The sequence below is a fragment of the Brevibacterium sp. LAARM2_SD2 genome (genome assembly GCF_057364785.1).
Genome location: NZ_JBNFOM010000004.1, coordinates 56382 through 114052, shown reverse-complemented (window position 1 = coordinate 114052; position 57671 = coordinate 56382). Strand labels below are relative to the sequence as shown.

Annotated in this window: 44 protein-coding genes and 4 pseudogenes (2 of these 48 cut by a window edge); 28 read left to right on the top strand and 20 right to left on the bottom strand. The window is 69.6% G+C overall.

The genetic code is table 11. The features are described 5' to 3' along the window. The 8 genes from AC2W7K_RS04135 to AC2W7K_RS04100 form a co-directional block, all read left to right on the top strand. Positions 1 to 2208, top strand: the 3' portion of a protein-coding gene (locus tag AC2W7K_RS04135; protein WP_486005776.1) for a GNAT family N-acetyltransferase. Its footprint begins 1032 nt before the window's first position; only the last 2208 of its 3240 coding nucleotides appear in the window; its start codon lies beyond the left edge, outside the window; the stop codon is at positions 2206 to 2208. A 1-nt stretch (position 2209) separates the two neighbouring features. Then, complete coding sequence (locus tag AC2W7K_RS04130; protein ID WP_198499846.1) at positions 2210 to 3247, top strand: sugar transferase; 1038 nt, start codon at positions 2210 to 2212, stop codon at positions 3245 to 3247. Continuing rightward, on the top strand, positions 3244 to 4359 hold the full coding sequence (locus AC2W7K_RS04125) for a DegT/DnrJ/EryC1/StrS family aminotransferase (RefSeq protein WP_486005775.1): 1116 nt from the start codon (positions 3244 to 3246) through the stop codon (positions 4357 to 4359). The genes AC2W7K_RS04130 and AC2W7K_RS04125 overlap by 4 nt, the downstream gene beginning before the upstream one ends. A 204-nt stretch (positions 4360 to 4563) precedes the next feature. Further along, positions 4564 to 6159 carry a tyrosine-protein kinase domain-containing protein gene (locus AC2W7K_RS04120; protein ID WP_198499844.1) on the top strand — a complete coding sequence of 532 codons (1596 nt, stop codon included), beginning with the start codon at positions 4564 to 4566 and terminating at the stop codon, positions 6157 to 6159. Then, on the top strand, positions 6156 to 7238 hold the full coding sequence (locus tag AC2W7K_RS04115) for a glycosyltransferase (protein WP_198499843.1): 1083 nt from the start codon (positions 6156 to 6158) through the stop codon (positions 7236 to 7238). The genes AC2W7K_RS04120 and AC2W7K_RS04115 overlap by 4 nt, the downstream gene beginning before the upstream one ends. Next, positions 7235 to 8251 (top strand): glycosyltransferase family 2 protein, encoded by a 1017-nt coding sequence (locus AC2W7K_RS04110; RefSeq protein WP_486005774.1) that lies wholly within the window; start codon positions 7235 to 7237, stop codon positions 8249 to 8251. The genes AC2W7K_RS04115 and AC2W7K_RS04110 overlap by 4 nt, the downstream gene beginning before the upstream one ends. Then, positions 8248 to 8850, top strand: coding sequence for an arsenate reductase/protein-tyrosine-phosphatase family protein (locus tag AC2W7K_RS04105; protein ID WP_198499841.1), 603 nt, complete (start codon positions 8248 to 8250; stop codon positions 8848 to 8850). The genes AC2W7K_RS04110 and AC2W7K_RS04105 overlap by 4 nt, the downstream gene beginning before the upstream one ends. 3 nt (positions 8851 to 8853) lie before the next feature. Further along, positions 8854 to 9948: an EpsG family protein gene (locus AC2W7K_RS04100; RefSeq protein WP_198499840.1), complete on the top strand. Its 1095-nt coding sequence runs from the start codon at positions 8854 to 8856 to the stop codon at positions 9946 to 9948. 3 nt (positions 9949 to 9951) lie between these two features. Here the strand turns inward: AC2W7K_RS04100 and AC2W7K_RS04095 are convergent, their stop codons facing one another. The 4 genes from AC2W7K_RS04095 to AC2W7K_RS04080 form a co-directional block, all read right to left on the bottom strand. After that, positions 9952 to 11238, bottom strand: a complete 1287-nt coding sequence (locus AC2W7K_RS04095) for a lipopolysaccharide biosynthesis protein (protein ID WP_198499839.1) — start codon at positions 11236 to 11238, stop codon at positions 9952 to 9954. A gap of 45 nt (positions 11239 to 11283) precedes the next feature. Then, entirely contained in the window at positions 11284 to 12522 is a 1239-nt protein-coding gene (locus AC2W7K_RS04090) for a lipid II:glycine glycyltransferase FemX (RefSeq protein ID WP_198499838.1), read from the bottom strand. Positions 12523 to 13491: 969 nt separating this feature from the next. Then, positions 13492 to 13935, bottom strand: a complete 444-nt coding sequence (locus AC2W7K_RS04085; RefSeq protein WP_486005773.1) for a hypothetical protein — start codon at positions 13933 to 13935, stop codon at positions 13492 to 13494. A gap of 81 nt (positions 13936 to 14016) precedes the next feature. Then, on the bottom strand, positions 14017 to 14655 hold the full coding sequence (locus AC2W7K_RS04080) for a hypothetical protein (RefSeq protein ID WP_486005772.1): 639 nt from the start codon (positions 14653 to 14655) through the stop codon (positions 14017 to 14019). 184 nt (positions 14656 to 14839) lie between these two features. Between AC2W7K_RS04080 and AC2W7K_RS04075 the strand changes: the two genes are divergently transcribed. After that, positions 14840 to 15040 carry a LuxR C-terminal-related transcriptional regulator gene (locus AC2W7K_RS04075; protein ID WP_486005787.1) on the top strand — a complete coding sequence of 67 codons (201 nt, stop codon included), beginning with the start codon at positions 14840 to 14842 and terminating at the stop codon, positions 15038 to 15040. Between the two features lie 101 nt (positions 15041 to 15141). On the opposite strand, the gene AC2W7K_RS04070 is transcribed toward AC2W7K_RS04075, so the two are convergent. From AC2W7K_RS04070 to AC2W7K_RS04055, 4 genes are all read right to left on the bottom strand, one after another. Continuing rightward, on the bottom strand, positions 15142 to 15369 hold the full coding sequence (locus AC2W7K_RS04070; RefSeq protein WP_486005771.1) for a hypothetical protein: 228 nt from the start codon (positions 15367 to 15369) through the stop codon (positions 15142 to 15144). Between the two features lie 23 nt (positions 15370 to 15392). Next, on the bottom strand, positions 15393 to 16892 hold the full coding sequence (locus AC2W7K_RS04065) for an ABC transporter permease (RefSeq protein WP_486005770.1): 1500 nt from the start codon (positions 16890 to 16892) through the stop codon (positions 15393 to 15395). After that, positions 16892 to 17764, bottom strand: coding sequence for an ABC transporter ATP-binding protein (locus tag AC2W7K_RS04060; protein ID WP_232623871.1), 873 nt, complete (start codon positions 17762 to 17764; stop codon positions 16892 to 16894). The genes AC2W7K_RS04065 and AC2W7K_RS04060 overlap by 1 nt, the downstream gene beginning before the upstream one ends. 74 nt (positions 17765 to 17838) lie before the next feature. Further along, positions 17839 to 18639, bottom strand: coding sequence for a TetR/AcrR family transcriptional regulator (locus tag AC2W7K_RS04055; protein WP_486005769.1), 801 nt, complete (start codon positions 18637 to 18639; stop codon positions 17839 to 17841). Positions 18640 to 18935: 296 nt separating this feature from the next. Between AC2W7K_RS04055 and AC2W7K_RS04050 the strand changes: the two genes are divergently transcribed. Together AC2W7K_RS04050 and AC2W7K_RS04045 are read left to right on the top strand one after the other, a co-directional pair. Further along, a complete protein-coding gene (locus tag AC2W7K_RS04050) occupies positions 18936 to 19304 on the top strand; it encodes an ArsR/SmtB family transcription factor (protein WP_198499834.1) in 369 nt (122 codons plus the stop codon). A gap of 26 nt (positions 19305 to 19330) precedes the next feature. Continuing rightward, positions 19331 to 19819, top strand: a complete 489-nt coding sequence (locus AC2W7K_RS04045; RefSeq protein ID WP_198499833.1) for an SRPBCC family protein — start codon at positions 19331 to 19333, stop codon at positions 19817 to 19819. 88 nt (positions 19820 to 19907) lie between these two features. Here the strand turns inward: AC2W7K_RS04045 and AC2W7K_RS04040 are convergent, their stop codons facing one another. Further along, positions 19908 to 21227: an MFS transporter gene (locus tag AC2W7K_RS04040; RefSeq protein WP_198499832.1), complete on the bottom strand. Its 1320-nt coding sequence runs from the start codon at positions 21225 to 21227 to the stop codon at positions 19908 to 19910. Between the two features lie 121 nt (positions 21228 to 21348). On the opposite strand from AC2W7K_RS04040, the gene AC2W7K_RS04035 reads away from it, so the two are divergent. Both AC2W7K_RS04035 and fbaA read left to right on the top strand, forming a co-directional pair. After that, positions 21349 to 23475, top strand: coding sequence for a BCCT family transporter (locus AC2W7K_RS04035; RefSeq protein ID WP_232623737.1), 2127 nt, complete (start codon positions 21349 to 21351; stop codon positions 23473 to 23475). A 752-nt stretch (positions 23476 to 24227) separates the two neighbouring features. Then, positions 24228 to 25250: a class II fructose-bisphosphate aldolase gene (gene fbaA, locus AC2W7K_RS04030; RefSeq protein ID WP_198499831.1), complete on the top strand. Its 1023-nt coding sequence runs from the start codon at positions 24228 to 24230 to the stop codon at positions 25248 to 25250. 268 nt (positions 25251 to 25518) lie between these two features. Here the strand turns inward: fbaA and modA are convergent, their stop codons facing one another. Beyond that, positions 25519 to 26289 (bottom strand): molybdate ABC transporter substrate-binding protein, encoded by a 771-nt coding sequence (gene modA / locus AC2W7K_RS04025; protein ID WP_198499830.1) that lies wholly within the window; start codon positions 26287 to 26289, stop codon positions 25519 to 25521. Between the two features lie 90 nt (positions 26290 to 26379). After that, the gene (locus AC2W7K_RS04020; protein ID WP_376870325.1) at positions 26380 to 28056 is read right to left on the bottom strand and encodes an amidase; all 1677 of its coding nucleotides are present in this window, start codon (positions 28054 to 28056) and stop codon (positions 26380 to 26382) included. 94 nt (positions 28057 to 28150) lie between these two features. On the opposite strand from AC2W7K_RS04020, the gene AC2W7K_RS04015 reads away from it, so the two are divergent. From AC2W7K_RS04015 to AC2W7K_RS04005, 3 genes and pseudogenes are all read left to right on the top strand, one after another. Continuing rightward, positions 28151 to 29656 carry a purine-cytosine permease family protein gene (locus tag AC2W7K_RS04015; RefSeq protein WP_198499828.1) on the top strand — a complete coding sequence of 502 codons (1506 nt, stop codon included), beginning with the start codon at positions 28151 to 28153 and terminating at the stop codon, positions 29654 to 29656. 17 nt (positions 29657 to 29673) lie between these two features. Beyond that, the gene (locus AC2W7K_RS04010) at positions 29674 to 30309 is read left to right on the top strand and encodes a TetR/AcrR family transcriptional regulator (RefSeq protein WP_198499827.1); all 636 of its coding nucleotides are present in this window, start codon (positions 29674 to 29676) and stop codon (positions 30307 to 30309) included. Between the two features lie 70 nt (positions 30310 to 30379). Continuing rightward, positions 30380 to 31374 (top strand): annotated as a pseudogene (locus AC2W7K_RS04005) (agmatine deiminase family protein). A gap of 175 nt (positions 31375 to 31549) precedes the next feature. On the opposite strand, the gene AC2W7K_RS04000 reads toward AC2W7K_RS04005, so the two are convergent. Next, the gene (locus tag AC2W7K_RS04000) at positions 31550 to 33088 is read right to left on the bottom strand and encodes an alanine/glycine:cation symporter family protein (protein ID WP_198499826.1); all 1539 of its coding nucleotides are present in this window, start codon (positions 33086 to 33088) and stop codon (positions 31550 to 31552) included. Positions 33089 to 33403: 315 nt separating this feature from the next. Between AC2W7K_RS04000 and AC2W7K_RS03995 the strand changes: the two genes are divergently transcribed. The 4 genes and pseudogenes from AC2W7K_RS03995 to AC2W7K_RS03980 all read left to right on the top strand — a co-directional run bounded on the left by AC2W7K_RS03995 (position 33404) and on the right by AC2W7K_RS03980 (position 39156). Beyond that, the gene (locus AC2W7K_RS03995; RefSeq protein ID WP_198499825.1) at positions 33404 to 35035 is read left to right on the top strand and encodes an ABC transporter substrate-binding protein; all 1632 of its coding nucleotides are present in this window, start codon (positions 33404 to 33406) and stop codon (positions 35033 to 35035) included. A 200-nt stretch (positions 35036 to 35235) separates the two neighbouring features. Continuing rightward, the gene (locus tag AC2W7K_RS03990; protein WP_198499824.1) at positions 35236 to 36321 is read left to right on the top strand and encodes an ABC transporter permease; all 1086 of its coding nucleotides are present in this window, start codon (positions 35236 to 35238) and stop codon (positions 36319 to 36321) included. Next, complete coding sequence (locus tag AC2W7K_RS03985; RefSeq protein WP_232623734.1) at positions 36321 to 37403, top strand: ABC transporter permease; 1083 nt, start codon at positions 36321 to 36323, stop codon at positions 37401 to 37403. The genes AC2W7K_RS03990 and AC2W7K_RS03985 overlap by 1 nt, the downstream gene beginning before the upstream one ends. Beyond that, a pseudogene (locus tag AC2W7K_RS03980) lies at positions 37400 to 39156 on the top strand (dipeptide ABC transporter ATP-binding protein). The gene AC2W7K_RS03985 and the pseudogene AC2W7K_RS03980 overlap by 4 nt, the downstream one beginning before the upstream one ends. Positions 39157 to 39233: 77 nt before the next feature. Here AC2W7K_RS03980 and AC2W7K_RS03975 read toward each other — a convergent pair. Continuing rightward, positions 39234 to 39893, bottom strand: a complete 660-nt coding sequence (locus AC2W7K_RS03975; protein WP_198499822.1) for a TetR/AcrR family transcriptional regulator — start codon at positions 39891 to 39893, stop codon at positions 39234 to 39236. A 130-nt stretch (positions 39894 to 40023) separates the two neighbouring features. On the opposite strand from AC2W7K_RS03975, the gene AC2W7K_RS03970 reads away from it, so the two are divergent. After that, positions 40024 to 40704 carry an NADPH-dependent FMN reductase gene (locus AC2W7K_RS03970; RefSeq protein WP_232623733.1) on the top strand — a complete coding sequence of 227 codons (681 nt, stop codon included), beginning with the start codon at positions 40024 to 40026 and terminating at the stop codon, positions 40702 to 40704. A 244-nt stretch (positions 40705 to 40948) separates the two neighbouring features. Then, entirely contained in the window at positions 40949 to 41710 is a 762-nt protein-coding gene (locus AC2W7K_RS03965; protein ID WP_198499821.1) for a 3-hydroxyacyl-CoA dehydrogenase, read from the top strand. A gap of 7 nt (positions 41711 to 41717) precedes the next feature. Here the strand turns inward: AC2W7K_RS03965 and AC2W7K_RS03960 are convergent, their stop codons facing one another. Together AC2W7K_RS03960 and AC2W7K_RS03955 are read right to left on the bottom strand one after the other, a co-directional pair. After that, positions 41718 to 42446, bottom strand: coding sequence for a response regulator (locus tag AC2W7K_RS03960; protein ID WP_198499820.1), 729 nt, complete (start codon positions 42444 to 42446; stop codon positions 41718 to 41720). After that, on the bottom strand, positions 42443 to 43963 hold the full coding sequence (locus AC2W7K_RS03955; RefSeq protein ID WP_232623732.1) for a sensor histidine kinase: 1521 nt from the start codon (positions 43961 to 43963) through the stop codon (positions 42443 to 42445). Before AC2W7K_RS03955 ends, AC2W7K_RS03960 begins: the two co-directional genes overlap by 4 nt. Here AC2W7K_RS03955 and AC2W7K_RS03950 point away from each other — a divergent pair. After that, positions 43869 to 44909: pseudogene (locus AC2W7K_RS03950) on the top strand (CPBP family glutamic-type intramembrane protease); the annotation flags it as partial. The gene AC2W7K_RS03955 and the pseudogene AC2W7K_RS03950 sit on opposite strands and share 95 nt — an antisense overlap. On the opposite strand, the gene AC2W7K_RS03945 reads toward AC2W7K_RS03950, so the two are convergent. From AC2W7K_RS03945 to AC2W7K_RS03935, 3 genes are all read right to left on the bottom strand, one after another. Then, positions 44798 to 46552 carry a beta-eliminating lyase-related protein gene (locus AC2W7K_RS03945; protein ID WP_486005786.1) on the bottom strand — a complete coding sequence of 585 codons (1755 nt, stop codon included), beginning with the start codon at positions 46550 to 46552 and terminating at the stop codon, positions 44798 to 44800. The pseudogene AC2W7K_RS03950 and the gene AC2W7K_RS03945 sit on opposite strands and share 112 nt — an antisense overlap. Positions 46553 to 46800: 248 nt before the next feature. Continuing rightward, positions 46801 to 48057, bottom strand: a complete 1257-nt coding sequence (locus AC2W7K_RS03940) for a sensor histidine kinase (RefSeq protein WP_486005768.1) — start codon at positions 48055 to 48057, stop codon at positions 46801 to 46803. A gap of 68 nt (positions 48058 to 48125) precedes the next feature. Then, positions 48126 to 49007 (bottom strand): sensor domain-containing protein, encoded by an 882-nt coding sequence (locus tag AC2W7K_RS03935; RefSeq protein WP_198499815.1) that lies wholly within the window; start codon positions 49005 to 49007, stop codon positions 48126 to 48128. 192 nt (positions 49008 to 49199) lie between these two features. Here AC2W7K_RS03935 and AC2W7K_RS03930 point away from each other — a divergent pair. Then, positions 49200 to 49876: pseudogene (locus AC2W7K_RS03930) on the top strand (response regulator). 14 nt (positions 49877 to 49890) lie between these two features. On the opposite strand, the gene AC2W7K_RS03925 reads toward AC2W7K_RS03930, so the two are convergent. Then, positions 49891 to 50922 (bottom strand): NAD(P)H-dependent flavin oxidoreductase, encoded by a 1032-nt coding sequence (locus tag AC2W7K_RS03925; RefSeq protein ID WP_211978692.1) that lies wholly within the window; start codon positions 50920 to 50922, stop codon positions 49891 to 49893. A 196-nt stretch (positions 50923 to 51118) separates the two neighbouring features. On the opposite strand from AC2W7K_RS03925, the gene AC2W7K_RS03920 reads away from it, so the two are divergent. Next, positions 51119 to 52180 (top strand): acyltransferase family protein, encoded by a 1062-nt coding sequence (locus AC2W7K_RS03920; protein ID WP_486005767.1) that lies wholly within the window; start codon positions 51119 to 51121, stop codon positions 52178 to 52180. A 336-nt stretch (positions 52181 to 52516) separates the two neighbouring features. Here AC2W7K_RS03920 and AC2W7K_RS03915 read toward each other — a convergent pair whose 3' ends face one another. Continuing rightward, positions 52517 to 53023 (bottom strand): SRPBCC domain-containing protein, encoded by a 507-nt coding sequence (locus tag AC2W7K_RS03915; RefSeq protein WP_198499811.1) that lies wholly within the window; start codon positions 53021 to 53023, stop codon positions 52517 to 52519. Between the two features lie 236 nt (positions 53024 to 53259). Between AC2W7K_RS03915 and AC2W7K_RS03910 the strand changes: the two genes are divergently transcribed. The 3 genes from AC2W7K_RS03910 to AC2W7K_RS03900 form a co-directional block, all read left to right on the top strand. Continuing rightward, on the top strand, positions 53260 to 54603 hold the full coding sequence (locus tag AC2W7K_RS03910) for a trans-sulfuration enzyme family protein (RefSeq protein WP_232623731.1): 1344 nt from the start codon (positions 53260 to 53262) through the stop codon (positions 54601 to 54603). Positions 54604 to 54909: 306 nt separating this feature from the next. Further along, a complete protein-coding gene (locus AC2W7K_RS03905; protein WP_198499810.1) occupies positions 54910 to 56259 on the top strand; it encodes a haloacid dehalogenase-like hydrolase in 1350 nt (449 codons plus the stop codon). Positions 56260 to 57458: 1199 nt separating this feature from the next. Next, positions 57459 to 57671, top strand: partial view of a sensor histidine kinase gene (locus AC2W7K_RS03900; protein WP_486005766.1) — the 5' end (the start) only. Its footprint extends 1182 nt past the window's final position; only the first 213 of its 1395 coding nucleotides appear in the window; it begins with the start codon at positions 57459 to 57461; its stop codon lies beyond the right edge, outside the window.

Genomic DNA, 57671 nt, shown 5'->3' with positions numbered 1-57671 from the left:
CCGAACACGGTGCTCGCCGATATCCGCGACCCCGAAGCGCTCGAGCGGATCTTCGCGGCCACGCGACCGCAGATCGTCTTCCACGCCGCAGCGCTCAAACACCTGCCGATGCTCCAGCGGTTCCCCGAAGAGGCGTGGAAGACCAATGTCCACGGCACGCTCAACGTCCTCGAGGCCGCAGCCGCTGCCGGCGTCGACACGTTCGTCAACATCTCCACCGACAAGGCGGCGGCGCCGACGAGCGAACTGGGCCGCAGCAAGCGCATCGCCGAACAGCTCGTCAGCGGCTTCGCCTCGCGCTCGCCGGGCACCTATCTCTCGGTGAGGTTCGGCAACGTGCTCGGCTCCCGCGGTTCGGTGCTGCTGTCGTTCCAGGAGCAGATCCGGCGCGGCGGTCCGGTCACGGTCACCGATCCCGAGGTCCGGCGCTTCTTCATGACGATCCCCGAGGCCTGCCAGCTCGTGCTCGAAGCCGCGGCGATCGGGCAGGACGGCAACGTCATGGTCCTCGACATGGGAGAGCCCGTGCGCATCGACGACATCGCGCGCAGCCTCGTCGCGATGTCGGACCGGCAGATGGAGATCATCTACACGGGCCTGCGCGAGGGCGAGAAGCTCGACGAGGAGCTCTTCGGCGTCGATGAGGGCACCGTGATGCGCATCCACGAGAAGATCAGCCGGGTCGAGGCGCCGGAGCTCGATCCGCGCGTGCTGCCGAGCCGGTCGGCCTCCCGCGAGGTCATCGACCTCTTCTGCACGCAGATCTGCACCCCGGAGGCACCTGCCCGGAAGCGGGCGGTCCCGTCTCCGTCGTCCGAGGTCAGGGCCGTGACCGAGGCAGCCGCCGAGGTCGTGCGCGCCGAGGCTGCGCGACCCGACCCCCGTCGACGCCGACACCACCCCCGCCGAGCCGGCGGCGGCGCGCCAGCAGCGCGTCGCCGAGGCGGCGGCCGCCTCCGGACTGACCATCGCCCGTCTGCGCAAGCATGTGAAATCAGAGGTGTCAGCATGAGTGAACAGTGGCAGGTCTGGGACGCCGAGGTGCCCGCCGACCGCGACGCGTGGATCGCCCTGTGGGCGGCGTCGGACGAACGCCAGCCCTTCGCCCACCCGGATGTGTGCTCCCTCCTGCGTCCGGCCGAGGGTCGGCTCATGGCGGTCGCCCTGTCCCACGGCGGCGGACACGTCCTCTACCCGTTCTTCCTCCGCGAGATCAGCGGCAGCGACGGCTGGCGGGACATCGTCTCCCCCTACGGCTACGGCGGACCGATGCACTGGGGGCTCACCGACGTCGAAGCGACTGCGGAGGTGTTCTGGCACCGCTTCGATGCGTGGGCGCTGGAGCACTCCGTGGTCAGCGAGTTCTCCCGCCTGTCCCTCTTCGGGGAGACGCTGCTGCCGTACCGGGGCGCGACCCGCAAGCGTCAGAACAACTACGTGCGGGACCTCAGCGTCTCCGTCGAGGAGCTCGGCTGGGAGGTCGCACCGAAGGTGCGCAGCAATGTCCGCCGCGCCCGGCGCGAGGGCGTGACCATCGTCATCGACACCGACGGGGAGTTCGTCGACGACTTCGTCCGGATCTACACCGAGACGATGCAGCGCCGCGACAGCGCGGACTGGTACCGCTTCGAACGCCCCTTCTTCGAAGGCCTCCACGCGGCGCTCGCCGGCCAGTTCGCCTATGTCTACGCCGAGCTCGACGGGCGGCTCGTCTCCGCCGACCTCCTCCTCTTCGGCACCGACACCGGCTACTACTTCCTCGGCGGCACCGAGGCGGCCGCGTTCCGCGCGCGCCCCAACGACCTCGTGAAGATGGAATCGATGACCTGGCTCAAGGCCCGGGGGTGCCGCAGCTATGTGCTCGGCGGCGGCGTCACCGCCGCACCCGATGACAGCCTCGACCGGTACAAGCGGGGGTTCGCCCCGCACGGCCGCGTCGACTACCTCACCGGGGAGCGCATCATCTCCGCCCCGGCCTACGACGCACTCCTCGCCGCGCACCGGCAGCGGCTGGCCGCGCGCGGTCTCGACTTCGACGAGAGCAGCGACTTCTTCCCGGCCTACCGCCGCGGCGCCGAACTCCTGACACCGGAGGCCGCCGAGCCCGCGCCGTCAGCCGGCGGGTCGCCGTCGACCGGCGGGTCGGCACCGGCCGCACTGTCAGAGGAGTCGACACCTGCCCGGCAGGCAGAGCCGGCGAGGTCCTGAGATGCCCTACTCCCGCATCAAACGTGCGTTCGACTGCCTCGGGGCAGGACTCGGACTGCTCGTGTGCGCTCCGCTCCTGCTGCTCACCGCCGGCCTCGTCCTCGCCTTCCACGGTGCTCCGGTGATCTTCGCGCAGGAGCGGGTGACCCAGGGCGGGCGGATCTTCCGGCTGCGGAAGTTCCGGAGCATGCGACCGCTCGACCCCGCGCGCGGCTGGACGAGCGATGCCACGCGGCTCACCGCCTTCGGCCGCCTCCTGCGGGCGACGAGCATCGACGAGCTGCCGAGCCTGTGGAACGTCCTCGTCGGCGACATGAGCCTCATCGGCCCGCGTCCCCTGACGACCGACTACCTCGCGCTCTACACCCCCGAGCAGTCCCGTCGTCACGCAGTGCGCGGCGGCCTGAGCGGACTGGCCCAGGTCAGCGGCCGCAACGCGCTGTCGTGGGACGAGCGCTTCGACCTCGACCTCGAGTACGTGAAGACCATGAGCCTGCGCACGGATCTGCGCATCCTCGCCCGGACCGTGGGCACGGTCGTCCGGCGCACCGGGGTCAGCCACCCGGGTGCGGCGACGACGTTCAGCTACGGCGGCAGTCTGCGCTCCGACCTCATCGAGTTCGAGCAGATCGCCCGCACCCGCGACCTCACGCAGTGGATGGCGAGGACCCGTGCGGGTCAGCGGGTGGGGCTGTGCGAGATGGTCAGCCTCGGCGAATCGGCCCGGCTGATCCGGTTCCTGCCGCACCCGGTCGATGCCGCCTTCGCCCCCGACGAGCACGAGGTGCTCACCCGCGAGGTCCTTCGGCTGCTGCTCAACCGGGCGCGCGGCACCGATGCGGACTTCGCCTTCTGCCCCGTCGCCACGGCCGGCGCGGCGGCGGATCTCTACCTCTCGTACGGCTTCCGCCCGGTCACCGAGGCGCCGCCGCTGACCGCCCTGCCCCAGCCGGCCGCGGTCGCCGCCGGAGGAGAGCTCCTCTGCTGCGCACTCTGGCCCGAGACCGCACCGAACCCCGACCTGAGGATGGCGTCATGACGATCTCGAACGCCCAGCCGACCACCTCGGCGACACCGACCGAGCTCGAGCCGATCCCGGTGTCGACTCCCGACGTCGGAGCGCTCGAGGAGGAGTACCTCATCCGCGCGTTCCGCTCCGGATGGATCGCCCCGACGGGCCCCGACCTCACCGCGTTCGAAGCCGAACTCGCCGCGCGGGTCGGCGTGCGGCACGCCGTCGGTCTCGCCTCGGGAACCGCCGCCCTCCACCTCGGTCTCCTCGGTCTCGGCGTCGGCGCCGGTGACACCGTGGTGACGTCGACGATGACCTTCGCGGCGACCGCGAACGCGATCATCTACTGCGGGGCCGAACCCGTCTTCGTCGACTGCACCGCTGACGGCAACATGGATCCCGGGCTCCTCCACGAGGCGCTGCGTGCGGGGGCGCGGGCCGGACGCCTGCCGGCTGCCGTCGTCCCCGTCGACCTGCTCGGGCGGCCCGCCGACTACGATCGGATCCTGCCGATCGCCGCCGAGTTCGGGGTGCCGGTGCTCGTCGACGCCGCGGAATCCCTGGGCTCGCACTGCGGCGGCCGGGCCACCGCGAGCATGGGACACGCGGCAGCGGTGTCCTTCAACGGCAACAAGATCATGACGACCTCGGGCGGCGGGGTGCTGCTCACCGACGACTCCGACCTCGCCGCCCGCGCGGCCTACCTCTCGACACAGGCCCGGCGACCGGTGGCCCACTACGAGCACACTGACATCGGCTTCAACTACCGCCTGAGCAATCTGCTCGCGGCGCTCGGCCGGGCTCAGCTTCTCCGCCTCGACTCGATGATCGCGGCCCGCCGGGCGAACCGGGCCCGCTACTGCGAGCTCTTCGGGGACTGGGCCGGTGTCGAGCTCTTCGGTCGCGAGAACCCCCACGCGGACAATGCGTGGCTGAGCGCGGTGCTCGTCGACCCCGAGACGGCGGGCTTCACCGCCGGTGAGCTTGGCGAGTGGCTGGCCGCGCACAGCATCGAGACGCGACCGCTGTGGAAGCCGATGCACCTCCAGCCCGTCCACCGCGGGCGCACGATGCACGGCGGGCGGATGTCCGAGTCGCTCTTCGCGACCGGGCTGACGCTGCCGAGCGGGTCGCGCTGAGCAGCGCACAGCTCGACCGGGTGCTCACCGCCATCACGGCGTTCCGATGCGGAGGGCCGCACCGGTGATGCGGGCGCCCGTACCCCGGAGCACGGGGCATATCAGACCACTCAGGCACCCCCATAGCCTGGGACCAGGACGAACACCTCGTCGACGAGCGGCGGCGCCGATCGCCCGCACTCGCCCACCGGAGCGGAACGAGCCATGAAACTCAAAGAATATCTGCGCCTCATCCGGCGCAACGTCGCCCTCCTCGTCATCGCCACCGTGCTCGGCGGCGCCGCAGGATTCGGGATCTGGGCGCTGCTGCCGACGACGTACTCCTCGCGCACGGAGCTCTTCGCCTCGGTGTCGACCTCGGGCGATCCCTACCAGCTGCAGATGGCCTCGAGCTTCATGCAGGAGCGGATCCAGACCTACGTCGACATGGCGAGCAGCCGGCCCGTGCTCGAACCCGTCATCGACCGCCTCAACCTCGACGAGACGCCGGAGGAGCTGGCCGGACAGGTCAACTCGTACAGCGACCCGCGCACGGTGCTCATCACCGTCGAAGCCGCGGCGGCCACCCCCGACGAGGCCGCGCAGCTCTCCGACGCCATCGCCGGCAGCCTCGTCACGGTCATCGGCGAGATGGAGAACTCGGGCAGCGCCGACACCGGGCAGATCGAACTCAAGGTCGCCAACCCCGCCGTGCCGGCGACGGTGCCGGACGGTCTGCCGCTGTGGATGTGCATCGGCCTCGGACTGCCCGTCGGACTGGCGATCGGACTCGGAATCGCCCTGCTGCGCTCGAACCTCGACAGCCGGCTGCGGACGAAGGAGGACGTCGAGGCGATCACCTCGGCGACGGTGCTCGCCTCGATCCCCACGGACCCGAAGATCACCGACCAGCCGCTGCTCACCCAGATGGGACTCGACAACGTCCGCGGCGAGGCCTACCGCCGGCTTCGGACGAACCTCGGCTTCGCCCAGGTCGACGACACGAACTCGGCGATCCTCATCACCTCGGCGGGAGCGCAGGAGGGCAAGTCGACGACGAGCATCAATCTCGCGATCGCGCTCGCCCAGGCCGGCAGCCGGGTCGCCCTCGTCGACGTCGATCTCCGGCAGCCGACGGTCGCGGAGAAGCTCGGCCTCGAGAACTCCGTGGGACTGACGACCGCCCTCGTCGGGTCCGCCGACCTCTCCGAGCTCATGCAGCCCTGGGGGCAGGACGAGCTCTACGTCCTCACCGCCGGGATGATGCCGCCGAATCCCACCGAACTGCTCGACTCGCGAGCGATGGGAACACTCATCAAGCGCCTGACCGGGGAGTTCGACATCGTCATCCTCGACGGGCCGCCGCTGCTGCCGGTCGCCGACAGCCTCGTGCTGTCGAAGCAGGTCGGTCGGGTCCTCCTCGTCGCCAGCGTCGGGCAGGTGCGCACGAACGACCTCCAGGAGGCGGTGCGCAGCCTCGACGTCCTCGATGTTCCCGTCGACGTCGTCCTCAACCGCGTGCCGCGCACCTCGGCGGAGACCAACGGCTACTACCAGTGCTACTCGAGCCGGGCGCAGAAGCAGACCGCGGGGCCGGGTCCCGAGATCCCCTCCGACGTGCCCCCGTCCGATGTGCCGCGGACCTGGCCGGGCAGCACCGAGGACGCCTGGTCCGGTCGCGGCAGCGAACAGACCGCCGAGGCGGCGAGCCCGACCTGGACGACGAGCGACGACGCCACCGCAGGACGTCACCTGCGCCCGCGGAGGCTGGCCCGCACCGGAGCGCAGACGCGGCGGGAGAGCATGGGACGACTGCCATGAGGATCGGCCTGCTCGCCAGCGTCGGGCACATGATCGATTCGTTCTTCCCCGAGATCATCGCATCGTGGACGGCTGCGGGGCACGCGGTGTCGACCGCGGCCGGGACCCCGACCGCCGACGGTCACGGCGTCGTCATCGCCGGCCTCGGCCGACGCCCGGGGCCGGGCATGATCGCGGCCCGGGCCGGGCTGCGGTCCTGGGTCCGGGACGCCGGGATCGACGTCGTCGTCACGAACTCCGCAACGGCGTCGGGGCTCGTGCGCTCCGCCTCGCTCGACGTTCCCGTCGTCTACTTCTGCCACGGACTGCACTGGAACACCGGCGCCCGGCCGGCCGACCGGATGTGGCAGACCGTGGAGCGCTCGCTGCTGCGACGCACGAGCGGGATCATCACCATCAACTCCGACGACCATGCGTGGTTCGCGCCCCACGTGGAGGCCGACCGGCTGCTCCGTCTCGAGACCGGGGTCGGACTCGACCTCGAGCGCTACGCTGCGGCACCGGCGCTCCCGGTGGCCGGGAACCGGCTCGAGCTCGTCTGGATCGGCGAGTTCAGCCCCCGCAAACGGCCCGACCTCGCCGTCGACGTCGTCGCCGGTCTCCGGGCGGCGGGAGTCGACGTCCGCCTGCGGATGCTCGGCGACGGTCCGCTGCGAGCCCGGATCACCGACCGGGTGCGCCGCCTCGACCTCGCCGATGCCGTCACCGCCCATGGGTTCGGCACGGTCGTCGACGCCCTGAGCGGCAGTCACGGTCTCCTCCACACGGCGGCGTGGGAGGGTCTGCCGCGGGTGATGCTCGAAGCCGTCGCCGTGGGGCGGCGCTCGTACGCCTTCGACGTCAAAGGCGTGCGCGACATCCCCGAGGCCCGACTCGTGACCGATCGCGACAGTGCGGCCCTCGTCACCGCGATCGCCGAGGACTGGTCGACAGGGAGGATGACGGCACCCCTGGCCTACGACCGCTCCCGCCTCGACTCGGCGGAGACCGCGGAGTCGGTGAGGGTCTTCCTCGAGACGCTCGTCGACCGCACGTCCCGGCCTGCGTCGAGCACTGCGGTCGGTCGGGGAGAGCGATGAGCGGCACCGAGGTCCTCGTCTCCGTCATCGTCCCCGTCTGCAACGGCGAGGCGCACCTGCAGGCGACGCTCGACTCGGTGCTCGCCCAGCGCCACCGAGCCCTCGAACTCATCGTCGTCGACGACGGCTCGACCGATGCCACGCCCGCGCTCCTCGCCGACCTCGCCGCGGCGGACACCAGGGTCCGCACCCTCCGCCAGCCGAATCGCGGTGTCTCCGCCGCCCGGAACCGCGGCCTCGATGCCGCGCACGGCGAGTGGATCCTCTTCCTCGACGCCGACGACCTGCTCATCGACCCGCTGCTCCTCACGGCGCTCGTCCGGGCCGGCGGGGACGACGCGGACATCGTCGGCTTCGCCTCCACCGACGACCCGGGTGCCATCGGCAGCGTCGGAGGCGATGGCGACCGGCGGCTGCAGGCGGCGCTCGCCGAGGCGGTCGATGTCGTCCTCGACCACCGGGAGATCGCGACGATGATCGCCGCCGAGACCGCGAACGCGGTGTGGGACAAGGCCTACCGGCGCACCCTGATCGACGCGGGGGGCACCCGCTTCCTCGAGGGGATCCGGATGGGTGAGGACCTCCTCTTCAATCTCGACTGCATCTCCCGCGCTCAGGTGGTGCGGACGGTGCCGATCCGCGGTCACTTCTATCGGCGGGGCGGGACCGCCTTGGCGACCGGACGCTACCTCCCCGACAAGTTCACGGATCTCACGATCGTCGGGACGCGGCTCGCGGACTGGGCGCAGAGCACGGGATCGCCAGAACTCGCCGCGGCCGTCGACTTCATCAGGGCGAAGAACGTCTTCTCCTGCGTGCGCGACCTCCACCGCCCCGACTGCGACGTGCCCAGGGAGCAGCGGCTGGAACGGGCGAGGGAGTACCGGATCGAGGTGCCCTCGGTGCGGATGGACGGTCTCGGACCGGGGCGGCGGGTGCTCGGCTCCGCCTACAACCTCCTCGGGTACCGTTCGCTCTTCCGCCTCACCGGTCTCGTCGGAGGCCGCCGATGAACGGGGGATGGGACGTCGACCTGGGGCCCTTTGCCATCCTCGTCGTGTGCACCGGAAACGTCTGCCGGTCCCCGCTCGCCGAACGGGTGCTCCAGGACGGGCTCGATGAGCTGGCGCCCATGCAGTTCGCGGTCTCCAGTGCCGGGACGCAGGGACTCCCCGACGACACGGTGACCCCGGAGATCGCCCAGATCGCCGGACGCTACGGGCTCACCTTCGACGGATTCGCCTCGCGGCGGCTCGAACCCGGCCACATCCGCACCGCCGACCTCGTCCTCACGATGGAGCGGGCACAGCGCGCTGCCGTCGTGCAGATGCTCCCGGCGGCCCTCAAGCGCACGTTCACGCTGCGCGAGTTCGCCCGCATCCTGCCCCTCGTGCCGCCCGAGAACGGCTCGTCGCCGACGGAGCGGTGGCAGTCGCTCGCGGCGCTGGCCCAGCGGTACCGTCACGCCGCTCCCGGCGACGGCGGCAACGATGACGTCGTCGACCCGATCGGCGGCACCGACGAGGTCCACCAGACGATGCTCGATGAGATGATGCCGGCGATCCGGACGCTTCTCAAATGGGAGCAGCAGTTCGACCGAATCGAGGCGTGAGGGATGTTCCTCGTCTCGTGGTTCGTGCTCGCCACCCTGTGGATCGTCGGCTTCTGCGTCGTCGGGGAGACCTCGAAGTTCCGGCACTGGAGCAACGCGCTGTTCCCGATCCTCTCGCTCGTGACGATCACGGTGCTGGCCGCCTCGGCGGCGAACTACGACGTCGTCGACAAGAACCGCTACGCCCTCGAGTTCGAGTCGATGAGCTTCGCGTCGCCGGACGAGATCTTCGCCGACACCGTCGCCGACGGCAGGGAGCCAGCGTACCTGCTGTTCAACTGGATCGTCGGTCTCTTCACCCATGATGCCCGCGTCTACTTCGTCGTCGCGGCGGCCTTCTGCGGGATCATGCTCGCCGCGACCCTGTGGCTCGTCCTCGGCTCCGGGTGGCAGACGGCCGTCGTGCTCTACGTGACCTTCTGCTTCGGCTTCTTCATGGACTATTCGAGCTTCCTGCTCCGGCAGGGGCTGTCGATCTCGTTCCTCTTCCTCGCCCTGGCCCTCGTGCTGCGCGGCGCCAGGGTCGTGTGGATCGTCCTCCTCGTCGGGGTCGGTCTCCTCTTCCACTGGTCGGCCATTCCCGCGGCGCTCATCATCGTCCTCATCCGGCTCATCCGCATGCGCACCGACATCCTCCTCGGCGTGTGGGTGATCCTCTCCGCCGCCTACTTCACGGGCATGAACGAGCGCCTGGCCGGGCCGCTCGGCGCGAGCGTCGAGCAGGTCGACGTCTACTCCGATCCCGCACTGGCCGCGGAGTACACCGGCGGCACGAACCGTCCGAGCTTCTGGCTCTTCAGCGCGGGCCCGCTGGCCGTGTCCTATGTCGCCTTCAAGAAGCTCACGGTGCTGCCAGAGTGGTATCCGAAGCTGCTCAACGCCTTCATCCTCCTCAACGGGTACTTCCTGCTCATGGGATTCGTCTTCTTCAGCGACCGCCTCGCCGCGTACTCGTGGTCGCTCGTGCCCGCCGTCGTGTCGATCCCCTTCCTCGCCTACCGCGGGACGGCCGCCCCCGTCGTCCGACTCGGCCTGCTCGTCGCGTTCACCCTGTGGGCCGTGTACTTCGGGTCGTTCGACGTCCTCGTCGACCGGTGACCCTCAGCGGCTGCCGCCCTGGCTCGGCACCGGGTCCGCGACTGGGTCGAGGCGGCGGGCAGGGCGCGCGGGCCGCCACGCGAGGACCAGCTCACCGGCATAGCGGCCGACCGAACCGCACAGCAGCGCGAGGCACCCGGCTTCCACCGCCGGCATTCCGGCGGCTCCGGCGATCCCGCCGCTGAGCAGTGCGACGGCGACCGAGAACGCACCGACGAACGTCGTCGCCCAGTACCGGTTGAGCACGAGCAGCGTCGCCGACAGCAGGTACGTGGGCACGGTGATGACCGCGGCGAGGGCGAGCATGCCGATCGCCGGTGCTGACAGAGCGAACGCCTCACCGTAGACGGCGACGAGCAGGGGACTGCCGAGGACGAGGGCGACGATGATGAGAGGACTGAGCGCGGCCATGATGATCCCGCCCCGCACCAGGGACGTCCGCAGCAGGGGCGGTGCCGCGGGGTCCTCGTGGAGACGGCGGTAGACGGGCAGCATCACGGTCTCGACGGACGCTCCGACGAGGTTCGCGAAGACGACGAGATACGCCGCCGAGGCGTACCGTCCGACGTCGTCGGCGGCCCCGAAGAGCGCGACGACGCCGAGCGGGGCGTAGGACGTCAGCGAGTAGATCCCCTGCATGAGCGACAGCGGCAGTCCCGCGGTGAGGAGGGTGCGCACCTCGGTGCCGGTGGAAGTGGCGTCCGCCGGCGGGCCGAAGTCCGCGGCGCGTTCGGGGGCCGGGGCGCGCTGCCCGAGGACGGCGGTGACGACGGCGACGAGCAGCGCGGTTCCGGCAACACCCCACAGGGCACTGACCACGGACCCCGTGACAGCCATGACGAGTGTGACGGTGACGGCGGTGACGACGGCGCTGCCGATGAGGATGAGCCCGAAGGCCCGGAGTCGTTCGGCCCTCTGCAGGCGGGCGAAGAAGAGGTCGGCGATCGTGTCGCACAGTTTGATGACGAGCACGGCGGCCGCCATCGGCCAGGAGAGTTCGGAGACGACGAGTCCGAGCACGAGGAGGCCGATCCCGGCGGCCAGGGCGGCGCTGCAGATCCGCACACCGAGGTAGACGCCCCAGCGCACCCGTGCCTGCAGGGTGAGATAGAGGTTGCGCAGGCCCAGCTGGGAGAGGATGAACACCGGCGTGAGGGCGGCGATGAGAGTCGAATACTGGCCGACCGCGGCGGGTCCGTCCTGGCGGGCGAAGAGCCACACGAGGTACCACTGCGCGGCGGCCGTCGCGATGTTGCCGACAGTCACGAACAGCAGCGAGGCTTTCGGCATATCGGGTGTCCTGTCGGTGGAAGGCGGAGGCGGTGCATACCCCGCTTATCGGGATGCTACTGGCGATGCCCGCCTCTCGGTCTCGCTCCGGAGCGGCTTTGCGGGACTCCGCAGTGCGCGTGCGGTCGTCAGTGCGCGTGCGGTCGTCGGCCGGAGCGCCCGCAGGCGGGCGCGCAGCGGCAGCACCGTCGTGAAGGCGCGGTAGACGGCGGACCGCAGCGGCAGGTCCCATGCGCCGATGTACTCGTGGGCATCGGCGCCCATCTCCGCCTTGAAGCGGATGAGACCGGACGCGTGGTCCCCGGCGTCGAGGGTGTCCTCGACCCCGCCGAGGTCGAGAAGCTCCGCGCCGCTGGCCACGGCCCGGCGGATGATCGCCCAGTACACCGCGTTCGACCCTCGGGCCTCCGGGCGCACCGCACTCGTCGCGGCGAGGACCCCCTGCACCCGGCCGCCGATCCGCGCGGTGGCGTTCGCCGCGACCGCGTCCCCGTCGTGACGGGCGATATGGAGGGCGAACTCCCCGGGGAAGGCCTCGCCCATCGTCTCCCAGATCGCCTCGAAATACTCGCGCGGCTGCGGCTCGAAGCCGTTGCGCTCGGCCGTCTCGACGAAGAGACGATGGACCTCGCCGAGGTCCTCGCGACCTCCCGGACGGACCTCCACCTCGGCGCGCGCGGCCTTGCGGATGTTCTTCCGCCACGTCTTCGACATCTTCTTCAGCGCCGTCTCCTCGGTGCCGTCGTCGAAGCGCAGGTGGAAGTTCAGCCGCGGCTGACTCGCCTCGGTGTCGGGGTCGCCGACGATCGGCCGCCACCCGCGCCGGGCCAGCAGCTCGGTCACCTCCACGGCCGGCGCGTCGACGGCATCGGGCGGGAGGTCGGAGAAGCGGCGGACCGCGGCATCGGCGAGGCCCGCGCGCACGGTCGCCGAATCCCACCGCCGCAGGGTGAGCGGGGGAGTGATGCGCACACCGAAGACGCGGCGGGCGCGCAGGTGGGTCGTGAGCGCGGAGAGCTGCTCGTCGACCTCCGGGGAGGCCCAGTCGATGAGCGGGCCCTGGGGGATGTAGGCGAACCGCAGGCGACTGCCGGGCATCCGCCGGTACCTGATGACCGCCGCCGCGACCGGCTCGTGGCCGCCGGCGAACCAGCCCACGGGCTCATGCTCCCAGTCGGTGCTGCGGGCGCGACTCCATTCGGGGGTCTGCTGATAGCTGGCGTCCCCCGTGCGGTCGAGGAATCTCCAGTAGTCATCTGTCGCGATCGTGCGAACCGTGTGCATGATCCTCAAGCGTAGGGAGGCCCGCTGCCCGACTCCATGGCTCCCGCGGACTCTTTCGCCGACCCGCACAACACTGACGGCTTCCCGCAGGCCGGCCGCTCGACGGCGGCCTCGGGCGGGCGCGTCCCCCAGACTGGTTCCACAGCAGCGGTTCCGCCCACGGTGGGAGCTCCCCGCTGGCGACGCAGATCGAGGAGAGGCTGCGAGATGTTCATCGATCAAATCAGCGCGGTGGTTCCCCGCCGAGGTGGAGGTCTGGAGAAGATGGTCCCCGGTACCGACCCCGCCGAGGCCGGCGGCCCGGCCGGCGGGCCCGCGCCGACGGGCCGGGCGGCCGAGATCGCCGGCTTCGCCCGCGAGCTCGGTCTCGAGTCTGACGAGTTCGCGGCCGAGCTGTTCGCCGCGAGCGCCGGGTGCCTCGCGCTCGGGCGGATCGCGGCCGCTGCCGCCGCCCGCGTCGACCACTCCGTCGATCCCACCTCCCGCAGCTTCGCCGACTACGTCGCCGCCCAGGCGCCGCCGCTCGACCTCGGCCTCTCCGCCGAGGACCTCTGGGTCGCGACGGTGCTGTCCCACCTCGGCGCGTTCACCGAACGGACAGCGCTCTTCGCGCTCGCCTCCGTGCCCCCGCCGGCCGACTTGGGGTCCGGTCCCCCTGACCCCGAGGGCGTGCTCATGCGCCTGCGCATGTCGGGTGTCGTCGCCGATGCCGGAACCGACGGCGGCCGGCGACTCCTGCGGGTGCCCGCCCTCCTCGCGGCGAGCCTGCGCCGCAGTGCGGCCGCCGCGGACAGCGGGAGCGAGACGGCCGGCCTCCTCACCCATCTCGTCCCCGCTCTCGTCGACCATCTCGAGACCGCCGAGGCGATCGATGCGCAGGTGCTCGCCGACGTCCTCGACCTCGCCCGCCGCGCCCGGCACTGGGACGTGCTCGTCCGGCTCGCCGATTCCGTCGGACTGCCGATGTTCCTACTCGCCCCGCAGGCCGCCTGCGCCGCCTACGGCGGACTCCCGCCCGAGGCGATGACGGTCGAACCCGACCTCGCCCTCATGGCCCGCATCGCCGAGGACATCATCGACCTCCTCGGCGGAGACTTCGACCAGGCGCGACTGCAGGAGGCGCTCATCGGGGAGACGCGGACCGGCCGACTCCGCGAGCTCTGCTTCCTCGCCGTCCCCGATACCGCCGCGCCGCCCCAGCCCCAGGCGATCGCCACCGAGGTGGGGCCGGGGTCCGTGCTGCGGGACATGTCGGCCCTCGTCGCCGCCGGACGCCACAGCGAGGCCGCCGACCTCGGCCTGTCGGCGCGCATCCGGCCCGGCGCGAAACGCGCCCAGCTGACCATCCGCCTCGTGGCCGCGATCTGCGCCTTCCACGACGGGGACGTCGCCCGCGCCCGGGCGATCCTCCACGACGTCGAGGTCCAGGCCGCCCCGCGCCACGTCGACGGCGACTACCTCGTGCCCGCCGCCGTCGCCTGGTCGGCGCTGGCCTCAGCGGTCGCCGGGGACCACGAGCGCACCGACGCGCTGCTGGCGCGACTGGCCCGGACGGCGCCGCGGCCGACCCTCGTCGACGACGTCGTGCGCTCGCCGTGGCGCATCGCCACGGCCCTGCGCGCCCTCGACCGCCTCGACCTCGACCTCGCCGCGGACTGCCTCGCCGACGTCGACCGGGCACCGGACGGGATGGGCCTGCGGATCTGGATCCCCGTCATCGGTCGGCGCCTGGCCGTGCTCGCCGCCCGCACCCCAGCCGACCTCATCATCGCCAACGACGACGTCGCCCACGACGACCTCGACGACCGCGCCGCCACGCTGCCCCGGCTCAGCCGCGACCTCGTGTCCGGCAGTCGCAGCGCCGTCTTCACCGCGCTCGGTCAGCTGCGGTGGGCCGAGGTCGAACTCGAGCAGATGTCGCCGGACTCCGCCGCCCGCGTCGTCGGCAGCGTGCGCGTCGAACTCGTCGCCGGGCGCAGCGAATCCGCGATCGCCCAGGTCGAGGCGTGGTTCTACCACCCGATGCTCACCCCCACCGGGCGAGCCGAGCTCGCCGCGATCCGCGCGGCGGCGCAGGCTCGGCTGGGCCGCGACGCCGAGGCGCGCGACGAGTTCCGCACGGCCTCGGCTCACCGCGCTCGTCAGCTCCCTGCTGCCGTTGGCCTGGCTGCCCCGGACCGACCGCGCCCGACTCCTCGACCTCAGCGCCGGCGACCCGGCGTGGGAGCCGGTGTTCCGAGCGTTCGCCGACACCGGGCGCGCCCAGCTCCTCACGCGGCTGCGCGAGGTCGGTGCCGTGTCGGTGTCCGAGGTGTCGATGCCGCAGCTGAGCAAGGCCGAAGCCCACCTGCTCGATCTCCTCGCCACCGACCGCTCGATCGCCCAGATCTCCGCGGAGCTCCACCAGGTGCCGGGGACGGTGAAGAACCGGCTCTCGGCCCTCTACCGCAAGTTCGGCGTCTCCGGCCGCGCCGAGGCGATCACCCGGGCTGGGGCGCTCGGCTTCCTCCCGCCGTGACCGCCGCGCGCGCCGCGGTCGCGCACCAAGGTCGCGCGGAGACAGCCCGCCGAGGCGGGACGTCGTCAGGCTGTGACGACGTCACGCCTCGGCGAGGGGAATCATGCGGTGATGAGGTTGCGGCGGCGGAAGCCCAGCGCACCGATGAGGGTGAGGACGACACCTCCCGCGGTCAGCCACGCGATCGCCGCCGGTTCGAGGTCGACCGACGGGTACTGCCCGATGTGGACGAACACGGACAGGTCGAGGATCGCCTCGTCGAGCTGGAGCATCGTGCCGAAGAACGCGAGGACCGCGGAGGCGGCGAAGACGATCCACCCGATGCCCATGGCCCGCGGGACGATGCCGTAGGTCAGGAAGGCGATGCCGAGCAGCGCCCAGATCGCCGGGGTCTGCGCGAGGTGGCCGACGAAGGTGGGACCGAGCAGATCCCAGTCGCCGGTCGAGCCGCCGCCCCGAAGCCCTCGCCGAAGCCGCCGAGCGCCATGAGCAGGAGCGCGCCGAGAAACGACACGCTCGCCCACGCGAGCATCCAGCCCGGCCGGCTGACCCCGGTGGCGAGCACGGGCTCGGTGCGGAACCCCTGCTCCTCGGCCCGCAGGCCGCCGGCGGAGATGAGCGCGAAGACGGCGACGATGATCGCGAAGTAGAGGCCCATGAACCCGAGGTAGCCGTCGACGATGCCGTCGGCTCCGCCCATGATTGCCAGGATCTCCGGCGGCATGCCGTCCGCGCCGTCGGCCATCGCCGAGGTGAACGAGCCGAAGACGACGCCCATGATGAGGACGCCGAGCGACCACCAGAGCAGGCTCGAGCGCTGGAGGCGCAGGGCGAGGGCGAACGGGGAGGACAGGGCCGCCGAGGCGGTCGGGCGACCGAGTCGATCGGGCAGGATGCCTGCGGCGAGGTCGCGCTGCGACTGGAGGACGAGGGCGACCGGGACGAGGACGAAGAGCAGGCCGACGCCGAGCAGCAGCGGCCACCAGCGGTCGAGCGTGAACGGCGCCGTCTGCTGCGCCCAGCCCAGCGGGGACAGCCACGACAGCCAGTCGAGGTCCCCGCCCTGGACGGCGGACATGTCGCCGAGCCCGCGGACGATGAAGAACACCGCGAGGATCGCCCCGGCGATGCCCGAGCAGGCGCGTGCGAACGCGGAGAGCTGCGCGGTCACCGCGGCGACCCCGGCGAACACCCAGCCGACCGCGCCGATGCTCGCCCCGAAGAGCAGGGCGGAGGAGAACGGGCGGGGTGCGGCCTCGGAGTAGAAGAATGCGAGCGTCGTGCCGAGGGCGACGAGGACGTTCATCCCCAGCGTGAGGACAAGCGCGGCGATGAGCTGCGTGTGGCGTCCGGTGACGTCGGCGCGGACGAGTTCGGCCCGGCCGGTCTGCTCCTCGCTGCGGGTGTGGCGGGAGATCGTGAGGATCGACATGAGCGCGGCCCCGAGCATGAGGAAGACGCCGTACATCCCGACGATGAAGCGGGGCACGGTGATGTCGTCGAAGCCGTAACCGGGTCCCGTGATGAGGCCCATGACGGGGTTCTTCGCGAAGACCGTCATCGCCTCGAGCGAGCTGCCGTCGAGGACGAGGGCGATCGCGTTCGAGAAGTACGCGGCCATCGCCGAGAGGCCGAGCACCCACAGCGGCAGGCGCCAGCGGTCACGGCGGAGCATGAAGCGCAACAGGGTGCCGAGCCCGGTGAGATTCGTGCCCCGCTCGGCCCGGTGGGCCGGGTGGTCCCGGTGTCCCTCTGCTGCCGCATGCCTGCCGTGGGTGCCGGGAGGCGCCGAGGTGAGCAGGCGGGTGTCGCCGTCGCGGGTCCGGGCCGTTGTCGCCGTGTGCGTGTTCATCACCGGTTCTCCGATCCGTAGTGGCGCAGCAGGAGCTGTTCGAGGGTGGGCGGCGTGGCCGTCAGCGACCGGATGTCGTGGTCGCCCAGGGCCCGCATGATCCCCGGCAGCTGCGCGGTGTCGGCGCTGAAGTGCAGCTGCGGTCCTTCGCGGACGAGGTCGTGGACCCCGGTCATCGTCGTGAGCTCGGGGATGTCCTTTTCGACCTGGACGGTCACCGTCGTCCGTGAGAGGTGGCGCAGGTCGGCGAGCGCCCCGGTCTCGACGATCCTGCCGGCGCGGATGATCGAGACCCGATCGGCGAGCGCTTCGACCTGCGCGAGGATGTGGCTCGAGAGCAGCACCGTGCGCCCCTGGTCCTTCGCCTCGCGGATGCACTCCTGGAAGACGGCTTCCATGAGCGGATCGAGCCCGGCCGTCGGCTCGTCGAGGAGGAGCAGCTCGACGTTCGAGGCGAGTGCGGAGATGAGCGCGACCTTCTGCCGGTTGCCCTTCGAGTACGTCCGTCCCTTCTTCCGCGGGTCTAGGTCGAAGCGCTCGATGAGCTCGTCGCGCTTGGCCGTGTCGACCCCGCCGCGCAGCCGGGAGAACAGGTCGATCGCCTCGCCTCCGGTCAGCCCCGGCCACAGTTCGACGTCGCCGGGAACGTAGGCGAGCCGCCGGTGCAGGGACACCGCATGCGACCACGGATTGTCGCCGAGGAGGCTGATCCGTCCCGCATCCGAGCGAAGGATCCCCAGGAGGATCCGGATCGTCGTCGACTTGCCCGCGCCGTTGGGTCCGAGGAAGCCGTGGACCTCCCCGCGGGCGACGGAGAGGGTGAGCCCGTCGAGGGCGCGGACGCGACCGTAGGTCTTGACGACGTCGGTCATCTCGATGGCCGCCGAGGCGGTCGAGGTCGTGGTCTCGTGTGCAGTGCTCGTGTCTACGGTGCTCGTGTCAGCGGTCATGATGCGTCATCTCCCTGGGTGCGTGATGAAGTGGTGCTGGTATGGGGTGGGGCCTCAGGTGGCGTGTCGTCGGTCGGTGGGGCGGTGCCGGTCGGTGGGGCGGTGCCCGGCGGGGTTTCCGGTGCCCCGTCGTGCGCCGCGTCGGTGCCTGCCTGTGCGGTGCCCGGTGGGGCGGGACTCTGCTCCGGCGCCGAGGCGAGCACCCCGTTCCAGTAGAGGTCGAGCAGGTGCGGGGCGAGCCGCGTCATCGTCGAGGCGACTTCCGCGGTGCCGAGGTTCGCCTCGAGGCGCCGGCTGAGCATCGCCGGGGCCAGAGCCATGACGGCGAGCATCGCGGCCTGCCCGCGGGTGTCCTCGCTCTGCCGGAATTCGTAGCCGGCGAAGCCCTCGACGATGTAGGACTCGACGAGGTCGACGTAGTGGTCGAAGTACCGCTGCCCGTGCTCACTCGGATCGAGCAGCGACTTGAGCAGGTAGTCGACGGCCGTCGACATCGCCGGATCGTCGAACATCATCTGCACGGCCATGACCGCGTACCCGGCGTTCTCGACCTTCTTCTCGGTGATGAGATCGAAGACGTGGTCGTCGCACGCGGTGCGCAGTCCCTCCTTCGACCCGAAATGGTGGATGACGAGGCCCGGGGAGACGCCGGCGGCGGCGGCGATGCCGCGCACGGTCGCCTTCGCGAAGCCGTGGGCGGCGAACTCGCCGACCGCGGCGTCGAGGATCCTCTCAGCCGTCTCGGGTGAGGAGTTGGGGGAGCGGGAGGGCTCGTCCCGCGGAGTGGTTGAACGCATGTTCAATATTAAACGCGTGTTCAATCGAGGCGTCAACAGGGTGACGGTGAATTTTTCTGCAGCGCGGTGAGCCCGGCGGTCGGGTCCGCCTCCGGAGAGGGGCGTCGGCGGGCCGCTGTCGACGGGCTGCGCCTGGTCGCCGGGCAGCCGCGCCGCCCTCCGCGAGGTGGATCCGGCTCGATGATTCCGCTGAAATCGAGCCGGATCCACCTCGGGGGCATCGTTTGCGGGGTGATCGAGCGATGCGGTGCGCGCACACCCCTTGACGTACAACCGTTCGGTTGTAGGATGTGGGCATGACAGCCCGACTCGACGACGATGTCGACGCGATGTTCCAGGCGTTGGCGGATCGGACGCGGCGCGACATCGTCCGCCGTGTCCTCGTCGACGGACTGTCCGTGTCCGAACTCGCCGAGGACTACGACATGAGCTTCGCCGCCGTGCAGAAGCACGTCGCCGTGCTCGAGCGGGCGGGTCTCGTGACGAAGGAGCGCAGCGGACGTCGCCAGGTCACCCGGGCCGATGTCGGCGCGATCCGCACCGTGCGCGACCTCCTCGGCGATCTCGAACTCCAATGGCGGGACCGCGTCGAGCGCATCGATGCCCTGCTCGCCGCCGACGACGCGGACACGACGCCTCTGCCCCGCCCGGGCGCGGAGGGATAAACGGATTCAATGACGAAGGAGCAGTCATGCCGGTGACGGAGACCAGCCACAACGAGGACACGAAGACCCTGACGATGGTCGCGCAGTTCGCCGCCCCGCCAGAGAGGGTCTGGGAAGTCTACGCCGATCCCCGGCAGCTCGAGAAGGTGTGGGGACCGCCGACGCATCCGGCCACCGTCGTCGACCACGACCTCGTCCCCGGCGGTCGGGTCACCTACTACATGACCGGACCCGAGGGGGAGAAGTACTACGGCCTCTGGGAGGTCACCGCCGTCGACGCGCCCGTGAGCTTCTCCTTCCGCGACTACTTCGCCGATGAGAACTTCGACATCGCGCAGTCCCTGCCCGGCAGCGCGAACACCTACACGTTCACCGCCGACGGCGACGGCACGAAGGCCGTCTACACCTCGGTCTTCGACACCGCCGAAGGCCTGAAGACGGTCCTCGAGATGGGTGTCGTCGAGGGTGCCACGGCGGCGATCGGGCAGATCGACGACCTCCTCGCCGAACGCTGACGACCTCCCGCCTCGGCGGGGACGGGTACGGAACGGGCAGCCGCCTCGGTGCGGTCGGGTGCGGAACGGGCAGCCGCCTCGGCGGGACTCACTCCTTCGCCATCGCCGCCATCGACCGCTGCGGCGCGTCCGACTTCACCGCGATGATGAGGGCGAGGCCGATGATGAGGACGATGATGATGCCGAGCGTGCCCGCACGCTGATATCCGAGCAGGGAGATGAAGAGCGCGAACATCGCCGGGCCGAGGAAGCTCACGGCCCGGCCGGTCGTCGCGTAGAGGCCGAAGTTCTCGCCGGCGCGCTCGGGCGGGGTGAGGCGGGCGAGGAACGACCGCGACGAGGCCTGGACGGGGCCGACGCAGAAGCTGAGGACGAGCGCGCACACCCAGAACACGGCCGGGTCGTCGGTGAGAAGGATCGGCACTCCGCCGGCGATGATGACGATGAGCCCGGTGATGATCACGGGTTTGGGGCCGAAGCGGTCGTCGAAGAGCCCGGCGATCATCGCTCCGGCGCCGGCCGCAATGTTCGCCGCGACGCCGAGGATGATGATCTGCGTGGCCGAGAAGCCGTAGCTGCCGGCCGCGAGCACCCCGGCGAACGCGAAGATCGCGGCGAGCCCGTCGCGGAAGATCGCCGAGGCGATGAAGAAGCGCAGCGTCTGATGCTCGTGCTTCCACATCCGCACGAGGCGGCGGACGAGGGATGCGTAGTCGGCGATGAACGCCCTGATCGGATGGCCGCCCGAGGTGCCCGTGACCTTCGCGCCCGGGGCGGTGACGAGGACCGGGATCGCGAAGACCGCGAACCACACGGCCGAGAGCACTGCGACGATGCGGAAGCGCAGGCCGTCCTCGTCGGTGGCGCCGAAGAGGCCGACCTCGGGCTGGATGACGAGGACGAGGAGGAGGACGAGGAGCACGAGCCCTCCCGCATAGCCCATGCCCCAGCCGAAGCCGGAGACCTTGCCGACGTTGTCGGGGGTCGTGATGCGGACCATGATGCCGTTGTAGGCCACCTCGGCGAATTCGAAGAAGACGCTGCCCACGGCGATGAGGAGCAGACCCAGCCACAGATAGGCGGGGGAGTCGCGGACGAAGAAGAGACCGGCCATCGTCACGATGACGATTCCCGTGTGGACGCCGAGCCAGAGCTTGTGCCGCCCGCCGGCATCGGCGCGGGTGCCGACGGCCGGGGCGACGAGGGCGATGACGAGTCCGGCGGCGGCCATCGACCAGCCGAGCGCCGCGGAGCCGGACTCCTCGCTGCTCGCCACCGCCTTCGTCAGGTACGGGGTGAAGACGAATGTGATGATGACGGCATTGAACGACGCCGAACCCCAGTCCCACAGCGCCCAGCTGAAGACGCCGATGCGCGAGCTGACAGGGGTTCGCGGAGGTGAGTGCATGACGTCACTGTACTGAATTCCCAGGTCCGAGATTGTTCATTGGGTGAGAGTTCGGTTGATGTTCCCTCAGGATTCCGGCAAGGTAGAAAGTCGGTTAAGTGCACTCGATGCGAAGGAAATCATGACTGATTCTCAAGCGGACAAAGCCACAGCGGCGGGGGATCCGCCAGGCGGAGACGGTGCCGAAACCGCCCGTCACGACGCGGAGGCGGCGCCCGGCGCGGACTCCCAGGGCACCGCGATCCCGCCCGAAGAGCAGGCTCACTACCTCTTCGGAGCCCCCGATCCGGTGCGGCTCCACCTGCCCGATCGACTCCACATCGGCGAGGACGACTCCGACGACGCGATCACGGAGAAGCTGCGCCGCCAGGGCGTGAAGATCGGCCGGGGCATGATCGCCCCGCGCGTCTTCTGGCCCGCCCTCATCGTCATCGTCGCCGTCGCCGGGCTCTCGGTGCTCTTCCCCGACAGCGCGGGGCAGGTCATCCTCGACATCCAGGCCTGGATCGTCGCCGACCTCGGCTGGTACTACATGCTCGTCGTCGGCGCCTTCGTCGCCTTCGCGATCTTCGTCGGCGTCTCGAAGTACGGCCGGATCAAGCTCGGCAAGGATGAGGACGAACCCGAATTCGGCGTCCTCTCCTGGTTCGCCATGCTCTTCGCCGCCGGCATGGGCATCGGCCTCGTCTTCTACGGTGTCGCCGAACCGCTCACCTACGCCACGACCGGACCGAAGCCCGGATGGGGCGGCAACGAGGTCGAGAACGCCCAGCTGGGCATGGCTCAGACCTTCGTCCACTGGGGTCTGCACCCGTGGGCGCTCTACGCCGTGCTCGGCATGGCGCTCGCCTACGCGATCCACCGCCGCGGTCGCCCGCTGTCGATCCGCTGGGCGCTCGAACCGCTGCTCGGCCGCTACGTCAAGGGCTGGGCCGGTGACACGATCGACGTCATCGCGATCTTCGGCACCGTCTTCGGCATCGCGACCTCGCTCGGCCTCGGCGTGCAGCAGATCTCGGCGGGACTCGCGCACATCGGCGTCGTCGGTGAGTACGACAACCTCTTCCTCATCATCCTCATCGTCATCATCACGCTGCTCGCCACCACCTCGGTGGTCTCCGGTGTGGGCGCGGGCATCAAGTGGCTGTCGAACATCAACCTGACGATGGCGGGCGTCCTGCTCGTCACCGTGCTCGTGTTCGGACCCACGCTCTTCCTCTTCCAGAACTTCGTCGAATCCCTCGGCGTCTACCTCGCCAACGTGCTCGGCATGACCTTCGACATCGGCGCCTACACCGGTGAGGAGGGTGCCGAGTGGAACGCGTCGTGGACCCTCTTCTACTGGGGCTGGTGGATCTCGTGGGCGCCGTTCGTCGGTGTCTTCATCGCCCGCATCTCGCGTGGTCGCACCGTGCGCGAGTTCATCGCCGGCGTCCTCCTCGTGCCCTCGCTCGTCGGGTTCTTCTGGTTCTCCGTCATGGGCGGCACCGGCATCTTCCGCCAGCTCTTCGGTGCCGGTGACCTCGTCGACCCGGAGGAGGGCGTTGTCGCCGAGCGTGTGCTCTTCGACGTCCTCGGCGATCTGCCGCTGGGCTCGATCCTCTCGGTCATCGCGATCATCCTCGTGGCGATCTTCTTCATCACGTCCTCGGACTCCGGTTCGCTCGTCGTCGACATGCTCGCCTCCGGCGGTCACCCGAACCCGCCGATCTGGTCGCGTGTGCTCTGGGCGCTGCTCGAGGGTGCGCTCGCGATCGCGCTGCTCACCGCCGGTGGACTCACCGCGCTGCAAGCGGGGTCGCTGATCACAGCGCTGCCGTTCAGCATCATCCTCATCCTCGTGTGCATCTCGACGCTCAAGGCGTTCGGGAAGGAAGCGAAGCGCACCGCGGCGATCGAGCGCGCGGCGGCCTACCGGGCCGTCGGCGAGCACCTCGCCGATGACTTCGACGAGTACCTCGGCGACATCGTCGATGAGCGCATCGACTACCAGATCACCCGCAGCAAGGGGCTCATCGAGCGTCAGCGCGAGAAGGTCGTGCGCAAGGACGAGAAGGTCGTCCGCAAGGACGACCCGCGCTCCGGTGGGGCGCGCTCTGGTGGGGCACGTGACGGCGGGGCACGCTCTGGTGGGGCACGTGACGGCGGGTCCGGCAAGGACACCGGGCGGAAGTTCAGCCTGCGCAAGGACAGTCCTGGTCGGGACGGCTCCGAACGCGACCAGTCCGGACGCGACGGCCTCGAGTAGAACCCGGTTTCGGGAACCGACCCCCGAGCGGCGGGGCCCGGCACTCGACTGAGTGGTCGGGGCCTGTCATCGGGTTCGGCGTCCGGTTGAGTGGCTGGGCTTCCGGCGCGAAACGGCTCGGCCCTCCACCGGACACGGTGTTCTGCCGAGATGCCTCGGCCCGGTCACCGGACCGCAGCGGCGGCCATGTGGATTCCTCACATGGCCGCCGTTCTCGTCTGCGCGAACGATCCGAAACCGGCAGGAGTCGGACGACCCGGCGACCGCCTCGGCGAGGGTCCTGGTGGGGCTCACCCTGGTTTCGGCGGCTCATGTCATGACGTGAGCCCTGGAAACCAGGGTGAGCTGCAGCGGAAGCTTCCGCGGAGACGACGGTCTGCCGACGACGGGCGCCCGACCGCCAGGAGGCGTCCCGCGTCGGCCCGCGGGCGCCGGTAACCCGCGGAGCTCGACCACGATGCCGGCCTCCACTCCGGTTTGCGCCAGTTGAGCCTGAGATGGCCAATACGGGAACTGGCCATCTCAGCTTCAACTGCGCAAACGTGCTCGGCACACTGCGGGGGCCGGTCGCCCGGCGCGAATGCGGGGCGAGCCGCCCGGCGCCACACGGCGGCGAGCCACTCGACGCGATCGGGCGGTCGGGGGCGGGCACGACCTACGGCGAGCAGGTCGGCGGATGTGCTTCAGTCGCCTGGGGAGAACCGAGTAGGGTGGAGGCACACGACCGCCACCGGACCGACCAAGGAGCCCACATGCCCATTGCCAGCCCCGATGTGTACGCCGAGATGATCGACCGGGCGAAGGCCCAGGGATTCGCCTATCCGGCGATCAACTGCACGTCCTCGCAGACGATCAACGCGGCGATCCGCGGATTCGCCGAGGCGGGATCCGACGGCATCATCCAGCTCTCGACCGGCGGTGCGGAGTACATCTCCGGCCCGACGATCAAGGACCGCGTGCGCGGGGCGATAGCGTTCTCCGCGTTCGCCAACGAAGTCGCCAAGAGCTACGACGTCAACATCGCCCTCCACACCGACCACGCCCCCAAGGACGCCGTCGAAGCCTGGGTCAAGCCCCTCCTCGAAGCCTCGACCGAACGCGTCAAGTCGGGTGGCCAGCCCTACTTCCAGTCGCACATGTGGGACGGATCGGCCGTGCCGCTCGATGAGAACCTCACCCTCGCCGAGGAGCTGCTCGGCCTGGCGGCGGCCGCCAATGTCATCCTCGAGATCGAGGTCGGCGTCGTCGGCGGCGAAGAGGACGGCGTCGAGAACGAGATCAACGAGCAGCTCTACACCACCGTCGAGGACGGTCTGGCCACGGTGCGCGCGCTCGGCTCGGGGGAGAAGGGCCGCTACCTCACGGCGCTCACCTTCGGCAACGTCCACGGCGTCTACAAGCCCGGCAACGTCAAGCTCCGTCCCGAGCTCCTCGGCGAGATCCAGGCCGCCGTCGGCAAGGAGGTCGGCAAGGACAAGCCCTTCGACCTCGTCTTCCACGGCGGCTCGGGATCGAGTGCAGAGGAGATCGCCGAGGCGGTCCGCCACGGAGTCGTGAAGATGAACGTCGACACCGACACCCAGTACGCGTTCACCCGTCCCGTCGCCGATCACATGTTCCGCCACTACGACGGCGTGCTCAAGATCGACGGCGAGGTCGGCAACAAGAAGGAATACGATCCCCGGTCGTACGGCAAGGCCGCCGAGGCGGGCATGGCCGCGCGCGTCGTCGAAGCGTGCGAGAACCTCGGCTCGGCGGGCACGAGCGCCAAGTGATGACACCCGGCGCCGGGCCCGCGCGGCGCTGAGCGCCGGGCGCTGGAGCCGGGCAACGGCGATTCAGCGGTCGAGTGATCGCGCGAGTGACCGCCTGCTGCGCCAGCCGCGGCACACGCGCTAGCCGCAACAGACCGAAGGGCCTCGCTTCGTCATTGTGCGAAGCGGGGCCCTTCGGTGTGCTGGGGGAGCGGTGTGCTGGAGGTGGCGTGCCGGGAGCCGGCGCGCCGGGAGGCGAGCGGTGCGCGTGGCCCGGGGTGCCACCGGCCTACGGGGTCGAGAAGCCGGCATCCTTGAGCATCGCGACAGCCGTGTCCGACGTGAGGAACCTGACGAAGGCGTCGGCCTGCTCCTGGTTCTCACTCGCCTTCACCGTGGCCGCGGGGTACTGGTTGACGACCTTGTCCGCACCGTCGAGGTCGACCTGGTCGACCGAACCGTCGGAGCGGGCGACATCGGTGACGTAGACGATGCCGGCGTCGGCCTGACCCGCGCTCACCTTGCCGAGGACGTCGGTGACCGAGTTCTCCTCACTGGCGGGATCGAGCGTCACGCCGTTCTGATCCGCCCACTTCTGCGTGGCCGCACCGCAGGGGACCTGGGGTGCGCAGACGACGAGGTCGTTGCCGGCGAAGTCCTGCGAGCTCGCGATGTTCTTCGGATTGCCGGGGGCCACGGCGAGCGTGAGCGTGTTCGACGCGAAGATCTCCGGCGTCCCGGCGAGGAGCTCGGCGCTCTCGAGATCGTTCATCGTCTTCTCATCCGCGGTGGCGATGACATCGGCGGGCGCACCTTCGGTGATCTGCGAGACGAGATCGGAGGAGCCGGCGAAGGAGAACGTCACATCGACGTTGGGCTCCGCCTTCTTGTACTCGGCGGCGATCTCGTCGAAGACCTCGGTCAGCGAGGCGGCGGCGAAGACGGTGAGCGTCGTCGGCTCTGCGGAGTCGGTCTGCGAGTCGGACCCGGAGGCCCCGGTCGAGCAGGCGCTGAGGGTGAGCAGTGCGGCAGTGCACATGGCAATCAGTCTCTTCTTCATTGGGTCAATCTATCCGCACATGCGGAGAAAACACACAGACACGTCAGCATTTGAGATAGAAATGGAAAAGGTTTTCCGAAACTCCGGAACTCAGGCGGTCGGCTCGGTTCCGGCGGCGAACTCCCAGTGCTCGTCGATCGGCGGCAGCGGGCGCGGACCCCGCACCCGCTCGAAGTCCCATGCCAGGCCGAGCAGCGTCGCATCCGTGTAGGCGGCGCCGGCGAACGTGACGCCAACCGGCATCCCCGTCGACGCCATCGTTCCCATCGACGTCGTCACCGTGGGCACCCCGAGATGGCGCAGCGCGAGGTTGCCGTTCGAGTAGTGCGTTCCGTTGCGCCACGCGAGGTCAGCCGAGGCGGGATCGCGATCGGCGTCGGCACCTCCGACGTCCGCGTTCGCGGGGAAGACGACGGCGTCGAAGCCCTCATCGTCGAGCCAGTCCTCGAGCAGCCGGACGCGGAGGTCCTCGAGCTCCCCGAGCGCCTCGGCGAACCCGGGGATCGCAGTGACGTCGATGCCGGAGGGGTGGGCGCGGGCGACGGCGACGATGTCGTCGTAGCGATTGAGGTTGTCGGCGACCTCCGGATAGCGATCGGGCAGCGTACCGGCCGGCAGCGGGAAGAGCAGGGCGGGGTCGGCCTTGACGAGGCTGTCCAGTGCCGGATCCCCGTTCGCGCGGAGGAAGTCGTCCCAGCCGAAGGCGGGCAGGGTGGTGAATTCGTGCTCCATCCAGCCGCGGGGGAGGTCGGCCGCCTCGGCGAGCCTCTCATGGGTCGGACTCGTGCCCTCGTACTCGTCGATGAGTGGGAAATCGGTCTCGACGACCGTCGCCCCTGCCGCTTCGAGACGCGCCCGCGTGTCCTCCCACAGGGCGCGCACGTCGGGGTGGACCTCGATGAGGGAATCCGCGCCGAGGTAGCGGCGAGGGGCCGCGAGCCGCGCCCCGGCGAGCATGCCGGGCCGGCCGATGGCCCGGAAGTCCGCGGGGCGCCACTCGCTCGGTCGCGGCAGCGGGACGGCGGTCTGGAGTCGCCAGAAGTCCCCGCGCGTCTCGGGATCGTCGGCGACGAGGACGTTGAGCACCTCGAGGAGGTCGGTGACGGACTTCGTGTGCGGGACGACGACGTCGCGAGTGGGGAACAGCGGCCAGTTCCCGCGCAGGGAGATGAGTCCGCGCGAGGGGGTGTAGGCGACGATGCCGTTGTTCGAGGCGGGGCTGCGGCCCGACGACACGGTCTCCTCCCCGAGGCCGAACTGGCAGAGTGAGGCGGCCACGGCGACGCCCGAGCCGTTCGACGACCCTGAGGCGTAGGCGGCGGCGAGGAAGTCCCGGTTGAAGGGGCTCTCCGCACGCCCGTAGAGACCGCGCTGCATGCCCCCGTCGGCGAGCGGCGGCATCGTCGTCTTGCCGATGAGCACCGCGCCCGCCGCGCGGAGGCGCGCGACTGAGAACGCATCCCACCGGGCTTCGAGGTCGGCGAACGCCGGGGATCCTGCGGCGACCGTGAGGCCGGCGACCATGAACGAGTCCTTGACGGTGAAGGGGATTCCCTCGAGAGGGCGGGCTGTGCCGTCGGCGAGCCTGCGGTCGGACTCCGCGGCCGCGGCATGGGCCGCCGGGTTGTCGACGACGACGGCATTGAGGGCGGGATCGGCCGCGATGCGGGCGAGGTGGACATCCAGCAGCTCTGCGGCGGAGATCGCGCCCGCAGTCAGCTGTGCGCGGAGTTCGGCGATCGTGATGGTCGGCGGCACTGGGGTCATCATTGCTCCCGGTCTCAATGGCGATGTTATTCATTGACTGAAAATTCAGTCAGTATTACGATAGCCGACACGACGACGTTTCCAAAGGAGTGAGATGGCGAACTCAGCACAACGACGTGCGCAGACCCCGGGCGCAGCCCGCGACGTGGGAGGGAAGGCGGACCGGTTCGGTCGCGTCGAACGCGCAGGCGTCGACTTCGTGCCGATCGCGGCGCGCCGATCGACGCCGGGAAACCTCTTCCGCGTCTTCGTCGGCGGCAACCTCGCCCTGTCCGTGGTGATCTTCGGGTGGCTGCCGATCTCCTTCGGGCTCAGCTTCTGGCAGGCGGTCGCCTCGAGCGCCGTCGGTCTCGTCATCGGGCTCGGACTCATGGTGCCGATGACGCTGCTGGGCACCCGTACGGGCACGAACAATCCCGTCTCGAGCGGCGCCCACTTCGGGATGCGCGGGCGCCTGCTCGGGTCGACGCTGACGCTCCTCTTCGCCATCGCCTATGCGGCGATCGCCGTGTGGACCTCCGGGGAGGCGCTCGTCGCCGGAGCGCACCGCCTCTTCGGGACCGCGCAGAACGACACGGCGTTCCTCATCGGCTACGCGATCATCGCCGTCGAGGTCGTGCTCATCGCCCTCTTCGGACATGGGACGATCGTCGCCCTGCAGAAGGTCATCATCCCCGTCGCCGGGATCCTGCTCTGCCTCGGTGTCCTCGCCTACGCTCCCGGATTCGACCCCGCGGCGCCGGCCGCCGACTACCTCCTCGGCGACTTCTGGCCGACGTGGCTCTTCGCGGTGACGATCTCGATCGGCGGTCCCCTCTCCTATGCGCCGTCGGTCGGCGACTACACGCGGCGGATCTCTCCGCGGAGATTCAGCGACCGGCAGGTGGCTCTGGCCGCCTCGGCGGGGATCTTCACCGGCCTCTTCGCAACCGCGGTCTTCGGCGCGTTCACCGCCTCGACGTTCCCGGTGCTCTCGGAGTCCTATGTCGCCGATCTCGTCGCCGCGGCCCCGACCTGGTACCTCGTCCCGCTGCTCGTGCTCGCCGTCTTCGGCGGCTTCGGTCAGGGCGTCATCAACATCTACGCCAGCGGACTCGACCTCGAATCGATCATTCCCCGCCTCACGCGGACCCAGACGACGCTCATCACCTCGGGCATCGCCGTCGTCGTCATGTACCTCGGCGTCATCGCCGCCGACGCGATCTCCTCGATCACCGCGATGACCGTCGTGCTCAACGCGTTCGCCGGAACGTGGGTCGTCATCAACGGCATCGGCTTCCTCGTCGCCCGCCGGGGCCGCTACGACCCGGTCGCCCTCCAGCGGTTCGGGTTCGGGCTGAGCGGCGGACGGTACTGGTTCTCCCGCGGCTGGAACCTGCGGGCGGTCATCCCGTTCCTCGTCGGCGCGAGCGCCGGCCTCCTCACCGTGCAGAACGAGCTCTATGCGGCACCGCTGGCCGACGTCGCCGGGGGCGTGGACATCAGCCTGCCGGTCTCGATGATCGTCGGCGGGGGACTCTATTTGTGTGCGCTGCGGGTGTGGCCGGAGACTGGTGTCGACGACGACGTACCGGCGCTCGCCGAGGAGGCGCGCCGATGAGAGAGGCGGGGCCGACCATGGCGAAACCGGATGCAAGCGCGCGGATCCTCGAAGCCACCCGCGAGGAGATCGCTGAGAACGGAGTGCGCGGGCTGCGGGTGCAGAACGTCGCGAAACGGGCCGGCGTCTCCCTCGGACTCGTCTACTACCACTTCGAGGACCGCGCAGGCCTGCTCACGGCCACGATCGACTCCGTCAACCAGGCCGTCGAAGAGCGCGTGCTCCACCCGGCGACCGGTGGCGACGACGTCGACATCATCATCGACCAGCTCGTCGGCGAGGTCGGTGACGCCGCCGGCCTCCGCGGGGACTCCGTCGTCTGGAACGAGATCCGCGCGATCGCCGTCTTCGAAGCCGAACTCCGCGGCCCGCTGGCCGCGACGACGGAGGAATGGGAGAAGCGCTTCGGCCCGCTCCTGCGCTCCCTCGGCCTCACCGAGGCGGTCGTGGCCGAAACCGCGACCCTCCTCACCGTGCTCGTCGAGGGGATCTCGGGACGGTGGCTGAGCGACCAGCTCGACACCGCGGAGGCGCAGCGGCTCATCCGCCTCGGCGCCGCCTCCATCCTCGACGCGGCGACCGCACGCAAAACCACCCGCGAGACCACCCCACCGCCGACCAGCACGGCGACCCCACAGACACCCCAAGGATGACGAGATGACGAACACCGAGACCACGACAGCGACCGGAACTCCCGCGGCCGACTCGAGCCCGCGCTGGCGGATGCCGAGCGAGACCGCCCCGCACGACCGCGTCTACATGGCGTTCCCGTCCCGCGGACTGTCCTTCGGCGATGCCGAGGACGCCCGCCGGGCGTGGACGGCCGTCGCCCACGCGACCCAGGACTTCGTGCCCGTGACGATGGTCGTCGACCCTGACGACCGCGCCGCCGCCGAGGCGATGCTGACCGCGGACATCGAGCTGCTCACCGCACCGCTCGACGACGCGTGGATGCGTGACATCGGACCGACCTTCGTCATCGGCGACGGCGGCCGCCTCGGCGCGGTGGACTGGACGTTCAACGGGTGGGGTCAGCAGGAATGGGCGCGGTGGGGCAAGGACAGGGAGATCGGTCGCATCGTCGCCGCACATGCCGGCGCCGAGGTGGTCGACTCCGAGCTCGTCAACGAGGGCGGCGGGATCCACGTCGACGGAGCCGGGACCGTGCTCGTCACCGACACCGTCCAGCTCGACCGCTTCCGCAACCCGAGCTGGTCACGGGATGAGATCGAGGCGGAGCTGCGGCGCACCCTCGGCGTCGACCGCACGATCTGGTTCCCGCGCGGCTGCACCGGGACTCCCAGCGCTTCGGCACCCGCGGTCACATCGACATCGTCGCGACCCTGCCCGACGAGCACACGGTGCTCATCCACCGGCAGCGGGACCCCCGTCACCCCGACCACCACCTCGGTCCTGTCTACGACGAGGTCCTCGCCGCCGCCTCGGCGCGTGACGGTCAGCCGTGGAGGGTGATCGAGCTCGACGCTCCCGAGCGGGTCCGCGACGAGGAGGGGTGGACCGACTACAGCTACGTCAATCACCTCGTCACCAACGGGGCGGTCATCGCGTGCACCTTCGACGACCCCAACGATGCCCTCGCGCTCGACCGGCTCGCCGAGGCGTACCCGGGGCGCGAGATCGTCGGCGTCGATGCGCGGGACATCTTCGCCTACGGCGGCGGGATCCACTGCATCACCCAGCACCTGCCCGCCGTCTGAGTCGAGACGGCACGAGGCCCGGGACGCCATTGTCCCGGGCCTCGTCGTCTCAGTGCCGCGCCTGCAACAGGTGGGCTGTCTCGCGCCGGCAGCCGGAGCGCACGGTCTCGTGCCGGCAGCCGGTGCGCACGGTTCAGGGCATTCAGCCGGTGCAGTGCCCCGAACCGCGCGGCACTCAGCCCTGCGGCACCTGCTCGCCGGCCTTCATCCGCGCCCAGCGCTCCTCCCAGAACGTCGCATTCCTGATGCCGACGGCCTGGGGGTCGAACTCGGGGTCGAGGCCGAGCTTCTGCTGCCGCTCGAAGTCCCGCAGCAGCTTGAAGGCCGGCTGCTGGAGGATGAGGATGCCGACGATGTTGAGCCACGCCATGGCGCCGACGCCGATGTCGCCGAGCGCCCACGCATCACCGGGGTTGTCGTTCATCACGCCGATCGCGACGGCGATGAGGATGAGCACCTGCAGGGCGCGGGTGCCGATCGTGAGGAACACGGGGTTCTTGAACTTGCCGAGCAGGTAGACGAGGTTCGTCTCCGCCATGTAGTAGTAGGCGACGATCGTGGTGAGCGCGAAGAGGAAGATCGAGATCGCGATGAAGCTCGCGCCGATGCCCGGGAAGATCGAGTCGAGACCCGACTGCGGCCAGCCCTCGCCCGGTGTCGTCTCGAGGGACTCGACGAGCTGCCCGCGACCCGAGCCGATGATCTCGCCTTCGGGGCTGAGCACGCGGTACATGCCGGTCGACAGGATCATGAAGGCCGTGGCCGAGCAGACGAAGAGGGTGTCGATGTAGACCGAACCGGCCTGGACGAGGCCCTGCTTGGTCGGGTGGGACACCTCGGCGGCGGCCGCGGCGTGGGGACCGGTGCCCTGACCGGCCTCGTTGGAGTAGATGCCGCGCTGGACACCCCACTGGACGGCGAGGCCCATGATGCCGCCGAAGGCCGCCTGCGTGCTCGTGTCGATGCCGAACGCGGACTTGAAGATCAGCTCGATGACGGGCACGATCTGGTCGGCGTTGAGGAAGGTCACCGCGATCGCGGCGAGGATGTAGATGACGGCCATGAACGGCACGGCCAGTGACGCGAAGTGCGCGATGCGCTTGACGCCGCCGATGACGATGAAGGCCATGATGACGACGAGGGCGAGCGCCGTGACCCAGGTCGGCAGGTTCCATGCGTTCGTCACCGCACCGCCGATGGCCCGCGACTGGACGCCGGGCAGGAGGAACGACATCGCGAGGACCGTGACGGCGGCGAAGACGAAGCCGTAGACCTTGAAGAACTTCCCGAAGCGCGTGTACTCGTAGGCCTTCTCGAGGTAGAAGGCCGGACCGCCGCGGTACTCGCCGGTCTTGGGGTCCTTCTCCTTGTATGTCTGACCCAGCGTCGATTCGACGTAGGAGGTCGAGGCGCCGAGGAGGGCGGAGATCCACATCCACACGACGGCACCGGGTCCGCCGAAGCCGATCGCCGTGGCGACGCCGGCGATGTTGCCGACGCCGACGCGTCCGGCCAGCGACATCGACAGCGCCTGGAACGACGAGACGCCGTCCTCGGAGCTCCTGCCCCGGAACATCTGCGTGAAGATCGACTTGATCTTGCGGATCTGGACGGCGCGGGACCGGATGGTGAAGTAGACACCGGCACCGAGGCAGAGGTACACGAGTGCGGATGACCAGATGATCCCATTGAGCCATTCGATGACTGCGGACACGTTCTTCCAATCGTTGTTTCGTCGGAGGGTGCCGGGGCGGCGGGGGCAGCAGGTGCGCCACGTCGCAAGGGACCCTACCCAAGAGAATGATGTGGCTAGGCTGTGAGCCACCTCATAAGTGAAGCCGATTGTGAGCTGGGACGCAAATTCGCCGGTGAGGCCCGTCGATCCGCGGATCGCGAGGTTGCGAAATGGTTTCGACATCAACCATTTTCTGTGGGGCAGTTCACTATTTGGGACGGTATCCGTAAGATGTGACCCGGATCTCTCCGAGCAAAGACGACACGGAGAGCACACGTGGAAGACAGGAACACAATGAATCGTCGAACTGGTGTGAAGGCCGCAGCGCTCGCTGCCGCCGGCGCCCTGCTTCTCTCGGCATGCTCGACCTCGACCACCGGCAGCGACGCCGGCGGCGACGGCAGCGCGCTGACAGTCGGCACCACTGACAAAGTGGTCGCACTCGACCCGGCCGGAGCGTACGACAACGGCTCCTCGCTCGTCGAGCAGCAGATCTATCCGTTCATCCTCGCCTACAAGCCCGGCACCGCCGAGCTCAACCCCTCGATCGCCGAATCGGCCGACTTCACCGAGCCGACGAAGTACGAGGTCAAGCTCAAGGACGGTCTCAAATACGCCAACGGCAACGACCTCACCTCCTCTGATGTGAAGTTCTCCTTCGACCGCCAGCTCAAGATCCAGGATCCCAACGGACCGTCGTCCCTCCTCGGCGGGCTCGAATCGGTGGAGACCCCCGACGACAAGACGGTCGTGTTCAACCTCAAGCGGGAGAACGACCAGACCTGGCCGGGCGTGCTCGCCTCGGCGGCGGGACCGATCGTCGACGAGGACGTCTTCTCGCCCGACGCGCTCACCCCGGACCAGGAGATCGTCGACGCCGAGGCGTTCTCGGGTCCCTACACGATCGACAGCTTCAAGTTCAACGAGCTCATCACGTACAAGGCGTACCCGGACTATCAGGGCTACGTCGAGCCGGCGAAGACCGACAGCGTGCAGATGCGGTACTACTCGGACGCGAACAACATGAAGCTCGACGTCCAGAAGGGCACGATCGACGTCGCCTGGCGCTCGCTGTCGGCGACCGACATCGAGGACCTCGGCAAGGACGAGAACCTCACCGTCCACAAGGGCCCCGGCGGCGAGATCCGCTACATCGTCTACAACATGGACACGATGCCCTTCGGTGCGAAGACCGACGACCCCGACGAGAAGAAGGCGCTGGCCGTGCGCCAGGCGATGGCCGACTCGATCGACCGCCAGGCGATCGCGAGCCAGGTCTACAAGGACACCTACACCCCGCTCTACTCCTTCGTCCCCGACGGGCTGCCGGGGGCGAACGAGGCGCTCAAGTCCGCGTACGGCGACGGCCAGGGCGGAGCGGACGTCGAGAAGGCGAAGAAGGCTCTCGAGGACGCGGGAGTGCAGACGCCCGTCGACCTCAACCTCCAGTACAACCCTGACCACTACGGTCCGTCCTCGGGCGATGAGTACGCGCTCATCAAGGATCAGCTCGACAAGACCGGGCTGTTCAACGTCAACCTCCAGTCGACGGAATGGGTCCAGTACTCCGAGGACCGCACCTCCGACGTCTACCCGATGTACCAGCTCGGGTGGTTCCCCGACTACTCGGACGCCGACAACTACCTCGTGCCGTTCTTCTACGACACGGATGAGACGCCGAGCTTCCTCGCCAACCACTTCCGTGACGACCAGATCAACAAGGAGCTCACGGATCAGGCGTCGACCGCCGACAAGGCCGAACGCGAGAAGGAGCTGGGCACGATCCAGGACCAGCTCTCCGAGCAGCTGCCGACGCTGCCGCTGCTCCAGGGCAACCAGATCGCCGTGTCTGGCAAGGACGTCAAGGGCGTCGAGGAGACCCTCGACCCCGCGTTCCAGTTCCGCTTGGCGCTGCTGAGCAAGTGAGCACCACGCGACTCGTGACCCGTCCCGGCCCGCGCCGAGGCGGCACCGAGCAGCGACGGTCACATCCCTGACCGTCGCCACCGAGGTGCAGGTGAGCCGACCGCTTGCCTGCACCTCGGTAGCGCGTGCGCCCGGCGGCGCATCCGCGACTCCGCTCGTTCACGACGGCGATCCTGTCACGACGACACATCGAAGGAACCATGTCTGCAGCCATCAGCCAACCCGAGGCGGCCGAGCCGACCGCCGCGGTCAAGAAGGCCCCGGGAAGCGGCCTGGGACGCTACGTCCTCATCCGCTTCCTCCTCATCATCCCGACCATCTTCATCCTCACCACCCTGGTGTTCTTCCTCATGCGGATCACCGGCGACCCGATCACCGCGGCACTCGGCGGGCGCCTGACCCGGGAGCAGCTGGCCGAACGCGTCGCCGCCGCCGGCTACGACCGGCCGATCCTCGTCCAGTACTTCGAGTACATGGGCAATCTGCTCCGCGGTGACTTCGGGACCACCGTCTCCGACGGCCAGCCCGTCACCGAGGTGCTCCTCACGTACGGGGCGGCGACCGTCGAACTCGTCTTCTACGCGCTCATCGTCGCGTTCATCATCGGCATCCCCTTCGGCATGATCGCCGCGTACAAGCGCGACAAGACCCCCGATGCGGTGCTGCGCATCCTCGCGATCCTCGGCTATGCGACCCCGGTGTTCTTCGCCGGCATGATCCTCAAGCTCATCTTCGGCGTCTTCTGGCCGATCCTCCCGGTGGCGGGGCGCGGCACGACGGAGACCGAATACATCATGTCCGGGGTCGTCGATCCCACCCGCTTCTACATCATCGACGCGATCCGCATCGGCAACTTCGAGGTCCTCGGCGACGTCCTCGCCCACGCGGTCCTCCCGGCCGTGGCGCTCGGCATCCTCACCGCCGGCGTCTTCCTCCGCCTCGTGCGCACGAACCTCATCGGCACGCTCGGCCAGCAGTACATCGACTCCGGCCGCTCCCGCGGGATCTCCGAGTTCCGCCTCGTCACGAAGCACGCCTACCGGCCCGCGCTGATCCCGATCATCACCGTCATGGGCATGCAGATCGCGCTCATGCTCGCCGGCGCCGTGCTCACCGAGACGACGTTCGAATGGAAGGGCCTCGGCTTCAAGCTCGCCGAGTACCTCACCGCCCGCGACTTCGTCGCCGTCCAGGGCATCGTCGTGTTCCTCGCCGTCATCGTGGCGTTCACGAACTTCCTCGTCGACGTCATCGCCGCCTTCATCGACCCCCGAGTGAGGTACTGATGTCCACATCCCACCCGGAGAAGACCGGGATCACCGAAGCGCCGGAGAGCGCCCAGGAGTCCTTCGCCGAGGCGGCCCCCGGCACCGGTGTCCCCGCCGTCGTCCTCGATGAGAAGGCGAAGAAGTCGTGGTTCAACCGGCTGCCCATCGTCTCCCATCTGCGCCAGTCCGTCGGTCTGCAGCGGGGCATGCTCGTCACGGGTCTCGTGCTCTGCGGGCTCGTCCTCATCTGCGCGGTCTTCGCGCCGCTCATCGCCCCCTACGGGTACAACCAGCTCGGCACCTCCGAGGGGAACTTCGGGGCCACGCTGCCGCCGAGCGCCGAGCACATCTGGGGCACGACCGTCGGCGGCTACGACGTGTTCTCCCGGGTCATCTGGGGAGCCCAGACCGCGGTCGCCGTCATCGTCGTCGCCGTCGTCGCCTCCCTCTTCCTCGGCGTCGCCCTCGGCCTGATCTCCGGCTACCTCGGTGGGTGGCTCGACCGGATCCTCGTCGTCATCGCCGACGCCGTCTACGCGTTCCCGACCCTGCTGCTCGCGCTCGTCATGGCGATCGCGATCTCCGGCGGGCAGTCGAGCGCGTGGGGCGGCATCGCCGCGGCGGCGCTGTCCATCACCGTCGTCTTCATCCCGCAGTACTTCCGCGTCGTCCGCGCCGAGACCCTGCGGCTCAAAGCCGAGCCCTTCGTCGAATCGGCGATCGTCCTCGGGGCGTCGAAGACGCGGATCATCGGCAAGCACATCTTCCGCAACGCGACGCGCACGCTGCCGCTGATCTTCACCCTCAACTCGTCCGAGGCGATCCTCACCCTCGCCGGACTCGGGTTCCTCGGATTCGGCATCGAACCCACCTCGGCGGCGGAATGGGGCTACGACCTCAACAAGGCGCTGCCCGACGTCACGAGCGGCGTGTGGTGGACCTCGGTCTACCCGGGTCTGGCGATCGTGCTCACGGTGCTCGGCATCACGCTCGTCGGGGAGTCGATGAACGACCTCAACGACCCGCGCCTGCGGGTGCGGCGGAAGGCGAAGACGAAGGCCGGCGCCGCCGGTGCACGCGATCGAAAGGCCGAAGCATGAGTGCGAACGACAATCCGATCCTCGACGTCGACCACCTCGACGTCACCTTCTCCACCGACGCCGGTGAGGTCCACGCGGTCAAGGACCTCTCACTCGAGGTGCGTCCCGGCGAAGTGCTCGCGATCGTCGGCGAATCCGGCTCGGGCAAGACCGTGACCGCCCGGTCGATCCTCGGACTGCTGCCGGAGACCGCGCAGCGCACGGGCGCCGTCGTGCTCTCGGGCAGCAACGTGCTCAGCGTCGCGCCCGAACAGCTGCGGCAGATGCGCGGCTCCGATGTCGCCATGGTCTTCCAGGAGCCCTCGACGGCGCTCAACCCCGTGTTCACGGTGGGCTGGCAGATCGCCGAGGGGCTGCGGGCCCACCATCGGCGGGCGAGCCGCTCCGAGCTCAGGGCCAAGGCGATCGCGGCGATGGAGCAGGTCGGGATCCCCGATGCCGCCAACCGCTTCGACTACTACCCGCACCAGTTCTCCGGCGGTCAGAAGCAGCGCATCGTCATCGCGATGGCGCTGGCGCTCGGGGCCAAGCTCATCGTCGCCGACGAGCCGACGACCGCCCTCGACGTCACGGTGCAGGCCGAGATCCTCGATCTGCTCCGCGACCTGCGGGACACCACGGGCACCGCGATCGTCCTCATCACCCACAACATGGGCGTCGTCGCCGACCTCGCCGACCGGGTGGCCGTGATGTACCGCGGCGACCTCATCGAAGTCTCCCCGGTGGGCACGCTCTTCAGCGAGCCGAAGGAGCAGTACACCCGCGACCTGCTCGCCGCCGTGCCGAAGCTCGGCTCGACCGTCGCCGGCAGTCGGAAGGCCGCCGCCGGCAGTCGGAAAGCTGCCGTCGTCGAGGAGCGGGACCCGGCGACCGCGCCCGCCGCGGGGGAGGAGCGGGACCGGGCGACCGCCTCGGCGAGGGACTCCGTCGTCGTCGCCAAGGACCTCGACATCGTCTACCCCGGCGGCATCGGGCGCCCGGACTTCCACGCCGTGAGCTCGGTGAGCTTCGACATCAGGGCGGGCGAGGTCTACGGCCTCGTCGGCGAGTCGGGGTCGGGCAAGACGACGATCGGCCGGGCGATCGCGGGTCTGACGCGGGCCAGCGGCGGGAGCCTCAGCGTCCTCGGACATGAGATGGTCGGGTTCAGAGAGGGCGGCTTCCGGCCGATCCGCAAGCGCATCGGGTTCGTCTTCCAGGACCCGGCGGCGTCGTTCAACCCGCACCTGACGATCGGGGAGTGCATCGCCGAGCCGTTCGCGATCCACCGTCGCGAGATGACCGCACGCGACCGGCAGTCCCGGGTGCTCGAGCTCCTCGACTCCGTGCAGCTGCCGGCGGAGTATGCGGGGCGCTACCCGCACGAGCTCTCCGGCGGACAGCGGCAGCGGGCGTCGCTGGCACGCGGCCTCGCCCTCGACCCCGAGCTGCTCATCGCCGACGAGCCGACCTCGGCCTCGATGTGTCGGTGCAGGCGAAGGTGCTCGAGCTCTTCGTCGATCTGCAGAACCGGTTCGACTTCGCGGCGCTCTTCATCAGCCACGACCTCGCCGTCGTCGACATGCTCTCGGATCGCATCGGCGTGCTCTACCACGGCCGGCTGCTCGAGGAGGGCACTGGCGAGAAGGTGCTCGGGGCGCCGAGCAACGACTACACGAAGCGGCTCATCGCCTCCCTGCCGGTGCCCGACCCGGTCGAGCAGAAGGAGCGGCGCGAACTCGCGCGGCAGCTGCGGGTCGCCGCCGGGGCGTAACGCAGCAGCTGCCTTCCGGGCGCTGCGTCACCTGCGCAGGGTGACGCAGCGCCTGGAAGGCGGCCGTGCGGACTCTCCTACTTGCCGTCGGAGATGAAGTCGAGCATGCCCGCCTCGTTGACGGGCAGCGCAAGGAGACGGTCGAGTTCGGCCTCGTCGGCGTCGATGCCGACGATGCGCAGCGCGTAGAGCGTGAACTCGCGCTCGATCTGCTCGGAGTCGAGCTCACCGCCGGGCCGGAACCAGATCGAGAGCGAATTGCAGATCGAGAGGATCGCCCGGGTCGCGAGCTGCGCGTGGCTGACCCGGAACGCACCCGAGTCGATGCCCGCTTGGATGATGTCGCCGAGGATGTCCCTCGCCTCCCGCTGCAGCGTCTTGATCCGGGCGGCGTTCTCCCCGCCCAGGCGCTCGGTGTCGCGCAGCAGCACCGTCGACACCGACACGTTCGCCATGCGGTAGCGGGAGAGGTAGCGAACGGAGACGGCGAGCTGGTCGACGGGATCGTCGTCCACCTCGGCGATGACGGCCCTGCTGTGCTCGATGTACCACGTGTACGCGGTGTGGACGAGTTCGTAGAGGGCTTCCTGCTTCGACGGGAAGTAGTAGTAGAGGGCGGAGAGGCTCAGCCCCGCCGCCTGGGCGATGTCGCGGATCGACGCACCGTCGAAGCCCTTCGTCGCGAAGGTGTCGCGGGCCGACCGGAGGATGTTGTTGCGGCCGTTCGTTGCTCTCACGTGACCACGCTCCTCGGTCATTGGGGATCGAACATTCTTTCAAGTGGGTTCACTCGCCCCTCGACAATACCGCAGAACCCCACTGTGAGGACCGTCACCCTGCAACTTCGGAATGATTAAAGTTTCAAGCATGTTGCCAGTCGTTGGAGCCGTCGTCATCTCCGGCGTCGGCCCGGTTCCGGCGGCGGACGTCGCCGGTCCACCGCTCACCATCGACAGACAGCGAAGGACATTCATGCTCAAAGTCGCGATCATTCCCGGCACCAACCGTCCCCAGGCCCTCAATCCGCAGGTCGTCGCCTGGGTCAAGGACCAGCTCGACGTCCGCGACGATGTCAGCGCCGAGGTCGTCCACTTCGCCGACTTCGACCTCCCGCTCCTCGACGAGGTCATTCCCGCAGGTGCCCAGATGTACGCGAACGCCCACACCAAGGCCTGGGCGGCGAAGCTCGACGAGTTCGACGCCTTCATCTTCGTCACGCCTGAGTACAACCACTCGATCTCCGGCTCGCTGAAGAACGCACTCGACTTCGTCGCCGCCGAGTTCAACCACAAGGTCGCCGGCATCGTCAACTACGGAGCCGACAAGGGCGTGCGCGCGGCCGAGCACCTGCGCCACATCCTCGCCAACTACAAGGTCGCCGTCGTCCGCGACCAGGCCTCCTTCAGCATCTTCACCGATGTCACCGACGGCACCTTCACCCCCACCGAGGTGTCCGCCGCACCGTTCACCTCGATGGTCGATGACCTTGTCGCCTGGGGCGGCGCGCTCAAGGGCGTCCGCGAGGACGCCGCCTCCGTCGCCGTCTGAGCGAATGACCCAGCCCGCCTGCCATGTCCGCGGCAGGCGGGCTGTGTCGTGTCCGGGCAACCTCGCCGAGGCGGTCGGACCTCGGCGCCGGGAACTCCGGTGGCCGCGGAGGCCGGGCACCGCCTCGGCGAGTGACCCCCTGTGATCTGGACGACACCGCTGGGGTAGGGTCGGATCAGTGAACGATCGCTCAGCGCCGGACCCGGCGCCGCGATCCCCGCCGTCCCCGACGCGAAGGAATCCCATGGACATCACAGACACAGTCGCCCTGGTCACCGGCGGAGCCTCGGGGCTCGGCCGCGCCACCACGGAGGCGCTGCTCGCCGGCGGGGCGCAGGTCGTCATGGTCGACCTCAACGCCGAGGTGGGGGAGCAGGTGGCCCGCGAACTCGGCGACCGCGCCCACTTCGTCGCCGCTGACGTCACCGACGAAGCTCAGGTGCAGGCGGCCGTCGACACGGCCACCGGACTCGGCTCCCTGCGCATCGTCGTCAACTGCGCGGGTGTCGCGACCCCGGGCAAGCTCGTGTCGAAGAAGGGCCCGCTGCCCCTCGACGCGTTCACCAAGGTCCTCGCCATCAACGTCGTCGGCACCGTCAACGTCTGCCGTCTCGCCGCCGCTGCGATGCAGCAGGAGGAGCCGGTCGGCGAAGAGCGCGGCGTCATCGTCAACACCGCCTCGGTCGCGGCGTTCGACGGCCAGATCGGACAGATCGCCTACTCCGCGTCGAAGGGCGCCGTGGCCGCGGTGACCCTGCCGATGGCGCGCGAACTCGCCGCCTCCCTCATCCGCGTCGTGACGATCGCCCCCGGCATCTTCGAGACCCCGATGATGGCGGGACTGCCCGCCGAGGCGCAGGAATCGCTGGGGAAGTCCGTGCCTCACCCCGCGCGGCTGGGCAAGCCCGCCGAATACGCGCAGCTCGTCGAGTCGATCGTTGCGAACCCGATGCTCAACGGAGAGACGATCCGCCTCGACGGCGCGATCCGCATGGCGCCGAAGTGATCTGAGCTCAGCGTGACTCGTTGACGAGCAGGGCGAGCTGGACGCGAGTGCTCACCTCGAGTTTGTCGAAGATCCGCGCGAGATGGGTCTTCACGGTCGCCGTCGAGACGAAGAGCGACCGCGCCACCTGCGCGTTCGTCATGCCGCTCGCGACCGCCTCGGCGATTTCGCGCTCCCTCGCGGTCAGCGTCGCGAGCGGATCGGGGCGACTCGGCTGAGCAGGACCTCGCATGCCGTCGAGCGCACCGGCGAGGAACGCATCGCCACCGCCTGCGCTCGGGAACCCGTCCTGCCGCTGCGGTGCACGGCCGTCAGCCGATCGCGCCTGATCGAGGAGGGAATCCATCACTCCTGGTGAGAGCGTGCGAGTGCCGCCGGCGGCGGCGCGCACCGCGTTGATGAGCTCATCGGGTGGGGTGTCCTTGAGGATGTAGCCGGCTGCCCCGGCGCGCAGCGCCTCGTGGACGAACTCGTCGGTGCCGAACGCGGTGAGGACGAGCACCTCGGGGCGCTCGGCCTGCGCCATGAGCGTGCGGGTCGCCGCGAGGCCGTCCATGACCGGCATCCGCAGATCCATGAGGATGAGATCGGGGGAGAGCTCACGGGAGAGGGCGACGGCCTCCTCGCCGTTGGTCGCCTCGGCGACGATCTCGATGTCCTTCGCGACGCCGAGGAGGAGCCTGAGTCCCGAGCGCATGAGCGACTCGTCGTCGGCGATGATGATCCTCAGGCTCATGCGGTCTCCTCGGTCGGCGGGGCAGAGGCGGGTCGGTCGTTGGGCAATCGGTCGGGCACCGCGCGTTCGAGACTCGACCGTCCGTGCACCTCGGTCTCCGGGCGCGCGCTGTCACTGGTCTGCCCCGCGCTGTGGTCAGCGGGTACGGAATCCGGTTCGGCACGGAGTCCGGGCGCGGGAATCCGCGCACGGAGGACGAAATCGGGTCCGGCGGTCACCGTGAGATCGCCGCCCATCGCCTCCATCCGCTCGCGCAGGCCGAGCAGCCCGAGCCCGGAGCCGGCGATCGGCGACATCTGCGGCGGCACCGCGGTGCTGCGTCCGGCACCGCTTGCGCTGGCGCGTCCCAGCGGGTTGCTCGCGGTGAGCAGCAGGGAGTGCGGGGTGTCGTCGACGGCGACTGTGATCGTCAGCCGCGCGCCGGGCGCGTGCTTGACGGCGTTCGTCATCGCCTCCTGGACGAAGCGGTAGATCGTCGTGCGCTCAAGGGCGCCTAGGCTGTGGAGCGATGCGGCGGTGAGCGGCGGTTCGTAGACGAGGTCGACGCTGTCGGCGCGGCCGCGGACGAGGGGTTCGAGGTCGGGATCGACGACGGTGCCCTGGTCGTCACCGCGCAGCATCGTCAGCACTTCGCGCAGTTCGACGCCGGAGCGGCGGGCGCTGTCGGCGATGAGGCGGGCACTCTCGCGCACCGACGCCGGGTCGAGGTCCTCGCGGACGGAGAGCGCACCGGAGTACATCGCGATGACGCTGAGGTGGTGTGACAGGGAGTCGTGCATGTCGCGGGCGATGCTCCGGCGCACCTCGGCGATCGCCCGTTCCTGCCGGGACTGCCCGCGCAGGAGGGTCTGGGCGGCGGAGTCGATGAAGCCCTGCTCACGGGCACCGCGGATGACGCCGATGACGACGATGATCGACAGGGACGAGAGATTGAAGAGGTAGACGGGCAGCTGGAAGCCGCCGAGGGCCGTGGGGGTGATGACGTAGGCGAAGGTCAGCGCGGCGATCGAGACGAGGAGCGTCGCGATGGTGAGGAGCCAGTTCCGCCGCGCGCACAGCGTGATCATCAGCAGCCCCGACGACGCGATTCCGAGGACTCCAATCGTTCCGAAGGCGACGCCGATGAGACCGAGGGTGACGGGAATCCACCCTCCGGTGTGCCGCTGCAGGGATTCGACCGATCCGTCCCGGTCGAGGAACGTCTCGCCTCCGCGGCCGCTCGTCGACAGGAATTCCCGGAGCTTCTCGGCCGCCAGGACTTTGGGCCTCAGCGTCGAGCGGGGAACGGTCCGCCCGTCGAGCCAGAGGACGATGGGCAGGCAGGCCAGGGAGATCGCCCCGAAGACGATGTGGATGGTGATCTCGGCGTTCCGGCTGAATTCGTCGACGGCGGGATCGTTCGGGTTCGACCAGTTGGCGGCAATGAGACCGGCAACGATGAGCGCGCCGATGACGAAGCTGATCGTCGTCCACAGGGCGGCGCGGAAGAAACGGTGGTGGCGGGCGCGAAAGGGCACCCTTCGACGATACCCGGGCGGTCGCCTCGGCGAGGTCAGCCGAAAGGATGAGAATGTCCATGCCCCTGGTCGATGGCGGTCGTCGACATCCGGCAGCAGGGTGGAGAGCATGACGCCCCGACTCCCCACCGCGTATCTTCGTCTGCTCCGCGACCTGCCGGGCAACCGCTGGTTCAAGCCCGCTCTCCTCGGCGGACTTGCTGCGCTCTACTACCTCGTCTTCGTCGTTGGACTCCTCGTCGTTGTCGCCGTCTGGTTGGGGCTGAGTGCCGACGATGTCGACACTGCCGTCGCTGGCATCGACGATCTGAACACGGCGACGGGTCTCCTCACGACCCTGCTGTCCGTCATCCTCATGTGGCCGGCCCTCGAACTGGCGATGCTCACCGTCTACCAGCGCTGGTTCTTCCCGCTCATCTCCGTGCGGAAGAGCGGCGCGGCAGCCGACGCAAGGGTCAACGCTGGGGCCGATGCGGCGACGGACCCGGAAGATGCGGGGGCTGGTGCGGCGGCGGACCCGGCTGGTGCAAGGGCCGACGGAGCGGCTGCCCCAAGGGCTCAGCAGGCTCCCGCCCGGCCGGCCTCGGTTCCCGGTGGAATGCGGTGGCGGCTGCTGGGGCGGTATCTTCTGCTGTCGTTGGTGGTGTGGGCGGTCGGTCTCGTCGTCCTCGGGATCATCGCGCCCGAAACGGTCGCCATCGAACACGGCGCCGCCTGGGGACACCGGCTCGCGCTGCTGCTGGTCCTCGTCCTGTTGCTCGTCCCTCTCCAGGCGATGAGCGAGGAGCTCGTGTTCCGCGGGCTTGCGATGACCGTCATCGGCAGCTGGCTGCGTCATCCGGCGTGGGCACTCCTCCTTCCCGTCCCGCTCTTCGTGGCCGGACACATCTCTGATGTGCCCGGTCTCATCAGCGTCGGGGTCTTCGCCGTCGTCATGGGGGTGATCACACTGCTGACGAACGGGCTCGAGGCGGCGATCGCCTTCCACACGGTCAACAACCTGTTCGCCTTCGGCCTCGGCATCATCACCGGCACCGATCTCAATGCGACGGACACGGCTCCGGCGGTGCTCGCGGTCGGCACCGCCGCACCGATCGTCTTCGCCCTCGTCGTCATCCTCGACGCTCGTCGTCGCGGTCCCGAACTGCGGGTGCCGCGGTCGGCGGTCACGGACGGCGCGAGCGCCGCCGGTGCGGCAGGTGCGCGGAGTCCTGCCCGCGCCCATCGCGACCTCGGCCCGGGATCCCCCTCGGGAGTGCCTGCGCCCGAGCTGCGCTCACACCGTGAAGCGCACCCCCGTGAACTCCCTCCGCCACGCGCGACCTCGGTCGCGATGTCGTCGAGGACAGCCTCGGCGGATGGATCTGACGACGAGGCCGATCCTTCGCGCGAGACAGACACACCGGGCACTGATCCACCGGGCACCCGTGCCGTCTCGAGCGCCCGGGCGATGAGTCCGGCCAGCCGCGGCATGTCGTCGACGGTCATGCCGCGGCGCACGATCTCCGGGGTGCCGATTCGCACGCCGTTCTGGTCGCCGGGGACCTCCGCGACGGGCAGGCCGATCCCCGAGGTGAGGAACCCGGCCCGCTCGAGCACCCGGGCGGCCGCGGTGCCGCCGCCGAACGGGGCGGCGAGCAGGGCGAACTGGTGGGAGTCGGTGAACCCCTGTGCGCAGCGGAAGGGCTCGACCCCCGCCTCGGCGAGGGATTCGGCCAGGGCCGCGGCGCATGCGCGCATCTGCGCGGCGTAGTCGGCGCCGGTCTCGATCCAGTCGGCCAGGGTGACCCCGAGGGCCGCGACCGCGGCGGCGTTGAAGTTCGCCGTCATGCCGGGGAAGGCGATCGCGTCGATGCGCTCGGAGAGGTCGTCGTCGGTGCTCAGCAGCAGTCCGTGGGTCGGGCCGCCGAGGCTCTTGTACGTGCTCATCGACATGAGGTGGGCGCCCTCGTCGAGCGGGTTGGCCCACTGCCCGCCGGCGATCATCCCGCACAGGTGCGCGGCGTCGAAGAGGAGGTGGGCGCCGACCTCGTCGGCGATCTCACGGACCGCGGCGACCGGGTGCGGGAAGAGGTTGAGCGAACCGCCCATCGTGATGAGCGCGGGCCTGACCTCCCGCGCGAGCGATGCCAGGGCGTCGAGGTCGTAGGAGTACGTGGCGGCGTCGACGGGGGCGCCCACCGTGGTCAGCCCGTAGAGGCCGGCGGCACCGGCGGCGTGGTGGGTGACGTGACCGCCGATCGTCGCAGGTGAGGCGATGATCGTGTCCCCGGGAGCGCATGTGGCCATGAACGCGTAGAGGTTGGCCATCGCCCCGCTGGGCACGCGCACCTCGGCGAAGTCGGCGTGGAAGAGAGACGCGGCGAGCTCGGCGGTGATGACCTCGACCTGCTCGATGTGTTCGAGCCCCATCTCGTACTTCGCGCCTGGATACCCGAGCGAGGTCCGCGACGCCGAACCGCCCGCCAGGAGCGCCGCTGCCCGCGGGTTGAGGACGTTCGACGCGGGGTTGAGGTTGAAGGCCTCCTCGTCGTGGAGTCGGTCGGAGGCGGCCAGCAGGTCCTCGATCGTCGATGCGACGGCGGCCATGTCTCCGCCGAGGCGGTCGCTGGCGATCTCTTCGATGCGCGCTCGGCTCTCGGCGGGGATCCACGGGTGGGGTGTCTGGTGCACGGTGCGACTCCTTCGTCCTCGGCCGGGCGAGTGAGCCGCGACCGTTCGTCCTCGATCCTAGTGAGCCTCAGCCCGCAGCGGACTCCGGAATCGACAAGCATGCCGATAACGTATCTGTGCACGAAATCGAATGATCGGCGGCGGGTCCGTCGGTGCAGTCCGGCTCACGTTGTCGGCAGGACCGCGGTGATGGCGAAGCCGCCGTCCGGCGTCGGCCCCACAGTGAGAGTGCCGCCGAGTGCCTCGACCCGCTCGCGCATGCCAGTGAGACCGAAACCCGCACGGGCCATCGGCTTCGGGTCGGGTGCGGTCCCGTTCACCGCGTCGGGTGCTGTTCGGTTCCCCGCGCCCGGTGCGCCATTGAGGACGGAGACGACGATCCCGTCATCGACGGGTGCGACGTCCACCCGGATCGGCGCTCCCGAGGCATGACGGAGCGCGTTCGACAGGCCCTCCTGAACAACCCGGAAGGCGGTGAGTCCGGTTGTCGGAGCGGTTCGGGCGGAGTCGACGGCGAACTCGATGTCGACGTGCGCTCCCGAACTCCGCGTCGCCGAGACGAGACCCGGAATGTCATCGACGGTCGGCTGCGGTGCCAGGTCGGCGTCGCGTCCACCACGGAGAATCGTGAGGAGTCCGCGCATCTCGGTGAGTGCCTGTCGGGCCGCCTCGGCGATCGAGTCGAACTCCTCACGACTGCGGTCGTCGAGGTCGGGCAGCCGATACTGCGCCGTCGTCGCCTGCACACTGATGACGGACATGCTGTGTGCGACGACGTCGTGGAGCTCCTGGGCGATGCGATTGCGGTTGTCGAGCTCGGTGCGCCTGGCGGTCTCCTCGGCGCCGAGCCGACGTTCGACGGCCAACTGCCGGCGCCCCGTCAGCCACAGGCGCAGCAGGACGGCGATGCCCCCGACCCCCGCGGTGACCGCCGCGGTCGTGATCGCGTTCGCGAACGCTCCCTGGAAGTCCCCGGCGTGCGGGAGGAGCAGACTGCCCGCACCGATCGCCGCGCTCACCGCCCAGAGAGTCACGAGGTGGGGCCAGCGGTGACGGAGACCGAGGACGATGCAGGTGAGCCCGAGGGCGATCGTCGCCGTCACCGCCCACGGCCAGACGAGGCCGGAGGTGTGCGCGGTGGCGGCGATGCCGGCGGTCGAGGACACCGCGCTGACGACGACGGCGAGGGTGGGCAGGCGGATCGCGAGGACGGGGGCGATCGCCTGGCCGACGGCGATGAGCATGGCGACGACGACCCACATCCCGTACGCCGAGGCGTAGACGGGCCAGCCGACGGCCACGAGCACGACGCCGGCGAAGACCGTCGTCAGCCAGTACCAGCCGTCGGAGCCGATGAAGGCCTGCAGTTGGGTGGGCTCCTGCGTGTCAGCGGGCTGAGGCGGTGCGGCAGGCGTGTGCATGTCAGTGGTCTCCTGCGATTCGGGTGATCGCTGTGGTGTGGGGTGGTGCGGCGGTCGGACGAGCGTGGTCATCGTGACACCGCCCAGGCGGTGTCCACGACCATCGTGTCAGTGGCGTGTGACACAGTCGAGGCAGTGGGGGTCGAGCGGGCACCGCTTGATGAAGACGCAGGAGTCGATGCATCCCGTGGCGCAGTGCCGGGCGCATGCGCCGGGGTCGAGGGTGTCGCGGCCGGGTTGAGCCCGGCGGTGACGGCGGCGACCTCGAGCAGGGCCATGGCGTGGAGGACGAAGGGGAAGGTGAGGAGAAGGACGAGACCGGCGGCGAACTGGAAGGTTGCCTCGGCAGCGAAGCCGAGATCGACGACGGGCGTCTGATTCCATCCGGCGACGATGAGGTCGATGAGGCCCGACCCGTCGTCGGGGAGGAAGCGGCCCCACACCACGTAGGTGAGGCCGCCGAACGCCCCGAAGAACCAGGACACCGCGACGCTGAAGGTGACGATGCGCACGGGCAGGGCGAAGAGCGATTCGAAGAGGAGGTCGAGCCATCTCCTCCCGTCCCCGATGATGCTCAGCCACCCGGACAGTCCGCGCCCACGAAGACGGTGAGGCACTGCGGCGAGCGGGGCACCCCACCGCCTGACACGAGCGCGGGAGAGATCAGCGAAGCTCGAGGCGACGACGAGGACGACGGGAAGGAGGAGGACGCCGACCCAGATGACCGCTGTGCCGAGGGCCAGGGCGAAGAGAGGGATGAGGATGATGACGGCCGCGACCGAGACGGCCAGGCCCGGAGCGACGAGTCGCGCGTCGCCGCCGAGGGTGCGGAACAGGCGCGACCACCCTGAACCGTGGTTGCGGGGTGGCGCTGCCGGTGCGTTCGGTGGTCGGTCGGCGGATGTGGGTGCGGCATCAGTGTGCGGTGGCTGCGCGGCGAAGGTGTTCATCAGGCTGCTCCTGTGTGCTCTCGGATCGACGAGGGGCTCGCCGACGAGAGGCACTTTAGGGAGGCGGTCTGCGGTCGCACATCATACTCAGGGGTGAACCTGGCATCCGCTGAGGTGGACCTCGCGGTCGACATTGTCAGGCGATGTCCGTGTGCGTGACGTCGGATGCCTGCAGTCGGGTAGCGTGAGACCATGCCGGACTCTCAGCCCACCCCCATCCGCGTCGCGATCGTCGACGACCAGGCGATGGTCCGTCAGGGGTTCGGAGCGCTCCTCGACGCACAGCCCGATGTCAGCGTCGTCGGCAGCGCCGAGGACGGCGCGCAGGTCGTCGACCTCGTGCGGCGCACCGCTCCCGACGTCATCCTCATGGACATCCGCATGCCCCAGCTCAACGGGCTCGACGCCACCCGGGCGGTGTTCGCGATGCCCGGTGATCACCCGAAGGTCATCATGCTCACGACGTCGACGCCGATGAGTACGTCTTCGCCGCCCTGCGCGCCGGGGCCAGCGGGTTCCTCCTCAAGGATGCGACCGCCGATGATCTCGTCGCCGCGGTCCGCGTCGTCGCGGCCGGTGAGTCGCTGCTCGCTCCGTCGGTGACGCGCCGCCTCATCGCCGAATACGTCAGCGGCCCGACGGTGGCGAAGGACACCGCGGTCCTCGGTCAGCTCACCGAACGCGAGATCGACGTCATGACCTTGGTCGCGAAGGGCAGGACGAACGCCGAGGTGGCCGCCGACCTCTTCCTCGCCGAGCAGACGGTGAAGACCCATGTGTCACGGATCCTGGCGAAACTCGGACTGCGGGACCGGACGCAGATCGTCGTCGCCGCCTATGAGTCCGGTCTCGTCGTCGCAGGAGGGTAGCGCGCCCCGGCACCCTACCGCGCGAACCGGTTGCCGAGCTCCTTGACGATCGTCTCAGCCGGCCCCGGTGCCGCCGCCCGGTAGCCGGTGCCGGCCCACAGGTGGAGATTGTCGGGGTCGCCGGCCTGCTTCGCCGCGGCGCGCAGTCCTTTCGTCAGATGGTGCAGCGCCGGATAGGCATCGAGGGCGACCGGATCGAACTCGCGGACGAAGTCGTTGACGAGGGCCCGCGCCGGTCGACCGGTGAACGCCCTTGTCAGGCGGGTCTCCGAATAGACGGCCGGATCCTGAAGGGCGGCCCGATGCGGTGCTGACGTGCCCGCTTCATCGGCGAGGAGCAGGAGCGTCCCGACGACGACCGCGCTCGCCCCGGCATCGAGGAGAGCGGCCACGGCGTCCTCACCGTCGACTCCGCCACCGGCGGCGAGGGGGAGGTCCACCTCGCCGCGAATCTCCCGGACGAGATCGACAGTGGGACGGTCCTCGATCTCACGGGTCGGATCGGCGGTGCCCGTGTGGCCGCCGGCGCTCGGTCCCTGGACGATGAGAGCGTCGACGCCGCGAGCGGCTGCCTCGCGGGCTTCGTCGACCGATGTCACCGTGGCGGCGACCTGGGTGCCGACTCCGTGGAGGCGGTCGACCACCTCGGCGGTGGGGAGGTTGAAGGTCATCGACACGAGGGGCACGGGGTGCGCGATCAGCCAGTCGATCTTCGACGGGTAGTGGTCGTCGTCGCTGACCGGGTCGCGATCGAGGTCGACTCCCAGGTCGGCGGCCCGCGGTTCGAGGGCGGTGACGAAACCGTCGAAGGATTCGCGGTCGAGCTCGACGGCATTGGGAGCGAAGAGGTTGACTCCGAACGTCTCCGTCTCCTCCCGCGCGCGCTCGACGAGCGGGGCCATCGCCTCGGCGGTGAGGTAGCCGGCGGCGACGAAGGGGAACCCGCCCGCGCGGGCGACGGCGGCGACGAGCTCTGGGGTCGTGGTCCCACCGGCCATGGGGGCGCCGATGATCGGCAGGGCGGTGGTCGCGAAGGCGATGGTCATATCCGGCACTCCTGACGTCGGGTCTGGTGCCATTCTCGCACTCGGGACCGTGGCGCGAGACGCTGTCCGTCAGCGCCGCCTCCCTCGCAGGTATGACACCGGATCGCCAGCTCGCACCTGTGAGGTGATGCGGACTCCCGGACCCGTTCCCTAACGTCGCTCCCGCCAGGCACCCGCCGCCGAAGAAGGAGTCACGATGTCCCTCAGCACAACCGCGCCCATCACAGAGGATCGACCATTCACCCGCGATCGGGTTCTCGATCTCGTGCGGCTCGGCTGCCTCATCGTCGTGGTCGTCCTCCACACGATGATGAGCGGAGTCGAGCTCGGCACCGACGGTGCGATCGTCCCGACGGTGGCGCTGTCGGGCACGACCGGGTTCGCGCTCGCCTCATGGGCGTTTCAGATCATGCCCCTCTTCTTCGTCATCGGCGGTTTCGCGGCTCTCCAGCAGTGGCGGCGCACCGCCGCGAGGGGAGGAACCTGGTCCGGTTACCTGCGGGTGCGCGTCCGCAGGCTCGTCGCCCCGGTCTTCGTGCTCGTCCTCGGTGCCGGCTCCGGGCTCGCGCTGGCCTCCGAATCCGGCGCGCCAGGCGACCTCCTCGCCGAGGCGAGCCTGCGCATCGGCCAGCCCCTGTGGTTCCTCGCCGTCTACGTGGGGCTCACCGCGCTCGTGCCGGTCATGGCGCGGTTCCATGAGCGCGCGCCGAGGCGGACCCTCGTCGGGCTCGCCGGTGCCGTCGCGATGGTCGACGTCCTCGCCGGTGTGACAGGGCTGACCGGGCTGGGATATCTCAATCTTCTCTTCGTCTGGCCGCTCATCCAGCAGTTGGGGTTCGTCTACGACGACCTGCGCCGGCGCACGGTGGCACCGACCGGGCTCGTCGCGATCGCAGCGATGGCGCTCGGCGCTCTCGTCCTGCTCGTCTCCGGCGGCGCCTACAGCCCGAACATGCTCGTCAACCTCAACCCGCCCACAGGAGCCCTCGTCCTCCTCGGCGTCGTGCAGCTGTGTCTGCTGCGGCTGGTCCACGACCGTTTCGCCGCCGCCCTCGAGCGCGTCCCGGCCTGGGATCGGGTGATCGCGTGGGGCAACGCCAACGGCATGCACGTCTACCTTTGGCACATGAGCGTCATCATCGTTCTCATCGGCCTCCTCGGTGCGGTCGCCGGAGCACTCACCGGGACAGGCACCGGCGCCGGGGCATGGATGGGCAGTGCGGTGCTGCCGACGTCGAATCCCCGTGGTGGTGGCTGACACGGGTGCCGTGGGTGCTCATCGTCGGCGGACTGTCCGCGGGGCTCGCGGCAGGGATTGCGAAGATCTCGTTGCCCTCACCGGCACGGTTGGAACGACTCGGGCGAGGGCTCGAATCGGCCCTGGGACTGAGACTCTCCGAGCGCGTCCGGGCAATGTCCGCGATCGGGTGCGCCATTGCGGGAATCGGCATCGCCCTGCTCGTCGGACTCGCGCCGTTCGTCTGGACGCTCCTCTCGGCAGGACTGCTCTCCGCCGGGCTCGTTCTCGCGGCGGGCCTTGGCCGACCGGCCGCGGACGTCGCTCCGGACCCGGATCGCACTCCGGCCGCAGACGTCAGTCTTCGACGAGCCTCGCGAGCGCCTCGGTGACGGTGCCCCAGCCCTCGAAGAAGCCGAGCTCCTCATGGGCGGCCCGCTGCTGCGGATCGGCATGGCGGACGATCGCGCGGTAGTCGGTGCCGGCCTCCCCGTCGCCGAGGATGATCTCCGTGGTCATCGCGACGGGAGCGGGCAGCGCCGGATGCCACGTGCTGTCGACGGCATTGGTGAAGACGAGTCGGTCGTTCTCCTCGATGCGGAGGAAGACGGCGTCGACGTGCGGGACGAACGTCTGGCCGTCCTCGCTCATCCGGGTGACGAACGCGCCGCCGGGACGCAGGTCGAGGGCGTCGACGCGCAGGACGAGCGGCTTGGGGATCCACCACTGGACGAGTTGGGCGGGATTCGTCCATGCCTCCCAGATCGCCTCCCGGGGCGCGCGGATGACGCGTTCGATGAGGAGATCCCGGTCGGGATCGATGGCGCGATCGGGTTCGCGGGCGGAGTCGGAGCTGAGGGCCATGGGGTCTCCTGATGAGTGGTCGGGCGTATGCCAAACATCGCATGCCCGGCGGCGGAAGGGAAGTGCCTGGGGTGCGTCCCCGACGCCCCGGATGACGAAACATGACACCCCGTGACGGTCCGATGACGCTCGGTGACTCCACGGGACGCGCGGCTCCGTCGCAGCCGCGATCCGACCCCAGACTGGTGGGACTTCGGCATCGACGTCGAGGGTCTCATGAGAAGGAAGGAAACGCCGTGAGCGCATCAGACCGCAGCTCGACCGGCCGCAGCGGAGTCTCGACCCGCTCGGTGCACGCTGGCGCCGCCCCGGAATCGCACACCGGTTCCGTCGTCGCCCCGATCTTCCAGACCTCGACCTTCCAGATGGACGTCCCGGGTGAGACTCGGGCCGGCTTCGACTACGCCCGCACGGGCACCCCGAACCGCAGCGATCTCGAGGAGGTGCTCTGCGATCTCGAGGGCGCGTCCTATGCGGCGGCCGTCAATTCCGGCACCTCCGCCGAGGTGGCGGTGTTCTCCGCGCTGCTCGGACCCGGCGATGAGATCATCATCCCCCGCGACGTCTACGGCGGGACGTATCGTCTGCTCGTCAACGAGTACGCGCGCTGGGGTGTCGTCATCCGCACCGTCGACCTCACCGACTCGCAGGCGCTGGCGGCGGCGATCACCGACCGCACGGCGATCGTGTGGGCGGAGACCCCGAGCAACCCCGGCCTCGACGTCATCGACATCGCCGAGACCGCGCGGATCGCCCATTCCGCGAACGCGCTGCTCGCCGTCGATTCGACGTTCGCGACCCCGTACCTCCAGCGTCCGATCGAGTTCGGCGCCGACCTCGTCATCCACTCGACGACGAAATTCATCAACGGCCATTCCGATGTCATCGGCGGGGCCGTGCTCGCCGGCGATGGGCAGACCTGTCCTCGCGCCGCCGAGGTGATCGACCGTCTGACCAGTCACTTCGCGTCCGTGGGGTTGGGCATCTCCCCGTTCGACGCGTGGCTGACCAGGCGCGGCATCAAGACGCTGCCGGTGCGCATGGCCGCCCACTGCGCGAATGCGCAGGCCGTGGCCGAATGGCTCGAGGCAAGACCGGAGATCGCCGAGGTCTACTACCCGGGTCTGCCCTCACATCCCGGGCACGAGATCGCGAAGCGGCAGATGAGCGGGTTCGGGGGAGTCGTCTCGTTCTCCACCGACACCGAGGAGCGAGCGCTGGCCCTGGTGCGGAGCACGAAGCTCATCACCCTCGCGGAATCGCTCGGCGGCGTCGAATCCCTCATCGACCATCCCGCGACGATGACGCACCTCGCCGTCGCCGACTGCGAGCTGAGCATCTCCGGCCGCTTCATCCGCCTCTCCGTCGGCATCGAAGACATCGCGGACATCCTCGCCGATCTCGACGCGGCGCTCGCGGCGACGAACTCTGTGGTCGGTGCAGCCGAGACTGAGGCGGACGAGGCGGTCGACGAGACAGTCCCGGAGGCAGCGAGTGGGATCGAGTCGGCCCCCGAGTCCAAGTCGGCGCCCGACGCGCAGGCGGGAGTCGCCTCGGTGACGGTCCTCGAGAACGTCTGAGGCTCCCGGCACTCGACACGATGACCGCCAGCTGAGACAGCGAGCGACGAGATTGCGCAGTCCTCGGCAGTCCCGCCGTCCGGTGCAGCTGCGGGCGGAACCGAACACGTGCTGGACGAAACGCACCTCCTCACCAGCGCGTCCGCTGCTCGCAGTCGCAGGGCTCCGGCAGTCCGGGGCGCGCTCTCGTCGGTGCTGTGCGGTCTTCGCGGGGCGGCCCGAGGACCGACGACACCCTTGACGCTGTCGTCGCGGCCCCATTAGATTGATCCCCGGCCAAAGGTCTGAAAGTGATCCAATGAATCGATGGGGATGAACATGGGCACGACGATCAAGCACCTCGGAGTCAGAGACAGCCACCGCAGGACGGTCCGACCGAAGCGGGGTGCGGCCGCAGGCGTCCTTCTCGCTGCGCTCCTCCTCGGCGCCTCGGCATGTGCCGCCGGCGATGCAGGGAGCGCGCCGGAGGAGTCCGGCGACGGCAGCTGCGCGCAGCTGGGGGTCGCCGACGGGTGGTACGGGGACAATGCGCAGCGGCTCCAGGAGATGATCGACGCGAACGCCACGTGCGACGGAGCCACCCCGGAGGGAGGGGTGCGGCCGATGGCGGTGTTCGACTGGGACAACACCGTGGTCAAGAACGACATCGGCGATGCGACGACGTTCTGGATGCTGCGCAACAGCAAGGTGCTCCAGCCTGCGGGCCGGGACTGGGCGACGATGAGCGACTACCTCACGGACGAGGCGACAGGCAGGCTCAACGAGGTCTGCGGTGACCTCGCCGACCCGGGCGCCCCGCTGCCGACCGGCGAGAAGGCCGGCGAGGACTGCGCCGCGGAGATCCTCTCGGTGTACTCCGAGGGAGAGACGACGGACAAGGCCGCTGCCTATGAGGGGTTCGACGCCCGCCGGATCGAACCGGCCTACGCCTTCGCCGCGCAGCTGCTCGAAGGCCTGACGCCGCAGCAGGTGACCGAGTACGTCACCGCGGCGAAGAAGGAGAACCTCGATGCCGCCGAGGGCACGATGAACGAGGTCGGCGGCACCGAGGTGACCGGATGGGTGCGCATCTACCCGCAGATCAAGGACCTCATCACCACCCTGCAGGACGCCGGTTTCGACGTGCGCATCGTCTCGGCGTCATCGCAGCCGGCCGTGAGGATCTGGGCCTCCGAGGTCGGGGTCGACGCCGATCAGGTCACCGGGGTGCAGACCCTCGAGGAGGGCGGCAAGCTCACGAGCACGCTCGCCTCGTGCGGCGGTGATGCGGCCGCGATGCCCTACATCGAGGGCAAGCGCTGCTTCATCAACGAGCAGCTGTTGGGCATCCCCTCAGCCCAGGCATTCGAGCCCGCCCCCGAGGCGCAGCGTCAGGTCTTCGCCGCCGGAGACTCGGACACCGACGTCACCTTCGTCGGCGACGCCACCGGCCTGCGTCTGGCGATCAACCGCAACAAGACGGAGCTGATGTGCAACGCGTACGCCAACGTCGACGGCAAATGGATCGTCAATCCGATGTTCATCGCTCCCGAGCCGCAGCAGAAGGACGTCTACCCGTGCTCGACGTCGGGGCGCATCGAAACCGACGGCACTCAGGGCCCGCTGAAAGACGCCGACGGCAACGTCATACCGGATCAGAAGGACTCGGTGTACTGACGGCGCTCGGTCGATATCCCTGCGGTGATCCGGGCCCTGCGCAGTGTTCTCGGTGACCTCAGCACACCGCGCGCCTCGGTGACGGTCCTCGAGAACGTCTGAGTCTCCCGTCGCGCCCCGGCTGGCGAACTTCGGGTCGTTCTGGTCAGGATCACCGTGGCGGGTTGAGGTTTCCAGCGCACGATTGGATGCCTTCAGGATGCGCCCGCAAGAAACATGTCTCCCAGTGCCTCTGCCGGAGTCGCGGACGCAGAGTGTCGATTTCGGACTCGATGATCGACACTCTGCGTCCGGAGAACGGCGGCGCGGGGCACCGGAAGCGTCGGTTCGGCGCGTAGGTGTCGGTTCAGCGCGTATTTGTCGCTCCACTGCGTCAGTGCGCGGGGCGGCCGGGCGTGCTGGGCTGGCCGCGACCGAGTTCAGGTCGTTCTGGACAGATTTTCGCGCCGGGATTCTGTCCAGAACGTCCTGGGGATTCCTCTGGTGACGGGAGAATAAGAGCCGTGCGGGTCGGAGGAGATGCTCGGGTCCGCGGCCGACGGTGAGGTCGAGCCCGGGGGAAAACCCGAGGTGCGGTGGGTGGTCAACGTGCTGTTGCCCGACATCGGCGACGCGTAGCGTATTCGGTATGAGTGAGAAGACCCCCGAGCATCCGCAGGACTCGGAGCCGACCGGCCCCGACCGCGCTGAGGACCAGCGCACCCGCGGCGACGGCGCCTCGGCGCATGACGCACAGGTGCACACACCTGCCAGCGGCCCGCCGCCGGCACCGACTGCACCTCCGGCGGAGGCGCAGACCGCAGCGCCGTTGGCCACCGAGGCCGGACAGTTCCGCACCACCCCGCTCGACCTCGACGTTCCCTTCGCGGCGCCGACCGCGCAATACGGGTGGACGGACGGTCACACTCAGGAATACCCGCACACTCGTGCCTACCCGCAGGGACAGGTTCTCGGTGGCGCAGCCGGACCGATTCCGGAGCCGACGGCCCAGTACCCGCAGACGCAGGTCTACGGCACCCCCGCGCAGACGTACCACGAGCCGATGGCCTCCGGGAGCCCGCTCCACGCCGTCGGCCCCCAGCCCCCGCACCATCCGCAGGGCCAAAACGTCGCAGACCCCGCAGCCACAGCCGCGCGAACCCCGCCAGGCCGTGCGCTACCCGCACCATGCGCAGCCGCTGCCGGGAGGACAGCCGCCGATGCAGTCCCAACAGCCGATGCAGCCCCAGAGGCCGCCTCGGCGGAAGCGGACCCGCACCGCGCCGCTCGAGTACGTGCCGGTCACCGGTTCGATGCCGCTGACCCGCACCGACGTCACGGAGATCCCCGCAGACGGACCCGTCGAATGGCCCAAGCGCCCCGTCGGGGTCGTCGGAGTCGCCAACGTCATCCTGTCAGCGGTCATGGCGATC

Coding starts and splice junctions, on each gene's coding strand:
- AC2W7K_RS03925 (WP_211978692.1), bottom strand. CDS start 50,922: ATGACCATCGCCTTCGCGACCACCGCCCTGCCGATCATCGGCGCCCCC.
- AC2W7K_RS04045 (WP_198499833.1), top strand. CDS start 19,331: ATGCCGGTGACGGAGACCAGCCACAACGAGGACACGAAGACCCTGACG.
- AC2W7K_RS03920 (WP_486005767.1), top strand. CDS start 51,119: ATGTCCCTCAGCACAACCGCGCCCATCACAGAGGATCGACCATTCACC.
- AC2W7K_RS03990 (WP_198499824.1), top strand. CDS start 35,236: ATGTCTGCAGCCATCAGCCAACCCGAGGCGGCCGAGCCGACCGCCGCG.
- AC2W7K_RS03970 (WP_232623733.1), top strand. CDS start 40,024: ATGTTGCCAGTCGTTGGAGCCGTCGTCATCTCCGGCGTCGGCCCGGTT.
- AC2W7K_RS03995 (WP_198499825.1), top strand. CDS start 33,404: ATGAATCGTCGAACTGGTGTGAAGGCCGCAGCGCTCGCTGCCGCCGGC.
- AC2W7K_RS04120 (WP_198499844.1), top strand. CDS start 4,564: ATGAAACTCAAAGAATATCTGCGCCTCATCCGGCGCAACGTCGCCCTC.
- AC2W7K_RS03905 (WP_198499810.1), top strand. CDS start 54,910: ATGGGGATGAACATGGGCACGACGATCAAGCACCTCGGAGTCAGAGAC.
- AC2W7K_RS04010 (WP_198499827.1), top strand. CDS start 29,674: ATGGCGAAACCGGATGCAAGCGCGCGGATCCTCGAAGCCACCCGCGAG.
- AC2W7K_RS04040 (WP_198499832.1), bottom strand. CDS start 21,227: ATGCACTCACCTCCGCGAACCCCTGTCAGCTCGCGCATCGGCGTCTTC.
- AC2W7K_RS04050 (WP_198499834.1), top strand. CDS start 18,936: ATGACAGCCCGACTCGACGACGATGTCGACGCGATGTTCCAGGCGTTG.
- AC2W7K_RS03945 (WP_486005786.1), bottom strand. CDS start 46,552: ATGGCCGCCGTCGCATCGACGATCGAGGACCTGCTGGCCGCCTCCGAC.
- AC2W7K_RS04070 (WP_486005771.1), bottom strand. CDS start 15,369: ATGGGCATCGGGTGGATCGTCTTCGCCGCCTCCGCGGTCCTCGCGTTC.
- AC2W7K_RS04105 (WP_198499841.1), top strand. CDS start 8,248: ATGAACGGGGGATGGGACGTCGACCTGGGGCCCTTTGCCATCCTCGTC.
- AC2W7K_RS04015 (WP_198499828.1), top strand. CDS start 28,151: ATGGCGAACTCAGCACAACGACGTGCGCAGACCCCGGGCGCAGCCCGC.
- AC2W7K_RS03940 (WP_486005768.1), bottom strand. CDS start 48,057: ATGCACACGCCTGCCGCACCGCCTCAGCCCGCTGACACGCAGGAGCCC.
- modA (WP_198499830.1), bottom strand. CDS start 26,289: ATGAAGAAGAGACTGATTGCCATGTGCACTGCCGCACTGCTCACCCTC.
- AC2W7K_RS04095 (WP_198499839.1), bottom strand. CDS start 11,238: ATGCCGAAAGCCTCGCTGCTGTTCGTGACTGTCGGCAACATCGCGACG.
- AC2W7K_RS04055 (WP_486005769.1), bottom strand. CDS start 18,639: ATGCGTTCAACCACTCCGCGGGACGAGCCCTCCCGCTCCCCCAACTCC.
- fbaA (WP_198499831.1), top strand. CDS start 24,228: ATGCCCATTGCCAGCCCCGATGTGTACGCCGAGATGATCGACCGGGCG.
- AC2W7K_RS04020 (WP_376870325.1), bottom strand. CDS start 28,056: ATGACCCCAGTGCCGCCGACCATCACGATCGCCGAACTCCGCGCACAG.
- AC2W7K_RS03985 (WP_232623734.1), top strand. CDS start 36,321: ATGTCCACATCCCACCCGGAGAAGACCGGGATCACCGAAGCGCCGGAG.
- AC2W7K_RS04100 (WP_198499840.1), top strand. CDS start 8,854: ATGTTCCTCGTCTCGTGGTTCGTGCTCGCCACCCTGTGGATCGTCGGC.
- AC2W7K_RS03965 (WP_198499821.1), top strand. CDS start 40,949: ATGGACATCACAGACACAGTCGCCCTGGTCACCGGCGGAGCCTCGGGG.
- AC2W7K_RS04115 (WP_198499843.1), top strand. CDS start 6,156: ATGAGGATCGGCCTGCTCGCCAGCGTCGGGCACATGATCGATTCGTTC.
- AC2W7K_RS03960 (WP_198499820.1), bottom strand. CDS start 42,446: ATGAGCCTGAGGATCATCATCGCCGACGACGAGTCGCTCATGCGCTCG.
- AC2W7K_RS03915 (WP_198499811.1), bottom strand. CDS start 53,023: ATGGCCCTCAGCTCCGACTCCGCCCGCGAACCCGATCGCGCCATCGAT.
- AC2W7K_RS04110 (WP_486005774.1), top strand. CDS start 7,235: ATGAGCGGCACCGAGGTCCTCGTCTCCGTCATCGTCCCCGTCTGCAAC.
- AC2W7K_RS04060 (WP_232623871.1), bottom strand. CDS start 17,764: ATGACCGACGTCGTCAAGACCTACGGTCGCGTCCGCGCCCTCGACGGG.
- AC2W7K_RS04130 (WP_198499846.1), top strand. CDS start 2,210: ATGCCCTACTCCCGCATCAAACGTGCGTTCGACTGCCTCGGGGCAGGA.
- AC2W7K_RS04075 (WP_486005787.1), top strand. CDS start 14,840: ATGCCGCAGCTGAGCAAGGCCGAAGCCCACCTGCTCGATCTCCTCGCC.
- AC2W7K_RS04035 (WP_232623737.1), top strand. CDS start 21,349: ATGACTGATTCTCAAGCGGACAAAGCCACAGCGGCGGGGGATCCGCCA.
- AC2W7K_RS04125 (WP_486005775.1), top strand. CDS start 3,244: ATGACGATCTCGAACGCCCAGCCGACCACCTCGGCGACACCGACCGAG.
- AC2W7K_RS04065 (WP_486005770.1), bottom strand. CDS start 16,892: ATGAACACGCACACGGCGACAACGGCCCGGACCCGCGACGGCGACACC.
- AC2W7K_RS04090 (WP_198499838.1), bottom strand. CDS start 12,522: ATGCACACGGTTCGCACGATCGCGACAGATGACTACTGGAGATTCCTC.
- AC2W7K_RS03935 (WP_198499815.1), bottom strand. CDS start 49,007: ATGAACACCTTCGCCGCGCAGCCACCGCACACTGATGCCGCACCCACA.